This is a genomic window from Phaeobacter sp. JH20_02, assembly GCF_048056915.1.
Classification (GTDB): domain Bacteria; phylum Pseudomonadota; class Alphaproteobacteria; order Rhodobacterales; family Rhodobacteraceae; genus Phaeobacter; species Phaeobacter bryozoorum.
On record NZ_JAYMVP010000009.1, the window covers coordinates 56,849 to 114,519 of the forward strand.

Genomic DNA, 57,671 nt, shown 5'->3' on the forward strand with positions numbered 1-57,671 from the left:
TCGCCCTCGCAATCGAACGCCTCTGATCCCCGCATCCGCTGAAACGCAAAAAGGCCCCGGTTCTCACCGGGGCCTTTTTGTTGGATGACGCGGATATTAGCTCGGGCTCATACCGCGCAGACGCTCCGACCGGCGACGCAGCATCTCGACCACCGTCAGCAGGCAGATCGACACCACGACCAGAATGGTCGCAACCGCCAGAATGGTCGGCGAAATCTGTTCGCGCAGGCCGGTGAACATCTGCCAGGGCAGGGTTTTCTGCCCGGCAGACCCGACAAAGAGCACAACGACAACTTCATCAAAGGAGGTGATGAAGGCAAACAGACCACCAGAAATCACGCCGGGCAGGATCAGCGGCATCTGCACGCGGAAGAAGGTGGTGACCGGACCGGCCCCCATATTTGCAGCCGCACGCGTCAGAGACCGGTCGAAACCAACCAGAGTGGCGGTCACGGTAATGATCACAAACGGAATACCAAGGGCTGCATGCGCCAGGACCACACCGAAGTATGTCCCCTGCAGACCAATCCGGCTGTAGAAAAAATACATCCCGGCAGCCGAGATGATCAGCGGCACGATCATCGGCGAAATCAGGATCGCCATAATGGCTCGACGGAAGGGCACATGCGGCTGGCTGAGGCCAATGGCGGCCAGCGTACCGAAACCCACCGACAGAATGGTCGCCATCGGCGCGATCTTGATGGAGTTCCACATCGCCTGCTGCCAGTCGGCATTGGTGAAGAAGTCACGATAGTGCTTCAGCGAATAGCCTTCGGGATCGAATTGCAGCATCTCCGGCGTGAAGGTGAAGAAATCCTGAGCGTTGAACGACAGTGGCATCACCACAAGGATCGGCGTGATCAGAAAAACGAAGACCGCCCCGCAGATCACCCGAAACGTATAGTGCCAAAGCACCTGGCCAGGTGTGAGATATGGCGCCAGATGCACACGGTAGCGTGACGTCGAGAGCCAGAAGATGAACCAGCCGACAAAGGCACCGAACAGTATACCGATGACGGCCGAGGGCAGCCCGCCCATTACAAAGCCTGCGATGGCAAAGGCTGCGATCAGGATCCATCGGATCAGCCGCTCCTGATCGCGAAGCCCCGCCAAGACAAAGCCCAGCCCGCCAACAAGAGCAGCGCCGATCAGTACCCCCAGAAGGCCAGAGCCCTGCGCAGTGCCGACAAACAGGCCGAAGAAGGCGCCGGCCGCCGCAGCGACCATCGCCACGAAACCAGGAGTTTGGTTTTCAACAGGTGTCAAAGCCATGTGTCTTATCCCAGTTTCACGTTGTCGATACCGACAATCTTGTCATAGGCCCAGTAGAGCGCGAGCACGACGACCAGCAGAATAGTGCCAAGCGCGGCCGCAAGGCCCCAGTTGAGCGACTGCGAGATGTGGAAGGCGATCCGGTTCGAGATGAAGACACCTTTGGTGCCGCCGACCAGCTCCGGCGTGATGTAGTAGCCAATCGCCAGAATGAAGACGAGGATCGAACCCGCACCGATACCTGGCACAGACTGCGGGAAGTAGACCCGCCAGAACGCCGTCCAGTTGGTGGCGCCAAGAGACTTGGCAGCGCGCAGATAGGACGGATTGATCGTCTGCATCACCGAATACATCGGCAGGATCATGAACGGCAGCAGAATGTGGGTCATCGCCACGATCGTGCCGAACTGGTTATTGATCATCACAAGGCGCGCATCATCTGCGACCAGTCCCAGCCAGACCAGCGTGTCATTGATGACGCCCTGCTGCTGCAGCATGACCTTCCAGGCCGATGTTCGTACCAGAAGCGACGTCCAGAACGGCAGCAACACCAGGATCATCAGCAGGTTTGCGGATCTGGACGGCAAATTCGCCAGGATCCAGGCCACCGGATATCCAAGTATGATGCAGCTCACCGTAATCGCCAACGACATGATCAGTGTCCGCAGGAACAATGTTCCATAGATCCGCTCGTTCTCGGGTCGCAGCTCTGCCCCTTCTGCGCCTTTCTGGAAATCGGCCGCATTCAGAAAATAACCGTTGGTGTAGGCCCCAGAGTAGGTCTGGATAGTGCGCCAGACCTCCGGGTCGGTCCAGTCCTTGTCAATCTTGAAGAACTGCTCCTTGAACGGACCATCCTGAGCCAGATCCCAACGCTTGACCTTGCGCCCGGCCTTGCGGAACAGCGAGGAAATGCCGGGGTTTTCGTAGTTCAGGCGCGAGCCGACGCGCGTATGGGTCTTCTCTTCGGCGGCGACCTGAAGGTCGGCAGCCAATGCGGCAAACACGGCCTCATCCGGGGCCTGCCCGGAGTTTGCATCCCAATCCTGAAGCGCGACAACGGTCTTGGGCAGGGTGTCAGAGACGATCCTATTCTCAACCGAGCGGAACAGCATGTCGGCAATCGGGAGAATGAAGGTCAGAAGAACAAACAGCAGAAGCGGCGCGATCAGCATCAGGGCGCGAATTTTCTGCATCCGGAGAGCTCGGGCCAGGCTACGCTTCAGCGGCGTGCCATCGGCGGCCAAGACCGGTCCGGTGTGGGTGGTATCGCTCATGGGTAGGAGCCCCCGTCGGAATTTTTTGTTGGTGGAGAAAGGGCTGCGCGCCAGGCACACAGCCCCTTCCCGATAATGTCAGTATCTGTTCGCGGACAGATTACTTGGCGAGCCACGCCTGGAATTTAGCGTCCAGATCGTCGCGGTTGTCTGCCCACCATTCGTAGTCATAGACATGAACGTTGCCGGAGTTCGCCGGATCGGTCGGCATATGCGGTGCCATGTCGATACCCAGAATGGCGTGTTTGCCAACCAGCGGCGCAGAGGAGGCGCGCGCCGGACCATAGGAGATGAACTTGGCCTGATCTGCCAGACGCTGGGTGTCGGTTGCGAACTTCAGGAAGTCCATCACGCGAGCCTTGCGGTCTTCGGGCAGGTCAGCCGGAACGATCCAGCCATCCAGGTCGAAAGACTGCATATCCCAGAGCATTTCGATCGGCTGGTTCTGCTCAGCAATTGCCGAGAACAGACGACCGTTAAAGGTCGAGCCCAACACCACTTCGCCATCTGCCAGAAGCTGCGGCGTTTCCGCACCAGCAGTCCACCAGACGACCTGATCCTTGATTGTGTCGAGCTTGGCCAGGGCACGCTCCACACCTTCGTCGGTGCTCAGCACGTCGTAGATCTCATCCTTGGCAACGCCGTCGCAGTAGAGGGCCCACTCGACGTTGTCGATCGGACGCTTCTGAAGGGCGCGCTTGCCCGGATATTTCGCAGTGTCGAAGACATCGCAGATGGAGCTCGGCGGCGTGTCACCAACCTTGTCCATGCGGTACCCGAAGGTGGTCGAATACACGATCTGCGGCACGAAGCAGTCGCTGACGATCAGATCGCCGAAGTCTTCGGTTGCGGGTGTGCCATCGGGCGCCGCAGCCAAATCTTCGTCGTGGTTCAGCTCGGCGGCGAGACCTTCGTCACACATACGCATCGCATCAGAAGCAACAACGTCGACCAGATCCCAGGTGACATTGCCCGCTTCGGTCATGGCGCGCATTTTTGCGGTCGCCTCGGCCGAGCTTTCATCCCAGATCACTTTCAGATCGGGGTGCATTTCCTGATAAGGAACCACATAGGCCTTCAGCTGGCTTTCCTGATAGGCGCCGCCCCAGGACACGATGGTCATCTCGTTGGCCATATCAGCAGCCATCGCCATCGGCGCACACAGTGCCGTGGTGGCTGCCAGGGCAGTCAGTTTGGTGAGTTTCATAGACACTCTACTCCTTGTTGAAATCGTTATTTATCTGGATTGTCCGCCGGTCGTTCGCTGCCGGAGGTTCGGGCGCGCGCGGACGTCAGGCGTCCAGCGCGCGGCAATCTTCAGGCAACCAGCCGATTTCGATCTGCTGGCCGGGCTTCAACCGTACCTGATCGGGTGCGTTGCGGGTCTTGATGATGAACTCATCATTTCCGGCGACGCGCAGACGGGTGCGGAAGATGTCGCCCATGTAGATAAACTCAAGCACTTCAGCCTTGAGCGTATGGGCGCCTTCCTGCATCCGGTCCTTGTTGTATTCAACACGTTCGGGCCGGATCGACACGCGGGTCCGCTCACCGGGTTTGGAAACGTTGATCGGCTTGCAGTCAATCAATTCGCCATCGTCCAGTTGTACCAGCGCGATGCCATTGTTGACCTCTTTGACCGTGCCTTCCAGCGTGTTGTTCTCACCAATGAACTGGGCAACGAAACTGTTGGACGGCTCTTCGTACAGCTCATCCGGCGGCGCCAGCTGCTGAATACGACCATCGTTGAACACTGCCACGCGATCCGACATGGTCAGCGCTTCGGTCTGGTCGTGGGTCACATAAACAGTGGTGATGCCCAGCTGATGTGCAAGATGGGTGATCTCGAACTGCATCTTCTCGCGCAGCTGCTTGTCCAGCGCGCCCAGAGGTTCGTCCATCAGCACCAGTTCGGGTTCAAACACCAGCGCACGCGCCAAGGCAACACGCTGCTGCTGACCACCAGACAATTGGGCCGGACGGCGACCGCCAAAGGCGCCCATCTCGACCATGTCAAGCGCGCGCTTCACCTTCTGCTCACGCTCGGACTTGCCCATGTTGCGGACTTCCAGCGGGAAGCTCAGATTTTCGGCAATGGTCATGTGAGGGAAAAGCGCGTAGTTCTGGAATACCATTCCGATGCCGCGTTTATGAGGCGGAATATTGTTGATCGAGACGCCGCCAAGCCGAATATCACCATGGGTCGCTGTCTCAAAACCCGCCAACATCATCAGGCAGGTCGTTTTGCCCGAACCGGACGGGCCCAACATGGTCAGAAATTCGCCTTTCGGCATGGTGAGGTTCAGATCTTTGACAACGAGGTTCTCGCCGTCATAACTCTTCTGCACGCGTTCGAATTCAACGAACGCGCTCGTGTTTGACGCATCAGCCAAGTGAGGCTCCCTGGTTTGGTTCGGCAGATTAGCTCTGCACTTCTGTCGTGATGTAAGCACACACGAGTGTTGGTGTGCAACCGGATCGTCCGGATCATCTCTGTAGTTTACCTTAGGGCCGATAACGCCGACAACGGTACGTATTGCGACGAACAAGGTTCGAAAAGCGACAGGATTTCGATTGCCAATCAGATAAAAACTCTATGTGTACACGCCTTGATTGATCGCAAACGCCCGTTACCGGAAACACTCAAATAACCGAATTTGACCGAGCAGCTTTAACCGAGCCACAAAGATTCGCGGAAATAGCAAAGGCGCCGACTCCCGACAGGAACCGACGCCTTGGTCAAACAGCTTCATCCCGCGTCACGCGCTGTGCAGCAAGTCTCGCTCTTTCAGCGCTGCATAACATTCATCGAGCGACTGGCGCGCCCGCGCGATGAGCGTATCAATCTCTTCGGGTGTGATGATCAGCGGCGGCGAGATGATCATCCGATCACCAACGTGGCGCATCACCAGATTATTGGCAAAGCACCGCTCCCGGCAGATGTAGCCGACAGTTCCGGTTTCAGCGGCAAAGGCCGCGCGCGTCGCCTTGTTCGGGGTCAGTGCAATCGATCCCATCATGCCGACAATCTTGGCCTCGCCCACCAGCGGGTGATCGACGAGCGCCTCCCATTGCTCCTTGAGATAAGGCGCCACAACATCACGCACATTGTCGATGATGTTCTCCTCCTCGAGAATGCGCAGGTTCTCCAGCGCCACCGCGGCGGCAACCGGATGGCCCGAATAGGTGTAGCCGTGATTGAATTCACCGGATCCAATCACCGCTGCAATCTCGTCGCTGACAATAGATCCGCCAATCGGCGCATAGCCGGACGATAGCCCCTTGGCGATGGTCATGATATCGGGGCGAATGCCCATGGTCTGGCTTCCGAACCAATTGCCGGTACGCCCGAAGCCGCAGATCACCTCATCAGCGATCAGCAGGATTTCATATTTGTCGCAGATCCGCTGGATCTCGGGCCAGTAGGTTGCAGGCGGAACAATGACACCGCCGGCGCCCTGAACCGGTTCGGCGATAAAGGCCGCGACCCGGTCTTCGCCCAACTCAAGAATCGCCTGCTCCAGCTCCTGAGCGCGCGAGAGACCAAACTCCCCTACCGCCATATCGCCGCCTTCGGCCCACCAGTTGGGCTGATTGATATGATGGATATCCGGGATCGGCAGGCCGCCCTGTTCGTGCATCGCAGTCATACCGCCCAGGCTGCCGCTGCCAACGGACGAGCCATGATACCCGTTCTTGCGGCTGATGATCACCGATTTTGTCGGCTTGCCCTTCATCGCCCAATAATGGCGGACCATGCGAATATTGGTGTCATTGGCTTCTGAACCAGACCCGGCGAAGAACACATGGTTCAGCCCCTCGGGCGCCAGTTCGGCGATTTTCGCCGCCAGCGCGATCGCGGGCGTGTGTGTGGTCTGAAAGAATGTGTTGTAGTACGGCAGCTCGCGCATCTGGCGGGCGGCAACATCTGCCAACTCGTCCCGCCCATAGCCAATGTTGACACACCACAGGCCGGCCATGGCATCCAGTATCTGGTTGCCCTCGCTGTCTGTCAGCGTGACGCCGCTGGCGCGCGTGATGATCCGCGCGCCTTTTTCCGCCAGCTCACCGTTTGCGGTGAAGGGGTGCATGTGATGGGCCGCATCCAGCGCCTGAAGCTCGGCCGTGGGCAGGTGATTTGTAATCGCAGTCATGGGGCAGACTCCTGAAGGAAGAGATTGCGCCCAGAATATGATCAAATTCTAGCGTGTCAATCGAATCAGCTCGACTGATTCAGCCCCTGACTTACCTGATCCATCCCCTGAGCGACGTCCCGCTCCATGGCCAGCGCCGCCAGATCTGCGTCCTGGCGATGCAGGGCCTCGAGGATGTCCTTGTGCCGGTCGGGAAAGCTCTGCGTGCCGAGCCGTCCACAGACCACGCGCAACGATGGACCGAAGCGCAGCCAAAGCCGATCCGCCAGATCTGTCAGGATAGGCGCATCGGCATACGCATAAAGCCGCGTGTGGAACCGGTAGTTCTGCACCAGATAGCCAGTGACGTCTCCTGCCGAAATAGCCTGATCCAGAGCTGTGTCGATGGTCTCCAGCGCGGTGATATCATCCGCCGATACACGCATGGTTGCCAACCGAGCAAGTTGACACTCTATTGTTTTTCTTGCATAAATCAGCTCGTTCAGGTCACTTTCACGTAACATCGGCACGGATACACGGCGATTTCCCTGAAACACCAGCGCGCCATCAGAGATCAGTCGGCGGATTGCTTCGCGTACCGGGGTCATCCCGGCCCCCAACGACTCGACCAGACCCTGGATGGTGACCGCCTGCCCCGGCGCCAGATCGCCAAACAGAATTTGCCCGCGCAAGGTCTGGTAGACGGTTTCATGGGCGGGCAGTTTGGCAGTGGGCTGACTGCCGGATGATGCGGCTGGTTGGCTCAGGTTCACCTTCTGAATTCCTCCTAAATTTTGGGCAGCTTGCACCAAGTTTCCCCAAGTGAAAACATAAACAGTATTGCCGAATGAGGCAAAACTTGATCAAATCCTTATCAGCCGGGCACGGAAACCGGCACGCACAGGGAGATACTCATGACACTCAAGACGATGACATTGACAGCCATCGTGGCGCTGAGCAGTGCGGCCGCCGTCGCCGAAGAAGTTCGCGTTTACAACTGGTCCGACTATATTGACGAAGCCTTGCTTGAGAAATTCGAAGCCGAGACCGGCATCGAACTGATCTACGACGTCTTCGACAGCAACGAGTTGCTGGAAACCAAGATGCTGGCCGGCGGCTCCGGTTACGATGTAGTCGTTCCGACCGGCTCGTTCCTGGCGCGTCAGATTCAGGCTGGCGCGTTCCAGAAACTGGATACCGACAAGTTGTCGAACGCAGGTAACATGTGGGACGTGATCAAGGAGCGTACGGCACGCTATGATCCGGACAACCTCTATTCCATCAACTACATGTGGGGCACGACTGGGATCGGCGCAAACACCGCAAAGGTCGAAGAGGCTCTGGGCGCGGATGCACCGATCGACTCGCTCGATCTGGTGTTCAACCCTGCCAACATGGAAAAGCTGGCCGAATGTGGCGTCTACATTCTGGATGCCCCGGACGAGATGATCCCGGCCGCCCTGCAATATATCGGTGAAGATCCCAATAGCATGGACCCCGATGTGGTTGCCAAGGCCGAACCCGTGCTGATGGCGATCCGCCCCTATGTGAAGAAATTCCACAGCTCAGAGTACATCAACGCACTGGCAAATGGTGACATCTGCGTGGCCTTTGGCTGGTCCGGCGATATCCTGCAGGCGCGCGATCGTGCCGACGAAGCCGAAAACGGTGTCGAAATCGTCTTCAACGCGCCCAAGGAAGGCGCACTGATGTGGTTCGACCAGATGGCGATCCCGGTGGACGCCCCGAACCCCGACGGGGCCCACAAGTTCCTGAACTTCATTATGGAAGCCGAGAACATGGCTGCGGCATCCAACTACGTCTATTATGCCAATGGCAACAAGGCGAGCCAGGAGTTCCTCGAAGAGGATGTGATCAACGACCCCGCGATCTATCCGAACGATGACACCCTGAAAAACCTCTACATCAAAGAAGCCTATCCGCCCAAATTGCAGCGTACGGCGACGCGTATGTGGACCAAGATCAAATCTGGGACCTGACCCGAGATTGATTGACGCGCGGGGCATCGGATATGCCCCGCGCTTTTTCCTGCGGGAACGTCGGCAGCTGTTCCATGCCCGTTCCGCCACTTGCGTCATACATTGGGGGCCAGCGTGACTATTCCTGTTTTTGAACCCTGGAACGATCCAGAGGCTAAGCCCCTGATCCAATTCCAGAATGTTACCAAGCGCTTTGGTGAGTTCACCGCGATCGACGATCTGACGCTTGGGATCTACGAGAAAGAGTTCTTTGCCTTGCTTGGCCCCTCGGGCTGCGGCAAGACCACGATGATGCGGATGCTGGCAGGGTTTGAAACGCCAACCGAAGGCAAAATTTTCCTGTCGGGTCAGGATATTGCACCGGTACCGCCGAACAAGCGTCTGGTCAACATGATGTTCCAGTCCTATGCGCTATTCCCGCATCTGAGCGTCTGGGACAATATCGCCTTTGGACTAAAGCGCGAGAACAAGCCCAAACATGATATCGCCGAGCGGGTACAGGAAATGCTGCGCCTGACCCGGCTGGAGAAATTCGCGCGCCGCAAGCCGCACCAGATCTCCGGCGGTCAACGGCAGCGGGTGGCCTTGGCAAGATCGCTGGCCAAAGCACCCAAACTTCTCTTGCTGGATGAACCTCTCGGCGCGCTCGACAAGAAGCTGCGCCAGGACACCCAGTTCGAACTGATGGACATTCAGGAAAAGACTGGCACCACCTTTGTTATTGTCACCCACGATCAGGAAGAGGCGATGACGGTCGCCTCCCGCGTGGCGGTGATGGACAATGGCCAGATCGTCCAGGTTGCCACTCCTGATCGTATCTACGAAACGCCAAATTCGCTTTACGTGGCTGATTTCATTGGCGATGTGAACATCATCGACGGCACCGCTTCGCCCACGGGCCCCGATGAATATGCGGTCAGCTGGAAAGATGGCGCCGCCCCGCTGACGGTGAAAAGCCAGGCGACATTCTCTGATGGCCAAGCCTGCCATCTGGCGATCCGCCCGGAGAAGGTCACGATCAGTGCGGATCGTCCCGCCGAGGCCGACAATAGCGTGCAGGGCCGTATTCTCGATATAGCATATCTCGGCAATATCTCGACATACCATGTCGAACTGCCATCTGGTGCGGTGATCAAAGCTCAGACCGCAAATACCCGCCGTATCGCCCGGCGCGCCTTTACCTGGGAAGACCCGGTCTGGCTGTCCTGGACAGCCACTGCCGGTGTCCTACTGGCAAACTGATGCGCCGCTTTATCCTGATTGCCATCCCTTACGCCTGGCTTCTGGCGCTGTTCCTTGTGCCCTTTGCCATCGTGTTCAAGATCGCCCTGTCGGACGCCGCCGTCGCGCGCCCGCCTTATATGCCGCAGTTCGACTGGGTCACTGGTATCGGCGCCTTTATTGCGGATCTGGATTTTGAGAATTTCGTCTGGCTGACAGAAGACGACCTCTATTGGAAAGCCTATCTCAGCTCGCTTCGGATCGCTGTGATCTCAACTGTGCTGACCCTGCTGGTCGGCTACCCCATGGCCTATGGCATGGCCCGCGCCCCGTCTGAATGGCGTCCGACGCTGATGATGTTGGTGATCCTGCCCTTCTGGACCAGCTTCCTGATCCGCGTTTATGCCTGGATGGGCATCCTGTCGAATGAGGGGCTGTTGAACCAGTTTCTGATCTGGCTTGGGATCATCGACACGCCGCTCACCATTCTGAACACCAATACCGCGGTCTATATCGGCATCGTCTACACCTACCTGCCGTTCATGATTTTGCCGATATACTCGGCACTGGAGCGGCTGGACGGATCGCTCATCGAGGCTGCCGAGGATCTGGGCTGCTCACGTACGCAGGCCTTCTGGTTGGTCACCATCCCGCTGTCGCGCGCCGGCATCATTGCGGGCTGCTTCCTGGTCTTTATTCCGACGCTGGGCGAATTCGTGATCCCGTCACTGCTGGGGGGGTCGGACACACTGATGATCGGCAAGGTTCTGTGGGAAGAGTTCTTCTCCAACCGTGACTGGCCAGTGGCCTCTGCGGTGGCAGTTGTGCTGCTATTGATCCTGATCGTGCCGATCGTGCTGTTCCAGCGCAACCAGCAGAAACAACAGGAGGCGGAACAATGACCCGACTGAGCTGGTTCAACACCGTTTCGCTGACGCTGGGATTTGCGTTTCTGTATATCCCGATGGTCATCCTGATCGCCTACAGCTTCAACGAAAGCAAGCTGGTTACCGTCTGGGCCGGGTTCTCTGTCAAATGGTATGGTGAACTGCTGCACAACGAGGCATTCCTCAGTGCGGCATTGGTCACGCTGAAGGTAGCCGTTATCTCCTCCAGCATCGCGACGGTCCTTGGCACCATGGCCGCCTACGTGCTGGTGCGCGGCGGGCGGTTCCTGGGGCGTACGCTGTTTTCCGGCATGATCTACGCGCCATTGGTGATGCCAGAGGTAATCACAGGCCTTTCGCTGCTTCTCCTGTTCATCGGGATCGGGCTGGACCGCGGGATTATGACCATCGTGCTCGCGCATACGACCTTTGCCATGTGCTATGTCTCGGTCGTGGTCTCTTCGCGGTTGGTAACCTTTGATCGATCGCTGGAGGAAGCCGCGCTGGATCTGGGCTGTTCGCAGGCAGAGGCGTTCCGCCTAGTGACGCTACCGATCATCGCGCCCGCAGTGATTTCAGGCTGGCTTCTGGCCTTTACCCTGTCGCTGGACGACCTGGTGATTGCCTCCTTCACCGCAGGCCCTGCGGCGACAACCTTGCCCATCAAGATCTTCTCTGCGGTGCGGCTCGGTGTCAGCCCGGAGATCAACGCGCTCTCGACGATCATGATCGGCATTGTCACCGTCGGCGTTGTCACAGCCTCGCTGGTCACCAAACATCAGTTGGTCCGCCAGCGTCGTGACGAGCAGAACGCCGAACGCAGCTAAGCAGCGGCTCAGTCCGCGTCCCAATCAGGGGCGCGGGCCAGCCCCAATGCCTCCAACTGATCCGGCCCCTGATATCGGATCGCATCGCTGTGCCAGAGATCCGGTGCCGCAGCCAATTGGTTGTAATAGCCGTCGAACAATTCCGGCGCGCTGAAATGCTGGCCACGCCGCTTTTCGATCTCTGCCTTCTTGGTGATTTCGGGCAAGAATTTGCTGTGCAGCAGAACCCCGGACGGACCTGCCCCACCTGGCCCATCGTATAGTGCATTCAACCGCCTGGGCAGCATTGCATGGGTAGAATTCGTATAGGCGAAGCTGCGGTCCCATTTGACCAGCGGTACCTTGTTCAGCGTAGGTCCCCGCTGCGGCTCATCAGGAAAGAACACCCGCTCCCTGATGCCGCCCTGTACCCACAGGTTGCCGCGCGGCGCCTGTCGAACCCGGCGATATGGCCCGGTATCAAACCACGGCAATACTCGGCGGGGATCATCACCTGGGACGTAACTCACCTCTCCCACTGACCCCTTGGGAAAAAGATCCAGCATCAAGGCACCGAAGCCAGCCCTGCCATGACGGTTCAGCCAATCTGTCAATCCGCGCAAACCGTGCCGGGCATCACCGCCAAACACCAGCAATTCATCTGCATCAACACTAAGACACCAGCGCCGGTGACCATAACGGATCTGAAGCCATGTCGCCCAGTCGAGACCAAACCGAGCATCGCGATAGCTGGCGCCTGTATGCCAGAGCGAGACATCAGGCTGACCGGCAAGATACGCGGCGCTGCCATCATCGCTGCCATTGTCGACGATCAGAAAATGGTCGACACCCAGATCGCGATAAAAGGCCAGGAAAAACGGAAGCCGGGTCGCTTCATTGCGCAGCACTGTGATGGCAAGAATTGCATCCCGTTGCAGACTGCGAGTGCGGTCCGTCAGCGTCGTCAGCTGATGCCGGGACCGGAAAGAGCGCCAAAGCAGCCGACGTCGCTGCCACCTCAACCGATAGGCCGCCGCCAGGGAGATTTCCGGCAGCGGTACAGTACCTGGAGCCCGCTCTGGCCCCGTCACCCTAGCGCTCGTAAGCGCCGGCTTTGTGCCAGCCCCAGGCATCCGCGATCATAGTTTCAAGATCCGATCGCTTCGGCTCCCACCCAAGCAGGGTAGCCGCCCGCACCGAACCCGACACCAGCTTGGTGCAATCGCCGGCACGACGAGGACCAATTGAGTGAGGCACCGATTGACCGGTTGTCGCCTCCGCCTTGTCCATGACTTCCCGTACGGAGAACCCGGTGCCGGTCCCCAGGTTGAAGACCTGGCTCCCTTTGCCGTCTTTCAGCCATTGCAGGCCCAGCACATGGGCGTCGACCAGATCGCAGACGTGAACATAGTCACGCACGCAGGTGCCATCCGGGGTGTCATAGTCGGTTCCAAAAATGGTCAGCGCGTCACGTTTGCCCTCAATCGCATCCAGCACCAGCGGCACCAGATGAGTCTCGGGGCGGTGGAACTCGCCCACCTCGGCCTCGGGGTCGGCACCCGCCACGTTGAAGTAACGGAAGATCACCGACCGCAGCCCATGCGAGGCGCCAAAATCGCGCAGGATGTCTTCTACCGCGCGTTTGGACGCGCCATAGGCATTAAGGGGAAGCTGCGGCGTGCTTTCGTCCAGCACCACATTGTCATGCTCCCCATAGGTGGCGCAGGTTGATGAGAAAACGAAATCAAGGCAGCCGGCTGCCACCGCGGCTTCAATCAGCGTGAGAGACCCGCCGACATTGTTGGCCCAGTAGCGCCCGGGTTCGCTCATGGCTTCACCAACCTGGCTCAACGCGGCGAAGTGCATCACGGCGGCCGGTTGATATTTGGCAAAAACCTCGTCCAGTCGCAGACGATCAGCCAGATCCCCCTTTTCAAAGGGTCCGAACTTCACGGCGTCCTGCCAGCCAGTCACCAGATTATCGTAGGTTACGGGGGTAAAACCGGCAGCCTTTAGTGCCTTGCAGGCATGAGAGCCAATATAACCCGCTCCACCAGTCACCAGAATATATGTCAAAGCAGCGTCTTCCTGATCAAAAGGCCGGACAGTGCTGTCCGGCCACCCAATTTCCAGATGTTCACAATCTCCGCCACTCTCGGCGAAGTGATCGGCTTACTGCGCCGCCTTGTCGACCTGCGCAATCTCATTGATGTAGCACATCAGATCATCGCGCAGCTCTTCACGTGCCAGCGCAAAGGCGACGGTTGCCTGCAGGAAACCAGCCTTGGATCCGCAATCAAAGCGCTGACCACGGAAACGATAGCCGTAGACCGGTACATCGTCGGCGATATCTTCGGCAATGGCATCGGTCAGCTGGATCTCACCACCGGCGCCCTGTTTCTTCTTATTGAGATTGCGCAAGACCGATGGCGCCAGGATATAGCGACCAATAACCGCCAGATTAGACGGGGCATCTTCGGCTTTGGGCTTTTCAACCATGCCATTTACCGACACCACCGAGCCCATGTCGTCGCGCACATCCAGCACACCGTAGGACGATGTCTGTTCTGGCGGAACCTCCATGGCCGCGACCATATTGCCGCCGGTTTCCTCGTAGGCTTCCACCATCTGCTTCAGGCAGGGGGTTTCCGCCGCGATGACATCATCAGGCAGGATCACCGCGAAGGGTTCATTGGCGATCAGGCGACGCGCGCACCAGACCGCGTGACCAAGGCCCAGCGCCTGATGCTGGCGAATATAGGCAATCGCGCCCGATTCCATATTGGTCGCTTTCAGGATTTCCAGCAGATCATCCTTACCCTTCTTACGCAGCTCCTGCTCAAGCATGGGTGAATGGTCGAAATAATCCTCTAGCGCTCCTTTGCCGCGCGAGGTGACAAAGATGAACTCCTTGATGCCGGCCTCTCGGGCCTCATCAATGGCATATTGGACCAGCGGGCGGTCAACCAGCGTCATGATTTCTTTGGGAACCGATTTGGTTGCCGGCAGGAATCTGGTTCCAAGCCCGGCCACCGGAAAAATTGCCTTCGTTACTTTTCTACGCATCTCGCACTCTCGTTTCTATTTCTCAAACCGTTCTGATGCGGTTCGTCAGTGGGGCCGTTTGGGTGGCAAAACCTACCTCGAAAGGCCGGTCAGAGTATTCCGTAGGCAATTCAGAAAATATACCCCCAGTCACATTTCGCTCACGGCATCCCGTATCATGTTTCATATTATCGACAATTCAGGCCTATTTGTGACCCATTTTTTTCATCATCGCCTCAATCCGGGGAACATCCTCGGGATTGTTCAGCTCCCAGAACTCGCGTCCACGTGCTTCAACCTCCACGCAGAGAATCTTGCGCCCGTTCTCAAGAAAGCGCAGCTGCTCCAGCCCTTCGAGGGTTTCCAATGGCCCGACAGGCCAGCCAGGATAGGCGCTCAGCGCGTCCGGGCGATAGGCATAGACACCGACGTGGTGAAACACCGGCGTCTCCTGATCGGAACCATAGGTTTCGGACGTAAAGGGCACCACCTCCTTGGAGAAGTAGAGCGCATTATGGTCGCTACCGAACACTGCCGTGGTGCCGCCAACACGACCGGCCTTACGGTCTGCCAGCAGACTGTTCAGCGTCGCGCCGTCGCAGCGCAGCACCGGCGTTGCCAACCCTTTGTCAGGCGCGCCGCGCAGGCCGACAATCAGATCCTCGATAAACCAATGCGGCGTCAGCGGCGCGTCCCCTTGCAGGTTCACCACGATATCATAACCGCCGCCAAGTTTATCCAGCGCTTCGGCGCAACGCTCCGTCCCGTTGGCGCAGCTTTCGGAGGTCATAACAACCTCGGCACCAAACCCGGTGGCAGCATCGCGAATTCGGTCGTCGTCGGTTGCGACAACCACACGATCTACGCCATTGACGGCCATGGCCGCACGCCAGGAGCGTTCGATCAGCGTTTGGCTCTCGCCGCTGGACCCGGTCAAAGCAACAAGCGGCTTACCAGGATAGCGGGTCGAAGCATAGCGGGCGGGAATGACGATAAGGACGGACATCAGGCTTTCTTAAGCTCCACACCCGGCGCATAGGCTATAAAGAAAGGATTCGAATAGCCTTCCTTGCCGTAGGTCAGTGGCGAATGATCATCAAAGCGTACCACTTGACCACCGGCACCGCAGAGGACCGCATGACCGGCGGCGGTATCCCATTCCATGGTCCGCCCCACCCGCGGATATAGATCGGCTTCGCCTGTTGCGACCAGACAGAACTTCAGCGAAGACCCCGCGCTCTTGCTGTCCTTCACGGCGTATTTGTTGATGTAATCATCGGTGGCCTGATCACGGTGCGATTTCGACGCAACCACCATCAGCGCATCATTATCACTGTCTGCAACACGAATGGGTTTGATCTCTCCCATGGCTGACGGATCAAAAGCGCCGGTTTCCTCAACCGCTGATCCGTCCGCCAAGGTGAAGAACATCCGAGACCGCGCCGGCGCATAGACAACGCCGCGCGTCGGCACACCGTTTTCGACCAATGCGATATTGACGGTAAAATCACCGCGGCGGTGGATGAACTCCTTGGTTCCGTCCAGCGGATCCACAATCAGAAAGGTGTGCCCGCTCTTGCTGTGCGATTCCGCCTGTTCCTCGGTCACCAGCATCACGTCGGGAAAGGCTGCGCGCAACCCGGCAGAAATCAACGCATCGGCGGCCTCGTCAGCGGCGGTTACCGGGCTTTCATCCGATTTTACCTTCACCTCGAATTCATCCGAATTATAGATCTCCATGATCTTCTCTCCGGCTTCGATCGCCAATCGGCGGATTACCGGAATAAGCTCATCATATGTCACAAACACTCTCCCTGACCGGGTTTGGTTGATTACAGCAGTTGTCCCCCTTATGGTCGGGGTGAAACGGAACAGCAAGATTTCCGTGGTAACGATAAGCAGAGTTTCACCTAAAGCAGGTCCGGCTAAGCGACATCATGTTCGAGCAACGCCACAAACGGTCACGTCTCAGCAGCCTCATCGCCATGGGTGAGGTTGTCTTTCATTCCGTGGCCCGCAGCGTTCGCTCCAAACATAATAATGCGTTCATGGCTCTGGCGACCAATCTTACGCAGGCGGTGATGTTTGTCATCGTGTTCTACGTGATGTTTTCCCTGCTCGGCCTGCGCGGTTCGGCCATTCGCGGCGATTTCCTGCTCTATGTGATGTCGGGTGTGTTTTTGTTCCTGACCCACACCAAGGCCGTTTCCGCTGTCGCCGGAGCAGAGGGACCAAGCAGCCCTATGATGCAGCACGCCCCGATGAACACGATCGTCGCCATTCTGTCGGCGGCACTGGGATCACTGTATATTCAGGTGCTGTCGATGCTGATCATCCTGTTCGTCTATCACGTGGCGTTCACCCCGATTGAAATAGAGGAACCGATTGCGGCCTTTGGCATGGTGCTGCTCTCCTGGATAACCGGTGCTGCGGTAGGTTTGATCCTGCTGGTCATGAAACCTTGGTCGCCGGGGACTGTTGGCATCATCTCCACGATCTACCAAAGGGCCAATATGATCGCCTCGGGCAAGATGTTTCTGGCGAACACTCTGCCCAGCTTCATGCTGTCGATGTTCGACTGGAACCCGCTGTTTCATTGCATCGATCAGGCGCGTGGGTTTGTGTTCATCAACTACAACCCCCATTTCAGCAACTGGCAATACGCAGGTTGGGTGGCGCTCGTCCTGATCATGATCGGACTGATGGGGGAGTTTTACACCCGTCGCCGTGCCTCGATCAGTTGGGGTGCCAAACGCTGATCGACGGATTGACGCAATGGCTCAGGTCACCACGCGAAGTGTCAGGTTTATGCGACCACCCTTTGGCAGCAAACGCGAGGATTTGAAGCGGATGCGGTCAACCCCATGATAGGTCAGCCGCGCCTCGCCCCCCATCACGACGACATCGCCTGAGTTCAGCCAGACGGTCTCCGTCTTACCGCCACGGAATTGATTGCCGATCCGCAGAAGGCCGTCATCGCCCAGAGAGACGGACACCACCGGGTAAGAGAAATCCGCCTCATCCTTGTCCTGATGCAGACCCATGCGGGCGCCCTCGCCATAGTAGTTGATCAAACAACAGTCCGGTTGTCGCTCCAGCCCTGTGCTGGCCCGCCAGATATCCAGGATTTCTGCCGGGATTTTCGGCCAGCCCTGGCCGGAGGGATGCCGATCCTGATAACGATACCCGCCCCTGTCACTCACCCAGCCGCATACCCCGGCCGAGGTCATTCGCACCGACATCTTGCCGCCACCGGGCACCTCGGGCGAGAACAGAGGAGCGGCGCGCAGAACGGGACGCAGACAGTCAATCAGCTGTCGCTGCCGTTCCGTATCCAACAGGGGTTTTGTCAGCTCAAATCCCCGCAACCGCAACTTCATCATCACCGTTAGCCTGTTCTTAACCGCTCCCCTGTCAAAAACCGCAGTAATTCGCGAAACAGGACACGATCTGGCGGTTGCAGGGGGCATTTGCGCTCCCTATATACGCCGGGAAGCGGGGAGGTGCAGACCAAACCGCAACTGAATCGGGGCCGGAATGCCAAAATGGGTTCAGACCTCGGGTAATCGCCTTAGAAAGTGAAAAGGGATCGAAAATGAGCAAAGTTATCGGAATCGACCTCGGGACCACCAACTCCTGTGTGGCCATCATGGACGGATCGCAGCCTCGCGTTATCGAAAACGCTGAGGGCGCCCGTACCACGCCGTCGATCGTAGCCTTCACCGACGATGAGCGTCTGGTAGGCCAGCCTGCCAAACGTCAGGCCGTCACCAACCCGGACAACACCGTATTCGGCGTAAAGCGCCTGATTGGTCGCCGGTTCGATGACAGCGATCTGGCCAAAGACAAGAAAAACCTGCCTTTCGCCGTAATCAACGGCGGCAATGGTGACGCATGGGTCGAAGCCAAGGGTGAGAAATACTCCCCGTCGCAGATCTCTGCTTTCATCCTGGGCAAGATGAAAGAAACCGCCGAGTCCTACCTCGGTGAAGAAGTGACCCAGGCCGTCATCACCGTGCCTGCGTATTTCAACGACGCCCAGCGTCAGGCCACCAAAGACGCCGGCAAGATTGCCGGTCTCGAAGTGCTGCGCATCATCAACGAACCGACAGCAGCAGCCCTGGCCTATGGTCTGGACAAGGAAGAAACCCAAACCATCGCGGTCTATGATCTTGGTGGCGGTACCTTCGACGTGACCATTCTTGAAATCGACGACGGCCTGTTTGAGGTGAAATCCACCAATGGTGACACCTTCCTCGGTGGTGAAGACTTTGACATGCGCATCGTCAACTACCTGGCAGACCAATTCAAGAAAGAGCACGGCGTCGACCTGACCAAGGACAAAATGGCTCTGCAGCGTCTGAAAGAAGCCGCTGAAAAAGCCAAGATTGAGCTGTCCTCCTCCAGCCAGACCGAAATCAACCAGCCGTTCATCTCGATGGATCCGTCCTCGGGCCAGCCGCTGCACCTGGTCATGAAACTGACCCGTGCCAAGCTGGAGAGCCTGGTTGGCGATCTGATCAAGGCGTCGATGAAGCCCTGCGCGGCTGCGCTGAAAGATGCCGGTCTCTCGGCATCTGACGTCGACGAAGTTGTTCTGGTCGGCGGTATGACCCGCATGCCCAAGGTGATCGAGGAAGTCAGCAAATTCTTCGGCAAAGACCCCCACAAGGGTGTGAACCCGGATGAGGTTGTTGCGATGGGCGCCGCCATTCAGGCCGGTGTTCTGCAAGGCGACGTGAAAGACGTTGTTCTGCTAGACGTGACACCGCTGTCCCTGGGTATCGAAACCCTCGGTGGCGTCTTCACCCGACTGATCGACCGCAACACCACCATCCCGACCAAGAAGAGCCAGGTGTTCTCTACCGCCGAAGACAACCAGAACGCCGTGACCATTCGTGTGTTCCAGGGTGAGCGCGAGATGGCGGCCGACAACAAGATGCTCGGCCAGTTCAACCTTGAGGACATCCCGCCCGCACCGCGCGGCATGCCGCAGATCGAAGTGACCTTCGACATCGACGCAAACGGCATCGTGTCCGTTGGCGCCAAGGATAAGGCGACTGGTAAAGAGCAGAATATCACCATCCAGGCCTCCGGTGGTCTGTCCGATGAGGATATCGAAAAAATGGTCAAGGATGCCGAGGACAATGCCGAGGCAGACAAGGAACGTCGCGAGCTGATCGAAGCGAAGAACCAGGCCGAAAGCCTGATTCACTCCACCGAGAAATCGATGGAAGAGCATGCGGACAAGGTGGACCCGACCACCATCGAAGCGATCGAACTGGCCATTGCCGCGCTGAAGGATGACCTCGAAAACGAGAAATCCACCGCCGACAAGATCAAGTCTGGCGTTCAGAACGTCACCGAAGCCGCCATGAAGCTAGGCGAAGCGATCTACAAGTCGAGCCAGGAAGAGGCAGCGGATGAACCCGCCGCCGCGGATGAGGCTTCAGGCCCCGGTGATGATGACATTGTCGATGCCGAATTCGAAGATCTGGACGACAACAAGCGTTAAGGTCTGATTTTGGCCAAAGCGGGCCGGTCCGAACCCCGGGCCGGCCCGCTTTCGTTGCGGCAAGAAGGGTATTCCGATGTCCAAACGAGATTACTATGACGTTCTCGGGGTGTCCAAAGGGGCCACCGCCGATGAAATCAAGAAAGGCTTTCGCAAGAAGGCCAAAGAGCTGCACCCCGACCGGAACAAGGACAATCCCGAAGCCGAGGGGAAGTTCAAGGAGGCCAATGAGGCCTACGATGTCCTGAAGGACCCTGAGAAGAAGGCCGCTTATGATCGTTACGGTCACGCCGCCTTTGAAAACGGCATGGGCGGCGGCCAACGCGGCGGTCAAGGCGGCCAGGGCTTTGGCGGCGGCGACTTTTCGTCTGCCTTCTCAGATGTCTTCGACGATCTGTTCGGCGACTTCATGGGTGGACGCGGCGGCCAGGGTGGCGGGCGGCAACGAGCCGCGCGCGGCTCGGATCTGCGCTACAACCTGCGCATCTCGCTTGAGGATGCTTTTGCGGGGATGCACAAAACGATCAACGTACCGACCGCTGTCGCCTGTGGATCCTGCGAAGGCACTGGCGCTGAGGGCGGAGTGGAACCAACGACATGCCCGACCTGTTCCGGCATGGGCAAGGTTCGCGCGCAGCAGGGTTTCTTCACGGTGGAGCGCACCTGCCCCACCTGCTCCGGCCTTGGCCAGATCATCAAGAACCCCTGCAAATCCTGCCAGGGCCATGGTCGTGTAGAGAAAGATCGCTCCCTGTCGGTGAACATCCCGGCAGGCGTGGAAACCGGCACCCGCATTCGCCTTGCCGGCGAGGGTGAGGCCGGTATGCGCGGTGGTCCTCCCGGTGATCTCTATATTTTTGTTGAAGTCTCCGCACATGACCTGTTTGAGCGGGATGGAAACAACCTATACTGCCGGGTACCGGTATCCATGGCAAAGGCCGCATTGGGCGGCGCCATAGAAGTCCCCACCATTGATGGTGGCCGTGGCCGTGTGCAGATCCCGGAAGGCAGCCAGTCCGGACGCCAGATGCGCCTGCGTGGCAAGGGCATGCCTGCCCTGCGAGGCGGTGCAACCGGTGACATGTTCATAGAACTGGCGGTGGAAACCCCGGTGAACCTCACCGCCCGGCAGAAGGAACTGCTGCGTGAATTCGAGGATCTCTCCGAGGACAACACCAACCCGGAAAGCCGGAGTTTCTTCTCCTCCGTGAAAAGCTTCTGGGACGGGATGAAGGGCTGATCCCCTCCCCATTCTAAACCAATATTAAGCGCTCCAATGGGGCGCTTTTTTCGTTGGTTTTGCGGCTGGCCGCATGGTGATCCATTTGCATTAACCCTTCCTCAACCACGATGGCCACAGCATAGCCTATGGCCAAGGATCCCGCGTTTCAGGATGTCTCTCTCCCGCTGTTCCCCAACAGCGCAGAGATGGGGCCTGCCTCCCCGCCAGAGCGGCGCCTGCCCTCCTATATCAGGGATCACCGCGCGCGGTTGCGCGAGCGTTTTATGGACGGGGGCGCGGCTGCGATGCCGGACTATGAATTGCTGGAGCTTCTGCTCTTTCGATCCATTCCGCGCCGCGATGTCAAACCGCTGGCCCGGCTCCTGCTTGAGACCTTCGGAGATTTCAACCGGGTTATCACCGCGCCCCCTGAACGTCTCTCGAAGGTGAATGGCATCGGCGAGGCTGTCGTCGCGGATCTTAAGATCCTGGAGGCTGCCGCCCATCGAATGGCCCGCGCCAGAATCATGCAGCGACCGGTCTTGTCCTCTTGGGACGCGCTTCTGGACTATTGCCATACCGTCATGGCCCATCGTGAGACCGAACAGTTCCGTGTCCTCTACCTAGATCGCAAGAACACTCTGGTCGCGGATGAGGAACAGGCCAGGGGCACCGTCGATCATGTGCCGGTCTACCCGCGAGAGATCGCCAAGCGGGCCCTTGAAATAAGCGCCAGCGCCCTGATCCTGGTACATAATCACCCGTCGGGCGACCCGACCCCATCGCAGAGCGACATCGAGATGACCGACCGGGTTGCGCGGGCACTCGCCACTCTGGATATCGTTCTGCATGATCATCTGATCATCGGAAAATCTCGCGAACTGAGCTTTCGCTCCGAAGGATATCTCTAGCGGTCTGAAGCTCTTTTAGCGAACCCAGACTTCGACCCGTCGATTGACCTGTCGGCCCCATCGCTGGTCTTCACAGGCCATCGGCAGCGCCTCACCAAAGGCCGCCACCGCTATTTCGGTCCGCTCGAGATTCGCGGTTTCAGCTGCCGCGATGACCGCATCTCGCACCGCCTCCGCTCGTTTCAACGCAATGGATTTATTACCGCTCGCCGGGCCATCGCCATCTGAGAAGCCGACAAAAACCAGCTCCCGCGCATCGTAGGCCCCAGCCTCCAGGGACCGGGCGAGCTGACTGATATTGCTTCGCGATTGCGCATCGGGGCGGGTCGATCCCGGTTCAAAGCGAAACGACGTGGTCAACCGCTGCAGACCGTCCAGGCGACTGACCAATCTCTGCAACTCCGCAAGGGAGACCTCCGGCCCGGCTGCGCTGATGGCATTGGCCAGACGGTCGCCCTGAACATTCATCGAAATTCTCTCTGGTGCCTGATCAACGAACCCGGCTCTGCGGATCACAATCTGCGCTGCGGGACCGCGAACATAACTCAGAAAATCCCGCGCAAGCTTGGGCAACCGTCGTGACGGGAGATATAGAAACATCGGCGCGGTCAGCGGATAGTCTTCTGTCTTGATTGACCGGCGATTGGCCCGCAGCGAGAAGCCACACGCGCCGCGCAGGGTCAGGACGCGTGCGGTCGATGTTTCGGCAAAGCTCGCCAGCCCAAGGGCAAAGGGATCAGTCGCAACGACTCGCACCAAGGTGCTGCCACGGTCGTGGCGCCGCAGACGACTGCCAAGCGCCGCAATATTTGGCGGCTCAAGCCGGTCAGAAATCGCCTGAGCCAAGCCAGAGCCCGCGACGGGCAAATGAAGAGAGATCGGCGCGTCAGCCCCACCCAGCTCAGACCAGTTTTTCAGATCCCCGGACAGAACGCGCGCAAGATTCGACACCGAAATCGAGCGCACAGGGTTCCCCGGTGCCACCACCGGCACCATGGCATCCAGCGCCAGAACACGACTGCGTTGTGACCCTGTCATATCCCCCATTCCGGCCTCACGCGCGCGCTCACGCTCCGCGCTGCGGATTTCGCGCAGGGCCATCACGATATCGGCTTCATTGGCCAGAAGATCGGCAAACCCTTCGTCGGTATTGCTGACAAAAAAGCTGAACCTGGCGGCGACTCGGCCTGTGTCCCGCAGTAACACATAGTCAAAGTTATTGTCGGGCATCGGATCTCGCCGGGTCTGGAAACCGTTTCTGAGTGCGAACCCTTCGATCAGCGCCGGTAACAGAACCTCTGCCATGGTGGAAGAACCCGACAGGGTAATCTCCGCAACATAATCAGACAGGCTCGGGCAGCCGGGCCCCTCACAGCTGACGCCGGACCCATCAACCGTCAGCTCACCGAACTTCGTATCAACGCGATAGAATTCACCATCAAAACCCAGAATATTCCCGGTGATCTCAACGGCGCCGTCAGGTGAGGAAAGGGTCACATCCTGCGCATTGAGCGGCAGGATTCCAGCGACAAGAAAGAGTGCGGCGCCTACCGCCGCACGAAGCAAAGCCATGAGAAATCCTGAATAAACCGCTAGTTAATTTGCGGCGATTTTCAGTGTTTCTAGCAAATTATTCAACACAAGAAAATCACCCGTAGCGGCACAATCAGGCATCGCCAGTGTCAGATCACGGGTGCGCAGCTTTCCATCGCGCAGTTCAAGCGTCTGCGCCGAAACGTCACGACCGCAATTGATCGCGGTCACCTCGGCCTCGACTGTCAGGTCGATCACACCACTACGGTCGCCGCCAAGCCGTGGAACGCTGTAGATCTCTGCCAAACGCGGCGCCAGCTGCGAGGCATCGCCAAGCTGCACGACCGACCCCCGGCCAGCTGTAAGATCAGCACCGCGCCAGACATGACCAGCGCTGCCGTACCCCGCGCCAAACTCGCGCGCGTGCAGTTCAAAGCCACTATTGCCAGCCCATTGCAGGACCACCCGGCTGACCAGATTTAGATCAGGCACCGAAGTTGTTGCCACTGCACCACGGCCTGTTTTCGGCTCGACGATAAAAACTGCGGTAGAAGAAAGTGCCGGCACCTGAACGGTCAGCGCGCCGGTATCGTCCAGGCGGCTGGAGAACATCATTCCATTGTGATGAATGGTCAACCGCTCTCCGGGACGGCAAAGGGACAAGATCGTCAAACGCACCTCTGCCATCGGGCTGGCGACGGCTTCTGCTGTCATATCGCAGGTGGTCTCTGGGTCATGACGCCCGGCCTGACGGGCTTCGCCCTCGCCGCCGGAAGCAGGTGTGGCCGCAGTGAGGCTGATCGCCTCAATCTGAAGGGCACCATCGGTCGAGAGGTCTGGCAGGTTGTCTACGGCCGCAACCGCAAGCCCCTTCGCAGGAACCGCGGCTTCTGCAGTCGCCTGCGGACCGCCATCGGCATGTTGCATAACAAGACCGATCGCGAGTGCGCTACAGAGGGTGGCCGCGCTCATCAAGGCTGTACGTTTGCTGATCATTACCGACTCCTTACCCAAAAAGGTTAAGGAACCGTGACGCAGAAAGGCGACCAATTGATGGCCGCCCCTTGCTGAGAATCTGGCGAAAGTATGCAATTTTCACTGTTTTCGCCAGACTATGTCACCTGTCCGGCGCCTCAGCTGAGGCTGCCATGGCAGTGTTTGAACTTCTTGCTAGACCCACAAGGGCATTTGTCATTGCGAGATGGATTGCCCCATGTCGAGGGATCGTCTTCAACAAACCCATCGGCTGGTGCCTCCGGCAACGCAGCGCCAGCAGCGGCCCTTTGCAGTTCCGCCTGCTGGGCGGCCAGCTGCATCATCATCTGGCGCTGCTCTTCTTCGCTGATGGGGCGCACATGTGCGAGCTGCTGAGTGACGGTTTCACGCAGCGTATCGAGCATGGTTTCAAACAGCTGGAAACTCTCATTCTTATATTCATTGAGCGGATCACGCTGCGCATAGCCACGGAAGCCCACCACAGAACGCAGATGTTCCAGCGTCAGAAGATGTTCGCGCCATTTTGCGTCGATGGTCTGAAGCAGAACCTGCTTTTCGATATTGCGCATGGTTTCAGCACCAAACGCTTCGGTCTTTTCTGCCATCTTGGCATCGCTGGCGGCGACCAGACGTTCGCGGATCTGCTCGTCATCGACGCCTTCTTCGGCAGCCCAGTCGACCACGGGGACATCAAGCCCGAGTTTCTCGCGGACCTGCGCCTGCAGGCCCTCGCTGTCCCATTGGTCGGCATAGGTCTTGGCCGGCATATGCACATCGAGAAGATCGTCGATCACCTCATGACGCATATCACCGACGATTTCGGACAGATCTTCAGCAGCCATGATTTCGCGACGCTGGTTAAAGATCACCTTGCGCTGATCATTCATCACGTCGTCGAATTTCAGAACGTTCTTACGCATGTCAAAGTTGCGGCCTTCGACCTTTGCCTGGGCGCGTTCCAGCGACTTGTTCACCCAAGGGTGAATGATCGCCTCGCCCTCTTTCATGCCAAGGGTCGACAACAGCTTGTCCAGCCGCTCTGACCCGAAGATGCGCATCAGATCATCTTCAAGGCTGAGGTAGAACACGGTGCGACCCGGATCGCCCTGGCGACCGGAGCGACCGCGCAGCTGGTTGTCGATCCGGCGGCTCTCGTGGCGTTCGGAAGCCATCACGAACAGGCCACCTGCGTCCAGAACACTCTGCTTTTCCGCGGCATGTTTGGCCTCTTCCTCGGCGCGCAGGGCAACCGGGTCGGCATCGGGCTGGGCGTCCAGCGCATCCAGCACCTTCAGCTCCACATTACCGCCCAACTGAATGTCAGTCCCGCGGCCGGCCATGTTGGTAGCGATGGTCACAGCGCCCAGACGACCGGCCTCCGCCACGATCTTGGCTTCCTGTTCGTGGTGACGGGCGTTCAGCACGTTGTGCTTGATGCCCTCTTTCTCCAGCATCTGGCTGAGCAGCTCGGATTTTTCGATCGAGGTCGTGCCCAAAAGAACAGGCTGGCCCTTTTCATGGGCCTTCTTGGTCTCTTCAATCATCGCACGGTATTTCTCGACAGCCGTGCGGTAGACCTGATCGTCCTCATCCTTACGAGCGATTGGTCGGTTGGTTGGAACCTCGACCACACCCAGACCGTAGATCTCGGCAAATTCCTCGGCCTCGGTCATCGCTGTGCCGGTCATCCCGGACAGCTTGCTGTAGAGGCGGAAGTAGTTCTGAAAGGTCACGGAGGCCAGCGTTGTGTTCTCGGGCTGAATCTTAACCTCTTCCTTGGCTTCGATGGCCTGATGCAGACCCTCGGAAAGGCGGCGACCGGCCATCATCCGACCGGTGAATTCATCGATCAGCACCACCTCGCCATCGCGCACGATGTAGTCCTTGTCGCGCTGGAACAGCTTATGCGCCCGCAGCGCCTGGTTGACGTGATGTACTACCGTAGTGCTCTCAGGATCATACAGTGACGCTCCCTCTTCCAGCAGGCCATGGGCGATCAACTGCTGCTCGAGGTATTCGTTGCCATCCTCGGTGAAGGTCACGCCGCGGGTTTTTTCGTCCAGCTCATAGTGATCATCACTCAGGAGCGGGATCATCTTGTCGATGGTCGAGTAGAGTTCCGAGCGATCTTCCGCCGGACCTGAGATGATCAGCGGCGTACGCGCCTCGTCGATCAGGATCGAGTCGACCTCATCCACAATCGCGAAATTATGGTGTTTCTGGAAAACCTGATCGAGGCTCGGCTTCATGTTGTCGCGCAGGTAGTCAAAGCCCAGCTCGTTGTTGGTCGCATAAGTGACATCGCTCTGATAGGCAGCCATCTTCTCTGCATCAGGCTGGCCGGACCAGATCACGCCGGTGGTCATGCCGAGTTGCGCAAAGACCTTGCCCATCCACTCGCTGTCGCGCTTGGCGAGGTATTCGTTCACCGTCACCACATGCACGCCCTTGCCGGTCAGCGCATTGAGATAGGCCGGGAAGGTCGCAACGAGGGTTTTACCCTCACCAGTCTTCATCTCGGAAATATTGCCCTGGTGCAGAAAGATGCCACCCATGAGCTGCGTATCAAAGGCCCGCAGCCCCAGCGCACGCCGCGCCGCCTCGCGTACGTTGGCAAAAGCCTCGGGCAGAAGGTCATCCAGGCTCTCGCCGTCACCGGCGCGCTTGCGCAGCTCGGCGGTTTTGTCCTGCAACTCCTGATCGCTGAGTTTCTCGAACTCGGGCTCCAGCGCGTTGATCTTGGCAATCAGCGGCCGTGTCGCCTTGATTTTGCGGTCATTCGGCGTGCCGAAAACCTTTTTGGCGAGTGTTCCGATACCCAGCATGTGTTCTCCAACCGTCCTGTCATTGGCCCCTGGCGTTGGCAGGCTTGCCCGCCCCGCTTGCAACTCATAAACAATGATGGAACAGCGGTCCTGTCAAAGGCCTCATGGCGATGTAAGGTCCCGCAAATACGGTGTCAACGCTACGCCCAGCCGTGGCCAGAGAATAGGAAGAATTCAATGCGCAAAGGTCTCACTTATTTGTCGGGGCTGGCCCTGACGGCCGCCTTGACACTGCCCATACCCGCTGTGGCCGAACCACATGCCAATACAGTGGTTGCAAAGGTGAATGGCGAAGAGATCACGATTGGTCACATGATCATCGCCCGCGCGACGCTGCCGCAGCAGTATCAGCAGCTGCCGGATGATGTTCTCTATGACGCAATTCTGGACCAGCTGATTCAGCAAACCAGCCTGAAACAGGAACTGAATGGCGAGGTTCCGAAATACGTCGAACTCTCCCTAGAGAACGAAGCCCGTTCGCTGCTGGCCGCTGATGTCATCGAAAAGGTGATGGAGGGTGCCGCCTCCGAACAGGACCTTCGCGCCGCCTACGACGAGAAATACACCGACGGAACCGGCGGTGATGAATTCAACGCCTCGCATATTCTGGTCGAGACCAAGGAGGATGCAGCCGAAATTCGCGCCGAGCTGGAGGCTGGTGCTGATTTTGCCACTCTAGCGCGCGAACGGTCGACCGGTCCCTCCGGCCCGAACGGTGGGGAGCTCGGCTGGTTTGGCAAGGGGCGCATGGTCCCGGAATTTGAAGAAGCCGTCCTCGCGATGCGTACCGGTGACGTCTCCGAACCGGTTCAAACCCAGTTCGGCTGGCATGTGATCAAGCTCAACGAACGGCGCACCTCTGCTGCGCCTACCTTTGACGAGGTCCGCGAAGAGCTTGCAGCGCAGATGCGCCAGGACGCGGTAGAAGAGCGCGTACTCTCCCTGACCACCTCGGCAACGATTGAACGCCCTGAGATCGTAGATCTAGACCCCGCAATCCTGAAAAACCTTGACCTGGTTAGGAACTGAAAATGGCACTGCCCCGCTCTCCGCTTGCACCAGACCATTTCCCCGAGCTGCCGGAAATCACCGGTGTTAGATTCGCATCGGCAGCCGCCGGCGTGAGATACAAGGATCGTACGGACGTTATGCTCGCGGTGATGGCACCCGGAACGGCCGTCGCCGGCGTCTTTACCCGCTCCGCGACCCGCTCCGCCCCCGTTCTGGACTGTCAGGCAAAACTCGCTTCGGCAGAAAACGACACCGCGCACGGCGCGGCGATCCTCGTGAACTCCGGCAATTCTAACGCCTTTACCGGGCACTATGGTCAAACCTCGGTTGCCGAGATCACCCGCAGTGTAGCAGAATGCACGGGAGTTCCGGCCGCACGGGTGTTCACCGCATCAACCGGAGTCATCGGCGAACCACTACCGCACGACCGCATCGTCGCCCAGATCGCGGCGCTGAACGATGGGTTGGACTCCACCGCCATCGAAGCTGCTGCCGGCGCGATCATGACAACGGACACCTTTGCCAAAGGGGCCAGCGCGAAAATCGAGATCGACGGAAAAACCGTCTCTATCGCGGGGATTGCCAAGGGGTCAGGTATGATCGCCCCCGACATGGCGACCATGCTTGTCTATATCTTCACAGATGCGAAGATGCCTCAGTCGGCGTTGCAGGAGCTTCTGTCGCAAACCTGTGACCGGACCTTCAACTGCATCACCGTGGACAGCGACACATCGACCTCGGACAGTCTGATGCTCTGTGCCACTGGCGCCTCTGGCGTTGATGTAACCGGACATGCTGAATTCGCCGAGGCGCTGGAAGCAGTCATGCTGGACCTGTCGCATCAAGTGGTGCGCGATGGTGAGGGCGCGACCAAATTCGTCGAGATCCAGGTGACCGGCGCGATGAATGACCACGACGCCAAGGTTCATGGCCTGTCGATTGCCAATTCGCCGCTGGTCAAAACGGCCATTGCCGGGGAGGATCCGAACTGGGGCCGCGTCGTGATGGCAATCGGCAAATCCGGGGCAGCCGCCGATCGGGACAAGCTGTCCATCTCCTTTGGCGATGTACTGGTCGCCGAAAAAGGCTGGGTGTCGCCAAACTATCGAGAAGCAGCCGGCGCCGCCGAAATGAAGAAGTCGGAGATCGTCATCAAGGTTGATCTGGGATTGGCAGAGGGGCAGAGCACTGTTTGGACCTGTGACCTTACGCACCAATATATCACCATTAACGCGGACTACCGGTCATGAAGACCGTACTGGTATCTGCGGTTGCACTGATTGATATCGAGGGGCGCGTGCTGCTTGCTCAGCGCCCCGAGGGCAAGTCGATGGCGGGTCTGTGGGAATTTCCCGGCGGCAAGGTCGAGCCCGGTGAAACGCCCGAGGCGGCGCTGATCCGAGAACTGGAAGAGGAGCTCGGCATCAACACCTGGGCGTCCTGTCTGGCACCGCTGACCTTTGCAAGCCACAGCTATGAAGATTTTCACCTGCTGATGCCGCTATTTGCCTGTCGTAAATGGGAGGGTATCCCGCAGGCGAAAGAAGGGCAGACACTGAAATGGGTCCGCGCGCAGAACCTGCGTGATTACCCCATGCCGGCGGCCGATGTGCCGCTGATCCCGATCCTGCGGGACTGGCTCTAGTTCCGGTCTGCCCGGTTTCCCGCACAGAACGGCTTAGCCGCCGCCGCGTCCTGCGGCGGTATCCTTCACGTGCATCAATCAATCATTAACTTTTTTCGTTAACCCTGAGAGCCAACAGGCAGCGTAATGTCGGTATTTCTGACGGCAAGAGGCGGTAGCGATCATGATCAGAACGATTAAGCAGGGTGCATTTATCTTCATCCAAGGCACATTCGTGCGCAGCTTGCCCGATGGCAAGATTTCGGTGCGCGTCGGTAGCAAAACCTATGAAGGTGAACCGGTCGGCCGCGCCGCCTGATCCCCCACACTCTCCTTAGCAGACTGGTTCTCCTCCCTGAACCAGCCACAAAAAAACCCCGACCTGGTTTGGCCGGGGTTTTTTTATTCATGCTATGATCGTGGATCAGTCGAGTGTGCGGGTCACTTCTTCACGTTCGAAGATCTCGATCACATCTCCCTTGCGGACATCATCGTAATTCTCAAACGCCATGCCGCATTCCTGACCGGACTGAACCTCTGCCACTTCATCCTTGAAGCGTTTGAGAGTTTTCAGCGTACCTTCGTGAATCACAACGTTGTCACGCAGCAGGCGGACGCCAGCGGAGCGGCGTGCCACACCTTCGGTCACGAGACAGCCCGCAACCTTGCCAACGTTGGATACCTTGAAGACATCCTTGATCTCTGCATAGCCGATGAAGTTCTCGCGGATCTCAGCTGACAGCAGGCCGGACGCCGCCGCCTTCACATCGTCGACGAGGTCATAGATGACCGAGTAGTAGCGGATCTCGACGCCCTTCTGGTTGGCCGAGTTCCGTGCCGATGTGTTGGCACGCACGTTGAAGCCCATGACAGGAGCACCAGAGGCCTCTGCCAGACCGATGTCGCTCTCGGTGATGGCGCCAACGCCGGAGTGCAGCACGCGAACACGCACTTCGTCGTTGCCGATCTTCTCCATCGCCTGAACGATGGCTTCGGCAGAGCCTTGCACGTCAGCTTTAACCAGGATCGGCAGCTCGGAGACATTTTCGTCCTCCTTGGCCTTCTGCATCAGCTGTTCCAGCGTGGTCGCGGCACCGGCCGCTGCACGCTTGTCCTTGGCGGCCTGGGCGCGGTACTCGGCGATCTCGCGGGCCTGCGCTTCGGTTTCGGTGACGTTCAGAACGTCGCCTGCTTCGGGTGTACCATTGAGACCCAGCACTTCGACCGGAACCGAGGGGCCAGCTTCCTGAACCCGCTCACCCTTGTCATTGATCAGCGCACGGACCTTACCGTACTGCTCACCGACAACAAAGATATCACCCTGACGCAGGGTGCCATTCTGAACCAGCACCGTGGCCACAGGTCCGCGACCCACGTCCAGCTGTGCCTCGATCACGGCACCTTGAGCCGCGCGATCCGGATTGGCCTTCAGTTCGAGGATTTCCGCCTGCAGCGCAATGGCTTCCAGCAGCTCGTCCAGACCCTGACCAGTTACGGCAGAGACTTCCACATCCTGTACTTCACCAGACATCGCTTCCACGACAACTTCATGCTGCAGCAGATCGGTGCGGACCTTCATCGGGTCTGCGGCCGGCTTGTCGATCTTGTTGATGGCCACGATCATGGGAACACCCGCCGCCTTAGCGTGGTTGATCGCTTCGACGGTCTGCGGCATCACAGCATCATCTGCAGCCACAACAAGGACCACGATATCCGTGACCTGCGCACCGCGCGAACGCATAGAGGTAAAGGCCGCGTGGCCCGGCGTGTCGAGGAAGCTCAACACAGCCCCGCCTTCGGTTTTCACCTGATAGGCACCGATGTGCTGGGTAATGCCACCCGCCTCGCCTGCAACAACCCGCGCGTCGCGGATCGCATCCAGCAGAGACGTCTTACCGTGGTCAACGTGACCCATGATGGTGATAACAGGAGGACGCGGCTGAAGGTCATCTTCCTTGTCCTCGACCTCTTTGATGACGTCTTCAACATCCGAATCAGAAACACGCACCACGTTGTGGCCGAACTCTTCGATGATCAGCTCGGCGGTATCCGCGTCGATGGTCTGGTTCTGCGTGACCATCATGCCCATGTTCATCAGCGATTTGACAACCTCGCCGACGCGCTCTGCCATCCGGTTTGCCAGCTCGGAGACGACAATCGCCTCGGGCAGCTGGACGTCACGAATAACCTTTTCACGCTCGACCGAGCCCATGGCCTTCTGGCGTGCGCGCTCTTGCTTACGCTTCATCGAAGCCATGGAGCGCTGACGACCACCTTCACCACCGGTCGCCTGACCAAGTGTCAGCTTACCGGAGCGACGGCCACCGCCTTCGTTGCGGCCTTTGGCATTGCGGTTCTGCCGGTCATCACGTTCGCGATCCCCCTTACGAGGCTGCGAAGACGGGCCCGGCTCGGGACGGGCCGCAGCCGGTTCCGACTTTTTCTTTTCGGCATCAGTAGCCGCACGCTGCGCAGCAGCCTCAGCTTCGACACGCTTGCGCTCTTCTTCTTCGGCCTTCTGGCGGGCACGCTCTTCAGCTTCGCGCTGTTCACGTTCCTTGGCTTCCTGTTCAGCCCGGCGGCGCTCACGCTCTTCGGCACGGGCCTTTTCCTCGGCTTCGCGCTGCTGCGCTTCTTCTACTTCGCGGGCCTTGGCGGCCTGCAACGCCTTCAGGCGGCGCGCCATCTCTGCATCGCTGATGCCAGCCGGACGCCGCGATGCGTCACCGGACGGCGTCGCACCTGAGCCCCCCTTGGCCGCGGTCGGCTTGGGGACCACAACGCGTTTGCGCTTGGTTTCCACCACGACATTCTTGGTCCGACCGTGGCTGAAGCTCTGTTTCACATTCCCGGGCCGGGACCCACCACGAAGACCCAACGTCTTTTTGCCGTCACTATCGCTCATAAAGCTCTTTATCCTTCCGTGCGGCCCTTGCCGCCCACCGTTTCGCGCAAACCTTGTAGTCGTTGCGCTTCCTCTACAACACGTTTGCCGAGTCCACCAGAGGCCAGCGCCGCATGTATCACAGTTTGGCGCCCAAAGGCCATGCCCAGCTCATCCGCAGTGAGGCATCCGATGAATTTCCCACGGTGCGGCGTGCTCAATTTTGATTTGCCCCGTCCTGATCCATCCGAAGCCTGGATCAATACGCGGGCGTGTTCCTTGGCCAGCCAGTCTTTGACCTTCTCATAGCCAGAGACCGCATCACCCGACTTGCGCGCCAGGCTGATCAGCTCGATCAGGCGCCGCAGCACCTGACCTTTGATTTCATCCACCAGCCCGTCAGGCACCGTCACCGGCGCCTTGAAACCGCGGGCAAAGAGTTTCTTCTTTACCGCAGTTTGGAGCGCTGCCTCGGTCGAGGTCACATAGACCCCGCGCCCCGGCAGCTTTCCCATCACATCAGGAACAACCTGACCTTCGGGGCCAACAACAAAGCGGATCAGCCCTTCTTTGGGCTGGATCTCGCCTGTTGCCAGACATTTTCGCTCCGGTCCGTCGGACCGGTCTTTGTCACTGCCACCGCGTGTCATTGCTATCCTCGCTGCGAGGCCTGAGTTCAGGCCTCGCCCTCTTCTGCTTCGCCGTCTTCGATGTCGGCATCGTCTTCAGCATCCGCTTCCAGTTCGGTGGGATCCACCCAACCCAGCAGAACGCGGGCGGTCATGACAAGAGTCTGAGCATCTTCCAGCGACACATCATATGGTTCCAGAATGCCGTCATCCTTGACGCGCTCACCCTTGTTGGTGGTCCAACCGCCGGCCAGCTCCCAGTCAGCGCAGGTAGCAAAATCTTCAAGCGTCTTGATGCCATCCTTGGCCAGTGCCTCAATCATTTGGGGCGTCAGACCATCAAAGTCAATCAGGCTGTCCTCGGCACCCAATGCGCGGGCTGCATCAATCGCCGCTTTCGCCTGCGCTTCCAGGTAGTCAGCCGCACGCGCCTGAAGCTCCTGAGCGGTGCCCTCGTCGACACCGTCAATAACCAGCAGCTCATCCAGCTCGACATAGGCAACTTCTTCGAGGTTGGTAAAGCCTTCGGAGACCAGCAGCTGGGCAAAGAATTCGTCCAGATCCAGGGTTTCCATGAACAGCTTGGTGCGCGCCTCGAATTCCTTCTGGCGGCGGGCCGATTCCTCTTCCTCGGTCATGATGTCGATATCAAGCGCGGTCAGCTGCGATGCCAGACGCACGTTCTGACCACGACGGCCGATTGCCAGCGACAGCTGCTCTTCGGGGACCACAACCTCGATCTTGCCCGCTTCTTCGTCCAGAACAACCTTGGACACTTCCGCAGGCTGCAGCGCGTTCACAAGGAAGGTCGGCTGATCTTCGTTCCACGGGATGATGTCGATCTTTTCACCCTGCAGTTCGTTGACCACGGCCTGAACGCGCGAACCGCGCATACCGACACAGGCGCCAACCGGATCGATGGAGCCATCATAGCTGATCACAGCAATCTTTGCGCGCGAACCCGGATCACGGGCAACCGCCTTGATCTCAATGACGCCATCATAGATTTCAGGCACTTCCATCTTGAACAGCTCAGCCATGAACTCCGGCGCGGTCCGCGACAGGAAGATTTGAGGGCCACGCGGCTCGCGGCGCACATCCTTGATATAGCAGCGAATCCGGTCATTCGGGCGGTAGCTCTCGCGGCCGATTTTCTCGTTCCGGCGCAGGATCGCCTCACCCGCACCCACGTCAACGATGACGTTGCCGTATTCTTCACGTTTGACCAGGCCGTTGATGATGGTGCCGGCACGATCCTTGAACTCTTCGTACTGACGATCACGCTCAGCTTCGCGCACCTTCTGCAGGATCACCTGCTTGGCGGACTGGGCAGCGATCCGGCCCATCTCGACAGGAGGCACTTCCTCGACGAAGACATCGCCAACCGAAGGATCGGCCATATACTGCTTGGCCTGCTCAACAGTCATTTCCGCCTGGTAGTTTTCCAGCGCGTCATCTTCGACCACGGTCCGCACGCGGGTAAAGGTCGCACGGCCAGTCTTGCGGTCAATGGACACACGAATGTCCATCTCGCTGCCGTAGCGGCTTTTGGCGGCCCGCGCCAGGCTCTCTTCCATCGCATCGACAACCAAACCGGGGTCGATCATCTTTTCGCGCGCCACGGCTTCTGCGGTCTGCAGAAGCTCCAACTGGTTTGCTGATGTGATAGCCATTACTTTTTCTCCTCTTCGGACCCATCGGCCTCGATTTCGTCGAATGCGTCTTCGTTCAGGGTGCCGGCAGCCTTGCGCTGGCGCAGCATTTCTTTGATCAGATCATCGGTAAGAACCAGTTTGGCATCGCTCAACCAGTCGAATTTCAAGCCGATGGTAACAGTCTCGCCATGTTCTTCGATATTGATCAGAACCTCGTCATCCTCAACACCGGCCAGCTCGCCCTTGAAACGGCGGCGGCCGTCGATCAGCTCGCTGGTCTCGATCTTGGCCTCATAGCCCTCGAACATATCGAAGTCTTTGAGACGGGTCAGCGGCCGGTCGATACCGGGGCTGGAGACCTCAAGCGCGTAGCTGTCAAGGATCGGATCCTCCACGTCCAGCGTCGCACTGACCGCGTTGGAGATCTCAGCGCAGCCATCCACCTCGATGCCGCCTTCAGGCTTGTCGGCCATGATCTGCAGGGTGGTCGTCTTGCCAGACATCAGCCGAATACGCACCAGCTCAAAACCGAGATCTTCAATCACCGGGGTGATGATCTCGGCAAGCCGACGGTCGATGGCTGCCTTGGCTATCAGGTCATTGGTCATACGAATTCCAGATCTGTGATTCGGGCACAAAAAAACGGGCGCGCGGCCCGTTGAACTTTCCGGTGGAGCTGAGGGTCAAACCCGACGCGCCGCTGTTACGAAAGGCATATACGCCGGATCAGGCCAAACTGCAAGAGGCAGTTCCCCTGACCCATGTTCTGTGCGGACCCAGGCTTGCAAATCTTCCAGATCAGAGGCGCCACCAGCGTTCCGCAATACGACCATCGTCCAAAGCCGACCGAGTGCCTATCGTCCGAGGCATACCAACATCCCGCCGGGCTGCCAGCGCCATGTCATCAACGGATGGATGGTAGTGAAAACTGCCGCGCGAGATGAGACCTTCGGGTGCTGGCAGGGCGGCGACATCGACATATCCATCCCGCAGCGCCTCAGCCCGCACGGCGGCATCGGGAATCACGATCAACTCAACCGTATCGACCCAACCAGCCTGACCGGATTTGTAGTGCCCCCGCACCCTCGCCGCGCGGAAGTCGCGCCCAGAGCGCGCGCGCTCCACCCTGTAGCACCCGGTCCCGTTTGCCGCTGAGAGGTCGCCTGAGGTTTCCCCGCCGGCGGCAATCGCAAACCGGCCATCGGCCAATAAATAAGGGAGATGCGGATTGGACGCGCCCAGCACAATCTGGATGCTACCGGGCGAGAGTATGTCGATTTGAGCAGCGCCATCGCCGATATCGCTGCCCAGCAGGCTCGCCGCCACATCCGCCGCCCGCACCGGTGTTCCATCGTGAAACGTCACATCTGCCCGAATATCGAACTGCCAGACCCGCGCATCGGGGCTGCTGCTCCAGCGACTGGCCAGCTCAGGCCGCAAGGAGCCGTCAGGGCCAATTTCCATCAAGGTGTCAAACACGGCCCCACGAGCGACCTGATCCATCAGCCCACCGTCTCGCGGTACCGCGAGACGAAGGATCCCGCCCTGCCGCGGCGTATCAGCCAGCGCGGCCCCGGTTGCAGCCAGCAGGGCAGCCGCGGCGCCAGATGTGAACAGCGCACGCCTGTCGATCCGTGTCATGGCTCCTGCTCCTCTGCAATCTGGTCCATTGCGCGCACCAGCTCGGCGCTGATTCCCGGTTCGGACAGAGCATGGCCCGCATTGCGCACCATCTTCAACTCGACATTTGGCCACAGCTCTTTCAATCTCCAGGCGGAGGTCGGCGGACAAATCATATCATACCGCCCCTGCACGATGATGCCGGGAATATGCGATATGCGCCCCATATTGGCAAAGATCTGACCATCGTAGTCGAGAAACCCGCCATTGATGAAATAGTGATTCTCCAGTCGTGCAAAGGCGCGCGCGTAGTCGCCCGGGCTTTCGCCCGATGTGCCGTTGGAATGGATCGAGGCCAACGCGTTCTCCCATGCCGACCAAGCCCGGCCGAACAGGATCTCCTCAGCCATATCGCCGGAAAACAGCCGTCTGTTATAGGCGGCGATCAGATCGCCCCGCTCACCATCGGGGATCATCGAGACAAAACGCGACCAGGTCTCCGGCCAGAAACGGCCAGCACCACCACCGTAGAACCAGTCCAGCTCTGACTTGGTCATCAGGAAGACGCCGCGCAGGATCAGATGGCGCACCCGCTCGGGATGGGTCTGGGCATAGATCAGCGACAAAGTTGCCCCCCAGCTCCCGCCGAACACCATCCACCGCGACAGCCCCAGAAGTCGGCGGATGATTTCCATATCCGCGACCAGATGCCAGGTTGTATTGTCAGCGCAGGAGGCATGCGGCCGCGACCGTCCGCAACCGCGCTGATCGAATAACACAATCCGGTAGTGGTCAGGGTCGAAATACCGCCGCATGGCCGGGCTGCTCCCGCCACCCGGGCCTCCGTGACAGACCACCACAGGGATACCGTCCGGATTACCGCTCTGCTCCATATAGATATGGTGGCCCTGCCCCACATCGACCATCCGCTGATCAAAGGGTTCAATGGGCGGGTACAAATACTGCACTGCGCGCTTTTGATACGGGTATTTGTCCATTACTGACCTAACTTAGTCCTGAATGATAAAAGAACACACGGAGACAGGAATGCAAGCGCCTCAATCCACGGTAGACCCGTCCGAGATCGCAAAATTTGAGGCCATGGCCGCCGAATGGTGGGATCCCACTGGAAAATTCAAACCATTGCACATGCTGAACCCCTGTCGGCTGGACTACATCACCCGGCAAATTGCTGGTGAATTTGATCGCAACCTATCCGATCAGGCGCCCTTTTCCGGACTGCGCATTCTGGACATCGGCTGCGGTGGCGGGCTTCTCAGCGAACCAATGGCCCGTCTGGGTGCCGATGTCGTCGGCGCCGACGCCGCAGCGGGCAATATTCCAGTCGCTCAGGTTCACGCCCAGCAATCCGGTCTGGACATCGACTATCGCCACACCACGGCAGAGGCGCTGGCAGAGGCGGGCGAGCAGTTCGACGTGGTTCTCAACATGGAGGTGGTCGAACATGTTGCCGATCCGCTCAGCTATCTAACTGCCACGCAGCAGCTGCTCAGGCCCGGTGGTCTGCAAATCTGTTCAACCATCAACCGCAATCCCAAAAGCTACGCGATGGCCATTTTAGGCGCCGAGGTTGTCATGCGATGGCTGCCGCGCGGGACACATGAATGGTCGAAGTTCATTACACCAGACGAGCTGTTCGAGCTGCTCTCAAAGGCGGGGCTGACGCCTGTCGATAGGAAGGGTTTTGTGTTCAATCCGATCTTCTGGAGCTGGTCGCTCTCGGACCGTGATTTGAGCGTAAACTACGTGACAGCCAGCACAAAGCCTCGCTAAGCGCGGAGGCAAAAGCCCTGCCCCTATACTTTAGGATAGGCAATCATCCTTCTGCGTCGTTGGGCCGCTACCTTCTACGTGGTAAACCATGGATAGGGTCAGATGTTGCTGACCTGTCACCGAGTGAATGCACAGAGGCCCTTGTTCCGGGCCGCCCTGTCGTTAAGCCTACCACTCACGGACCAGCCTGACGGGGGGCACCAAGGACGTCTGTTCGCAGACGTCCTTTTCCGTTTTGCAGGATTGGGGCCCTGCGCCCCTAGTCGCCAGTCAATCGCGACTTCCCAGCTTAATGCGGAACTCTCGCAGGATCGGCAGCGCGGATTTGACCCGGTCACCCCCCAGTTCCTCAACCACTTCGCGGATCATCGGAACAATGCTGGCCAATGCGGCGTCGCGCGCCTGTCGTCCCGCCGGGCTGATCGCGACCATTTTGCGTCGCGCATCATCCCAGTCTGGGCGGATATGAACGTAGCCCGCCGCTTCCAGCTTGCTCAATGTATTGGTCATCGCCCCACGGGTCACGTGAAACGCCTTGGCCAGCTGAGCGGGCGACCGCTCAACTCCGGTACGTGCGAGATGGTTCAATACCGAGAAATGCGACAGTTCCATTCCCTTAGGCAGCACTTGTCCCAGCCGGGTCCGCGCCAGCTGATCTGCCATCAGAATTTCGCTGAACAGCGAAACCGCAAGGGAATTGGTATCGTCCATCAGGGGCCGTCGAATTCTCGGTCATGAAACAGGGAAGGAACCTGTCGACGCGCTTGTGCCACTTTTTCAAGGTCAAGATCAATGTAGGTGACCCCTGGCTCAACGCCGCCATCGGCCAGAATTTCCCCCCAGGGTGACACCACCAGAGAATGGCCATAGGTGCGTCGCGACTTTCCCTTGGTTGCCGGATGGGTGCCCGTCTGAGCAGCCGCAAGCACATAGCAGCCCGTCTCGATTGCACGCGCCTGAAGCAATGCGTGCCAATGGGCCGAACCGGTAACAGGCGAAAAGGCTGCGGGCGCCAGCAGCACCTGAGCCCCTGCTTTGGCCAGACGCCGATGCAGATAGGGGAAGCGTAAGTCGTAACAGATGGTCATTCCCAGGGCTGCAAATGGAGTCTGTGCAACCACAGCCTGACGGCCCGGGCGGTATCCATCCGACTCGCGGTAAGTTTCTTCAGGCGTGACATCCACATCGAACATGTGGATCTTGTCATAGCGCGCAACAATCTCACCGGCTGGATCGATCAGAAACTGGCGATTGGCAAACCGTCCATCGGCATCCGTCGTCTTCAACGCGAGGGATCCGAGAGACAGCCAGAGACCGCGCTCCTCGGCAGTTCTGCGCAGGGCCGCCAACGTCGGATCATCCGCTTCATGATGGAGGACCGACGTCTGGTGGCTGCGACTTCCAGAAAGGCAGTTTGTCACTTCTGGTGTCAGTACAAAACCGGCGCCAGCGGCAGCGGCCTCGGCAATCATCTCCTGCACCATCACCAGATTCTCAGCTGGCTGGTCGCTTGATGTCAGTTGAAGCAAGGCCGCACGCATCTGTTATATCCTCCGATGGTCACCGATCTTAATCACCGCGCCTCAGGTTGCCAGCAGCGGATCCAGCTTGCCGGACCGATCCAGTGCATAAAGATCATCGCATCCACCGACATGGGTCTCGCCGACAAAAATCTGCGGAACGGTACGCCCACCATTGGCACGCTCGATCATTTCGGCCTTGCGATCAGGATTAGCCAAGACGTCGATTTCGTCGAAGCTTACGCCTTTCTGGGTCAGCAGGCGTTTTGCTGCATGGCAAAACCCGCAGAGCGGGGAAGTGTAGATTTCGACCGGTTTCATTCGGGTCTCCGTTTGAAAATATTCAGTGGCTTGGCCCTGAACTTGGGCAGTCCATGATAGAATTGCCAGCCCCAGCGCGTTCAGATCACGACTGCGTGACCCTTGCAAGCACGGCGATACGGACCGCGCTTGCGCCTGCATCAAGGCAAGCCTCGCTACAGGCCGCAAGCGTGGCACCACTGGTCATCACATCATCGACCAGCAGGACGATACGCCCGTCAATCTGTGCGGCATGTTTCGGATGCGCCGAAATCGACCGCGCCAACGTTGCGTAGCGCTCGCAGCGGCCCTGCCCTTCAAGCGAAGGTGTACGGCGAACGCGCCGCAACAGGTCCGGGCAGTAGTCCAAGCCAGCGTCTCGGGACATTTGTCGGGCCAGCAGATCAGATTGATTATAGCGGCGGCGCAGAAACCGCGACCAGTGTAGCGGCACTGGCGCCACCAAGGGATCATCCACAAGCAAACTGGCAGCCGCCCGCCCCAACCAGCGCCCTGCAGGCCGGGCGATTTCAGTTCGATCCCCGTGTTTCAGAGCCAGTACCAGCCGCCGGGCCGTACCCTCATAGGTCAGCGCGGCGCGTCCTTCCTGCCAGGGCCGTGGGTGATCCATACACTCATCACATTCGAGGCGAAACCCGTCCTCCTCCCCAATCAAAGGGACTCCACATCCATGGCAACAGGTTCCATGTATGAACGGCGTCTCGCGCCAGCAGGGGCCACAAAGTCCGAAATCGCTGTCGACCCACTCACCGCAGGCCAGACAGCGCGGCGGGTAGATCAGCGAAACAGCCGTTTGTATCCGCGCCTTCAACATCCTAAATAGCCCTCATGACCAAAGCCACGACGCCCCGCCCGCAGCTCTTTGACCGCAGCGCACTCGCCGCCCATCGCAGCCGCCTGACCACCGAAGCCCTGTTCCTGCACGACATCGCACGCGATGAGATCGAGGATCGGCTCTCCATGGTTAACAGGAGCTTTACGCGCCCAGCGCTGGTGGCGCCTTTTGCGCAAGGCTGGGACAGTTGTCTGCCCGATGCCAAACATGTCGCGGATGACGAAACATTGGATCTGGCGGTTGGTGCCCATGATCTTGTGGTCCATGCCATGTCACTGCACTGGGCCAATGATCCGGTCGGACAATTGATCCAATGTCACCGGGCCCTGACCGAAGACGGCTTGCTGCTGGTCGTGATGCTGGGCGGCCAGACCCTGCATGAATTGCGCAGCGCCCTGGCCACCGCCGAAACCCGCCTTTCCGGCGGGCTGTCGCCCCGCGTGGCCCCGATGGGCGAAGTGCGCGATCTGGGTGCGCTGTTGCAACGGGCCGGATTTGCGCTTCCGGTGGCGGATGTTGTGCCTCTGACTGCAAAGTACCGCGACCTGTGGCACCTGATGCACGAACTGCGCGGCATGGGCGAAACCAATGCCATGACACAGAGGCAAAAGACCGCAACCACGCGCAAATTGTTCGCTGACACTGCGGATATCTACCGGTCCACCTACGCAACGGAGGACGGTTTTTTGCCTGCAACCTTTGAACTGATTTGCCTGACCGGCTGGTCCCCGTCCGACACCCAGCAAAAACCGCTGCGCCCCGGATCGGCAAAGGCGCGACTGGCGGATGCGCTGAAGGTGCCGGAAACACCGCTGCCAAAGTAGACAGAACCAGCCATAGGTCTATCCTATGGCTCTGGTGGAATGATCCAATTGGTCATTTACGCCGTATCTTCATATAGCTAGGGCGGACCAACGATCCGCTGACCGTTTACCGCACAGGACCCTGATAGATGCTGGACGCCACTGCCCCCGCCACCTGCCCCGCTCATGCGCCGGCAGACCACCCCAAGATCGCCCCGGCGAAGGTCGGCGTACTGTTGGCCAATCTGGGCACCCCCGATGACTATAGCTACTGGCCGATGCGCCGGTATCTGAGCGAGTTTCTCTCGGACAAGCGTGTCATCGACTATCCTGCCTGGAAATGGCAGCCGCTGTTGCAACTGATCATTTTGGCCAAACGGCCGTTTTCATCGGGAGCGGCGTATAAGTCCATCTGGAACCATGACAAGGGCGAAAGCCCCCTGATGACCATCACCAAGGAGCAGACCGCCGCGATGTCGCAAGCGCTGCAGGAGCGGTATGGCAAAGAGGTCATGGTGGATTTCTGTATGCGCTACGGCAATCCCTCAACCAAATCCAAAGTGCGGGCAATGGTTGAGGCCGGCTGTCAGAAAATCCTCTTCGTCCCGCTTTATCCGCAATATGCCGGGGCCACCTCGGCCACCGCCAACGACCAATTTTTCCGCGCCCTGATGGAAGAAACCTGGCAGCCCGCCGCACGCACCGTCGCACCCTATTTTGACGATCCGGCATATATCGACGCCCTTGCGCGTTCGGTGGAGAAAGCTTATGCCACCGCCGAGAAAAAACCCGAAATTCTGGTTGTATCCTATCACGGGATGCCCAAGCGCTATCTGATGCAGGGCGATCCCTACCATTGTCAGTGCCAGAAAACGACGCGCCTCCTGAAAGAACGTCTGGGGTGGACCGATACCGAAATCACCACCACGTTTCAGTCGGTGTTTGGCCCCGAAGAATGGCTGAAGCCCTATACCGTGGATCACGTCGCCACCCTCGCCAAAGAAGGCAAGAAAAACATCGCGGTGATCGCCCCAGCCTTCTCGGCAGACTGCATTGAGACGCTTGAGGAAATCAACGAGGAAATTCGCGAAAGCTTTGAGCACGCGGGCGGAGAGGAATTTCTCTATATCCCTTGCCTGAACGATGACGCCGAGCACATTGACGCGCTGTCCGGCGTTATCCAACGCAATCTGAAAGGGTGGCTGGACTAATCGCCACTCCCCGGTCCAAATAGCCAAAACGCCCCGGCCAACGGGGCTGAGGATATTTGAACAGGGACCTCTCATGACCGCATTGAACCTGGCCGAATTGCATTGGGCCGATGCCCTGAATAATCACTGGGGCATCACCGCTGACCTGTCACGGTTGGACGGGGAATATGACCTGAACTTTCGTGCAATCGCCGAGGATGGGCAGGGCTATATTTTAAAGGTCATGCGCCCCGGTTGCGCCCCTGATCTCGTCGAGATGCAAATCGCTGCGCTGGCGCATCTCCATCAAACTGACCCGGATCTGCCATGTCCACGCGCCGTGGCAGCCGCCGATGGTGCGCTCTGCCTCGATCTTGCAGACGAAACCGGGGTTGAGCGCCTGGTCTGGCTGCAAACTCAGCTGCCGGGCCGCTGCTATGCCAAAAGCGCGCCGAAATCATCCGTTCTCATCAGGGAAATCGGTGCCGCGCTTGGAAGCATCACCCGCGCGCTCAAAACCTTTGACCATCCCGCGCTGCTACGTGATTTCAAATGGGATCTGATGTCTGCCGACTGGGTGGCAAGCGATCTCGACTGCATCGCAGACAGCAAACGCCGTAGCCTGATTGCTGCGATCTGCGCCGATTTCATAGAGCTGAAGCCGGTGCTTGGCTCCCTGCCGAAACAGGCGATTCATAATGACGCCAATGACTACAACATTCTCGTTACTGGCACGCTCTGCCAACCACGCCATGTCGGCGGTCTGATCGACCTTGGCGACATGTGTGCTGCGCCGCGAATCTGTGATCTGGCCATTGCAGCTGCGTATATCGTGCTGGATAATCCCCGACCGCAGGCTGCCCTGTCCGCGCTGATAGAAGGCTACCACGCCGTCAATCCGTTGACCGAAACCGAACTAGATCTTCTCTGGCCTCTGCTGCGGATGCGTCTGGCCGTCAGCGTCGTCAATTCCACGCTGGTGGCCAAAGACAATCCCGATGACCCCTATGTGACCATATCGCAGGGTCCTGCATGGCGTTTTCTGGAGCAACCAAGTGAGCATCCGGCCCTGATTTCGGCCCGGCTGAGAGCGACCTGCGGCCTTTCGGTGGTCGATGGTGCCGACAGGGTAATTGCCTATCTAGAGAAATATTCCGGTGAGTTCGCTCCGCTGATGGGACGCGATTTGACGGGTCTGCCGATGGGGGCTCTCTCGGTCGAGACATCGACCTGGCCGCAGAACCCTTTTGATATGCCGCTGGCCGAGGCTGCCGAAGTCGGGCGAGAGTTTTCCGGCGAAAACGGTGCCGACTGGTGGCTTGGATATTACAACGAACCACGGCTGATCTATACTGCCCCAGCCTTCCGCAAAGGCGCGTATAAAGCCAGCGACCGGCGTACCGTCCATCTCGCAGTGGATGTTTTTGCCCCGGCCGGTCAGACGCTCTACGCCCCCCTGGAGGGTGAGGTCGTGGCGGTGGAGAACCGCGATGCTCATCTGGACTACGGCGGTGTTGTCATCCTGAAACACCATACCGACACCGGAGAAGAATTTTATACGCTCTACGGTCATCTTGACCCTGACTGCTGTACTCAGCTTTCGGTTGGCGACCGGGTCGCCAAGGGCGCGCCGTTCTGCCAGCTCGGAGATGCAACTGAAAACGGCGGCTGGGCTCCACATGTGCATTTCCAGCTGGCGCTATCGACCAAGGGAATTGAGGCAGACTGGCCCGGAGTGGCGGATCCTGACGACCTCTTGCTGTGGAACGCACTTTGCCCAAACCCTGCACCGTTACTGAATCTGCCTGCGGAAAAAACCGGATATGAACCGACTGACAAGCGCCGGGTTCTGGCGGATCGAAAGGCACATTTCGGCAGCAATCTCAGCCTGACCTACAGCGATCCGGTCATGTTGCTGCGTGGGTGGAAACATCATCTGTTTGACGAAATGGGCCGCCCCTATCTCGATGCCTATAACAACGTGCCGCATGTAGGCCACGCACATCCCCGCGTTCAGGCGGTTGCTGCCGATCAGTTGAAACGCATGAACTCCAACACCCGGTATCTGCACCCGGCACAAACCGCCTTTGCAGAAAAGGTGCTGTCAAAGATGCCCGACCATCTGGAGGTCTGCTTCTTCGTCAATTCCGGCACCGAAGCGAATGAGCTGGCCCTGCGCCTCGCACGGGCGCACACAGGTGCCAAGGGGATGGTAACGCCCGATCATGGCTATCACGGCAACACCACTGGCGTGATTGACGTTTCCGCCTATAAGTTCAACGCAAAGGGTGGTGTGGGCCCGTCTGACTGGGTGCAGTTGGTCGAAGTTGCCGATGACTATCGCGGATCTTACCGGCGTGATGACGCAGACCGCGCGCAGAAATACGCGGACCTAGTGGATCCGGCCATCGAAAAACTGCGTGCAAGCGGTCATGGGGTGGCCGGCTTCATTGCCGAGACCTTCCCTTCTGTCGGCGGTCAGATCATTCCGCCAAAGGGCTATCTGCCCGCCGTCTATGACAAGATCCGCGCCGCAGGTGGTATCTGTATCGCCGATGAGGTTCAAACCGGTCTAGGACGCCTTGGTGACTACTACTTTGGCTTTGAACACCAAGAGGCCAGCCCCGATATCGTGGTACTCGGTAAACCAATCGGCAACGGCCACCCCCTGGGTGTGCTGGTAACAACCCGCGCCATCGCGGACAGCTTTGCACAGGGGCCTGAGTTCTTCTCGACCTTTGGCGGTTCCACCCTGTCGTGCCGCATCGGTACCGAAGTGCTGAATATCGTCGATGAGGAAGGGTTACAGGAGAATGCGCGGGTGCGTGGGGCCGAACTGATCGAAGGCCTGCGCGAACTGCAATCCCGTTATCAGTCGATCGGGGATGTGCGCGGCATGGGATTATTTATCGGTGTCGAACTGATCCGCAACGACGGATCAGAAGCGACGGATATCTGCGCCTATGTGAAGAACCGCATGCGCGATCATCGCATCCTGATCGGTAGCGAAGGGCCAAAGGACAACATTCTGAAAATTCGCCCCCCGCTGACGATTGATGCAGAGGGAATCGAGATGATTCTCGCATCGATGAACAGCATTCTGTCCGAAGTTCACGACGGTTGAGCCACCCTGAACCAAAATTGCAGTCCCCGGCCCATGTCAGGTCGGGAGACATGAAAAAAGGCGGTGGAAAATCCACCGCCTTTCTTACCGTTCTGAGACAAGCAATTAGTTGCTTGCAACAGCTGCGCCAACCAGAACCAGCAGCAGCAGCGGCAGAAGGATGCCGCTGGAGGAGCTTTCGGTCTGCTCAACAATAACCGGCGCCTCAACAATCGGCTCAGCCAGGTTGCCCGCGGAAGCGGTCGAAGCAGCAGCAGTCAGAGCAGCAGCGATAACGAGTTTTTTCATGTTAACCTCCAAAAATATGCGCAGTTCAGTCCACCCGAACCACGCGCCCAAGACTTACCTCGTAATATTTTTCTAATCAGCAAAATCGCGACATTGCAATTGCTTGTTGCATGATTCGGCCTCTGGAATGGGCCGATGTCGTCAAATTAGCAACACTTGAGTGCCCACTTTCGTGAGCGCAAACAGCTGCGAAATATGCTCGTTATAAAGGCCGATACAGCCGTTTGATGACCTGCGCCCGATCTTGCGCGTGTCATGCGTGCCGTGGATTCGGTAATACTTCCAGCTGAGATACAAAGCATGGGTTCCAAGCGGATTGTCCGGCCCCGGCGGGATATAGGCAGGCCACTCCGGGTTGCGCTTGCGCATGTTCGGAGTCGGCGCCCAGCCAGGCCCATCGACCTTGCGGATAATCTGGGTCCGGCCGCGGCGCGTCAGATCATCGGAGAGCGGCACGGACGAGGGATATAGCTTGTAGGTGCTCTGGTCTTCCGACCAGAAATGCAGGGCGCGGCTGTCGATATCCACCAGCACGGCTCCATTGCGCAGATTGTCGAAATAGGGCCGCCAGTCCTTGGACCGGAACGCCGAGATGTTACGCTGAACCGGCGCCTCGGGCTCAGGCGGCGGGCGCAGCGGGTCAAAACCCTCCGCGGTCGTGTCCGTGGCATCCTGTGCCCAGACGTCGCTGGCAAGACCGCCGCCAACCAGCGATGCGCCGACAGAAACGGAACCGGCGAGAAATTGCCGTCTAGAGAAGGATTCGAAGGGGCTGCGGGTCATGACTTTTCCAAACTGCGGAGATATGCATTCGTTATGCCGTATCTTATGGCGCGAATGCCTCAGTCGCAAATCAAACAATCCCGCGACGGTCAATTCACCGCTGACATGTTTGCGCCTATGTCACAGCCGGGCTATTGCAGCCCCAGTCAACGAAGCAAGGTGTAGTATGACACGTGTATTTCTGATCCTTATCGCCGGGCTGATGACCCTTGTCGCAGCCTGTGCCCCTGCACCTGATGGCAGCACAGGCGGCAGCGTGTACCGGATCCGTAACGCCGACAAAGTACAGCTGCGGATGCTCGACTCGGTCAACGCCCTTCGCGAAGCGGCAGGCAAGCCGATTGTCCAGCTGAACCCCCAGCTGACCGCTGCAGCCGCAACCCATTCGCGCGACATGTCGGTCCAGAACCGTCCGTGGCATTTTGGCTCCGACGGCTCTTCCCCGCTCGACCGCGTTGCCCGCACTGGTTTCACCGGCACAATGATCGGCGAGACGATTTCGGAAACATATGAGACCGAGTTGCAGACGCTTACAGCCTGGATGGAACAACCGGCCACCCGTTCGGTCATCATGGACGCCAAAGCGCGCACCATGGGCTTCTCCTGGTTCCAGGAATCCAATGGCAAGATTTGGTGGACCCTGGTCATGGGTAGCTAAGCGCGCCGATCTAATCTTTACCTGAACGAAGAAGGCCCGATCGCTGCATGGCAATCGGGCCTTTTCTATCACGAGACGATCAGCGCTGGCACGGTTACAGTGCAGACGATCAGGGACGCAGGGTAATCAACGTACCGTCGCGCACCATCGCATAGATCTCTTCGATCTCATCGTTGCTGACCGCAATGCAGCCCGCAGTCCAGTCATCCACCCGCGCAGCGCGTTTGCGTTCCTTGGGGTTGTTTGGCTCACCGTGAATGAAAATCTCGCCACCCGGTTTCTTGCCCATCGCCGCTGCCTTTGCCCGGTCCTGTGCGTTGGGGTAAGAGATCCCGATGGAGAGGTGATAACGACTGTTGGGATTGCGCCGGTCGATCAGATAGGTGCCTTCGGGAGTTTTGCCATCGCCCTCGATCTGCTTGTGGCCCTGCGGTGCGAAACCCAGCTCCATTTCATATTCGCGCAGAATATCCTCATTGTGCAGAAGATAGACCTTGCGGGCGCCTTTATTGACAACAACCGAGGTTACCTCGGGGCCATTATAACTGCGGAATTTGCTAGGGCCGGAGCTACAGCCCGCCAGCCCAAGGGTCGCCGCGGCGCCCAATCCGAATGTACGTCTATCCATTATTCTAGGTCTCTGCCTGATTTGCCTCATTTTCCAACTACTATCTTCGGTGGAAAATTCAAAATCACTTCTTCTCGTGCGGCGGTTGCAGCGTCGCGATTTGCTGCTCGATTGCCTCCAGCCGAGCCAGAACCAGATCCCGATAAGCGTCCGTGCGTTCGCCCTCTTCCTCGTGATGGGCATCCTGCATCGAATTCACGATCAGGCCGACCAAGAGGTTCACGACCGCAAAGGTGGTGACCATGATAAACGGCACAAAGAACGCCCAGGCATAGGGGTAGATCTCCATGACAGGGCGTACGATGCCCATGGACCAGCTTTCCAAAGTCATGATCTGGAACAGGGAATATGCGCTCAGCGCGAGATTACCGAACCATTCCGGGAAACTGTCCGCGAAGAGTTTCGTCGCGATGACGGAGCCGATGTAAAAGATGATAGCCATCAGCAGGAAGACTGAGCCCATGCCCGGTAGCGCAGTAATGAAACCCTCAACCACCCGGCGCAGCCGCGGCGCAACCGAGATGACGCGCAACACCCGCAATATGCGCAGCGCCCGCAGGACGGACATCCCCTGCGCCCCAGGAAGAAAGGCGATGCTGACGATCACAAAGTCAAAGATGTTCCAGCCGCGCAGGAAAAACCGCAGCCGCTGTACCCAGAGTTTTGCCAGCAGTTCAACGACAAAAATCCCCAGGCACAGCTGATCGACAAACAGAACGATCGTCCCGAACCGGGACATGATCGTATCAGATGTCTCCATTCCCAGCGTCACGGCATTGATCAGAATCACCACAGTGATGAAGTTGCCAAAACGATCACTGGCGATAAGATCGCCAAGCCGCTTGTTCAGGGTTTGTTTTGCACTGATGCTCACCGGTTCTACCCCACGTAGGAAAAGCTGGCCGCGAGTTCCGTATGCGAGGACCAGCGGAATTGATCGACCACCTGTACCCAATCCAGCCGATAGCCGCCATCGGTCAAAATCTTCGCATCACGGGCAAAGGTGACAGGATTGCAGGAAACATAGGCAACCCGTTTCGTACGTGCTGCAACCAGCTGAGTGGCCTGGGCCTCAGCACCAGCGCGCGGCGGGTCAATCACTGCAGCGTCAAACTCCGTTCCAAACGGATTCAGATCCTCCGGCAGCAACGGGTTGCGAAACAGATCGCGGGTCTCGGTGGTGACTTTCTTCAAGCCTTTGGCCTGCCGCCAACCGGCATCCAATGCGCGCAACATGGCGCTTTCACCCTCGACAGCGTGGACCTCAGCGTTTTTCGCCAGTGGCAGCGAAAAAGTCCCGCAGCCGGCAAATAGGTCGACGAGACGTTTTGCCCCAGCGACAACCTCCTCGACCGCCGCGAGCAAGGCCGCCTCGCCATCACGGGTAGCCTGTAGAAAGGCACCCGGCGGCGGGCAGACATGTGCCGGACCAAAGGGTTGAGTTGGCGGCTGTTCCATACCGATCAGCTCATCCTCCCAGGTCAGCCTTGCAATACGATGCGCGTCGACCACCTGCGCCAACGCGATCCGAAGCGCGCCATCCAGCGGCTTGCCGTTGGTCACCAGTACATCAACGCCAACCTCCGAGAGGGTCACCGTCACCGAAAGCGGTGCCTTGCGGCTGGCGCCAGCCATGGCCAGTGCCTCCGCCATCGGCACAGCAGCCAGAAGCTGTGGTGCCAGCAACTGGCAATCGGGTATCTCGGTAATCACCCCGGACGCGCGGCCATGGAATCCAGCCATCGCCCCTTTCTTGGTGCGGCGCACTGACAGCGTGGCGCGACGGCGCGATTGTGGCGGTGAGGTGTGGATCGGGCGAAACGCCGTCTCAATCCCCTGGGCAGCCAGCGCATTGCGCACAATATCGACCTTCCAGCCCGCGACAAAATCATCTGTCGCATGTTGCAGCTGACAGCCACCACAGGATTTATAATGCCGACAAGGCGCCTGGACGCGTGCCTCTGACGGGTTCTCGATGCGGATATCCGTGAGCTGGTGCCCGTCGCGAATACCGCTGACGGTCTCTCCCGGCAGGGTGCGCGGCGCAAAAAGCGGGCCCTCGGCGACTCCGTCCCCCTGATGGCCAAGACGAATGATTGTGGCTGTGGTTCTAGCTGCATGTGTCATGGCCGCTGCATACCCTGCGACTGGCCCGCGCAAAAGAAAAATGCGCAGTCTGCGTGTGAACGACCTTTGTGCGGGCGCTCAGTACTTCCTATTCCGCCGCATCCCACGATCGTCGAGTGATCGGATCGACCTCATCATCATCGCCTTCGGTCCGAATGAAGCCGCCGGATTGCCGCGACCAGAACTTCGCGTAAAGACCGCCTTGCTTCAGCAGTGCATCATGGGTGCCCACCTCCGCAATCCGACCTTGATCCATGACGATGATCCGATCCATTTCACTCAGCGTCGACAGGCGGTGTGCGATGGCCAGAACCGTCTTGCCCTGCATGACCCGCTCCAGCGCCGACTGAATCGCCGCCTCCACCTCGGAGTCGAGCGCCGAGGTCGCCTCATCCAGTACCAGAATGGGTGCATCCTTCAGGATAGCTCGGGCCAGCGCGATCCGCTGACGTTGGCCGCCCGACAGTTTCACACCCCGTTCGCCGAGATGGGCATCATAGCCGCTGCGGCCCTGTGCATCCTCCAGGTCAAGAATGAATTCATCAGCCTCCGCCTTTTTAGCGGCGGCAATAAGCTCCAGTTCGCTGGCGTCCGGCCGACCGTAAAGGATATTGTCGCGCGCCGAGCGATTGAACATTGCGGTTTCCTGCGTGACCATGCCGATCTGGCTGCGCAGCGAGTTCTGCGTCACCTCTGAAACGTCTGTCCCATCGATCAGAATTTGGCCTTTTTCCCCGTCATAGAGCCGCAACAGAAGCGACACGAGCGTGGATTTCCCCGCGCCGGAAGCCCCGACAATCCCCAGTTTTTCACCCGGTTCAACTGTCAGGGAAACATCCTGAATACCGCCGACATCGCGCCCATAGGCAAAGCCGACATTTCGGAATTCAATGCGTCCACCTTTGGTCCGCAGCGTCTTGGCGGTGTCTTGATCCTCAACCCGATCAGGACGCGTTAGCGTCTTCATGCCGTTTTCGATTTCGCCAATGTTGGAGTAGATCGCCATCAGCGTAAAGCTGACCCAGCCCGTCATCTGCGCGATCCTCACCGACACCGCGCCCGCCGCAACGATATCACCTTCGGTCGCCATCCCGTCCCGCCACAACACAAGCGTAGCACCAATCAGCAAGACAGGCAGCACTCCTGCCAGAGTCATCAGACAGAACCGGAAGGTCGCCGACAGATAGCCGAAATGAAGCGCCTTGTTACGGAAATCGGCCATCGAATCCTGTGCCGTCCGTTCTTCAAAATCGGCATGGGCGAACAACTTCACAGTTTTGATGTTGGTGATCGTATCGACCACCTGCCCGGTAACCATAGCCCGCGCGCCAGCCCGCGCCGCAGACCGCTTTCTGATGCGCGGCAGAAACCAACGGATTGTGGCAAAATACCCGACCAGCCAAACCACGAACAATCCAGTGATCCGCCAGTCAATCGCCCCTAGCAATGCCAGCGCGCCAAGCAGTGATGCCAGCGCGAAGGCGACGACATTGATCACCTCAACCGCGACCGACGTCACCGCATTGGCAGTCTGCATCTGCTTCTGTGCGATGCGACCTGCAAAATCATCATCGAAGAAACGCACCGATTGCCCCATTGTCCAACGATTGAGACGGGACAGCACCAGCGGATTGACGTTCGGCTGCACAATAATTGCGTTGGACGCCGCAGAGAGGCCAAAAAGGATCGGCCGCAACAACAGGAAGAAACCCAACGCACCGGCAAGTATCACCAGATTACCTGCCGAGAAGAACCGGTCCGGCCCGCTGGCTATCGCCGTATCTATCACCAGACCCAGAATATAAGCCGTGACCGCCTCCATTCCCCCGGCGAGCGCCGAAAAGACCGCAGCCACCGTGAGCATTGGCCAGGCGCCGGACAGACACCATCGCAAAAAGCGCCCCAACTGATCTGGTGGGGCGCCTTCGGCCGGTTGAAATGCGTCGATCAGATTGCCCAGTTTCATTCTGCTGCCTCAATGTTCAGGAAGCCGCCGGATTGCCGCGCCCAGAACTGGGCATATAGGCCCTCTGACCGCAAAAGCACGCCATGGGTGCCCTCCTCGACAATACGACCGTCATCCATAACCAGAATACGGTCCATCTGGGCGATGGTGGACAGACGGTGGGCAATCGCTATCACCGTCTTGCCTTGCATCATCCCGTATAGCGTTTGCTGGATTTCGGCCTCAACCTCTGAGTCCAGCGCCGATGTCGCCTCATCCAGGATCAAGATAGGTGCATCCTTCAGGATTACCCGAGCCAGTGTCACTCGCTGACGTTGCCCGCCTGAGAGCTTCACGCCCCGTTCACCGACATGCGCATCGTAGCCCCTGCGGCCTTCGGGATCCTCTAGGTCAAGGATGAACTCATGCGCCCGCGCTTGCTTTGCGGCCTCGATCATCTCGGCCTCGCTGGCGTCAGGCCGACCATAGAGCAGGTTGTCTCGCACCGATCGGTGCAATAGGGCACTGTCCTGCTGCACCATCCCAATCTGGGCGCGCAGACTGTCCTGTGTGACGGTACGGATATCTTGCCCGTCGATCAGGATCTGCCCGCCCTCGGGATCGTAGAACCGCAACAGCAGTTTCACCAAGGTCGATTTCCCGGCACCAGACCGCCCGATCAGGCCGATTTTCTCTCCTGGACGAATGGTCAGACTGACCTGATCCAGACCGCCAGAGCCGCGCCCGTAATGATGGGACAGCTGCCGGAGCTCCATCTCCCCATCGCGTAAATCAAGCGGCTTGGCATCAGCTGCATCCACCAGATCAATCGGCTGGGCAATGGTTTCCATCCCCTCGGCCACGACACCAAGCTGCCGGAAAAACGTGGTCAGCGCCCACATGATCCACCCGGTCAAAGCATTGAGACGCAGGGTCAGCGCCGTAGCAGAGGCAACAACCCCGACCGAAGCCTGCCCCTGCATCCACAGCAGGATCGCCCAACCGACCACCCCAACGATCAGCAGGCCATTCAGCGTCACCAATGCGGCATCCATGATTGTATAGAGCCGCATCTCCGCCTGGAACGTCTTGCGCGTACGCTCAATCGCCTCTTTGGCATAGGTCAGTTCGGTATCGTGATGGGCGAACATCTTGACCGAATGAATGTTGGAATAGCTGTCAACAACCCGACCGGTCACCGTGGATCGGGCGTCGGAGGCGGCCTGGCTGGCTGGCCCGACGCGGCGCACTGTCCAGCGGATCAGCATCGCATAAAGCGCAAACCATACCAGCAGGGGCATCATCAGCCGCATGTCCGCCAACCACAGCAAGAGAGCCGCGCCAGCCAGATAGGCCAATGCGAATGTGATCGCATCAAAGACCTGAAACACCACCTCACCAGCGGCAGGCGGTGTCTGCATTATCCGGTTTGCGATCCGCCCGGCAAAATCGTTCTCAAACCAGCCAACCGATTGCCGCAATACATGCTTATGTGAACGCCAGCGGATCAAAGTCCCGAAGTTTGGAAGGATAGCGTTATTCAGCAACAGCACATCCAGTAGCTGCAGCAGCGGCCGAATGGTCAGGATAAATACAGCCAGCAGGATCAACTCTGTCCCGTGAGCCTGCCAGACATCGGCCGGTTCACCGGACAACAGGTCCACAACCCGTCCCATGTAATGGATCAGACCGATTTCAACGGCTGCGACGATGACCGACATAAACGCGGTGGCCGCAAAGACCTTTTTGAAGGGCTGCGAATAATCTTTCAGGAACGGCCACAGTCGCCGTGGCGGAGTGTCGGTTTCCGCGTAATCACAATAGGGGTCGATAAGGTTTTCGAAGAAACGAAACATGCGGGTGCTCCAATAATTGAGCATATGGAATAGTCATGCGAACAAAGGCCATCGCCGTGGCCCCTCCGACAGACGTCGGACAGGTCAGGCGTTAATTGCGCCAGATCCCGTGATACATGCGTATTCCTCCCGTCATAAGATGGTCCCATATGGGTAGGAAAAAAATTCCACTCTGTCACCCCTTTTGACGCGGTGGGCGACGCACGACAATCAGCACGTGCGCTTCAGGCCAGTCCCAGCAGCTCTTTCCGCGTCAGGGCAAACCCGGATCTGATCCATTTATCACGCAAGGAGTTGAGCTCCGCGCCAAGAGCAGGCCCCTGGAGTTCAGGCATCAGATCCTGCGCCGACACGGGGAATACGGCGGACGCGCCAAGATTGATTTCAGTCTCTAAATCAGGCGAAATCGGCATCTCAAGCAGGGCAGATCGCAACAGGATCACGCTGCGGGCGATGGCCGCCCCATGATAATAGGCAAGGGCAGCTGGACTTTGGGTTCCTTCAACCTCTTTGCGAAGCAAGCGTATCTCGGCGGCCTGAGATTTGCTCAACCTCAGAACCTCGCCCGGAGCGCTACCGCCGAGCGCTGCAAGACGGCGAATGGGATCGGGGGCGGACCCCTCTTCCAGATGGATCAACGGTGCCAGGGCGCGATCATCGCTGCCCGGCAGAATCAATGCGAGCAATCCGATTTGCCGCATAATCGCAATCGCCGGCGCCGGATCGGGGGCTGCAAGAAGCTTCAGGATCTCACTCCCGACACGCTCACGCGATAGGGTTGCGATGCCATCCAGGTTGCTCGCGATCGCCGACAGGGCGTCCGGATCAAACCCAGCATCCAAATCTCCGTACCAGGCGTGGAATCTGAAATACCGAAGCGAGCGCAGATAGTCCTCGCGAATGCGGTGTTCGGCAATGCCGATGAACCGCACAATCCCCGCGCGCAGATCCGGAAGACCGTTCAGGGGATCAACCAGTTCCCCATCCGGGCGAGCGTAAAGCGCATTCATGGTAAAGTCGCGTCGCGCCGCATCCTCCTCGATACGATCCGCAAATGCGACGACAGCGCGACGACCATCGGTAGCAACGTCACGACGAAAGGTGGTGATCTCATAGGGCGTACCGCGATGCACCAGTGTTACAGTGCCGTGATCGATGCCTGTTGGTATGGCTTTTATGCCGGCCTTGTCGGCCAGTTCGATAACCTGTTGCGGCAGCGCGTTGGTGGACAGGTCGAGATCTGAAACCGGCGCGCCCAATAGCGCATTTCGCACACATCCGCCGACGAAATAGACCTCCGCACCGCCCTCGGTCAGCACCTCGCAGACGCGCTGGACAGCCGGATCATCGAGCCAGGGCGCGGTCAGATATCTCATGACTGCATCCGGTCGGCGAGGCCGCGCAACATCCGCGCGGTTGCGCCCCAGATGTAATAGGGACCGTATGGAACAGCGAAGTAGTTCCGCCGCACCCCACGCCAGCGACGCGACTGGATCTGATAGCGAGACGGATCGCAGAGATGTGAGAGTGGGACACTGAAAACCTCGGCAACCTCGCCAGCTTCGGCCTTGATATCAAAGGTCTGATCAATCAGGGCCACCACCGGCGTCACCATGAACCCGGTCACAGTTTCATGCGCAGGTAGCTGACCGACAATTTGCGGAAGATCACGCGGCAGCCCGATCTCTTCCCATGCTTCACGCAGGGCGGCATCGGTCACGCTTGCATCACCTGCGTCCTGCTTCCCACCGGCAAAAGCGATCTGACCGGGATGATGTTTCAACGCCGATGAGCGTTTTGTCAGGATGACCTGCGGCACGCCCTCAGCGATGCTGATCGCCACCAGAACGCCTGCCGGTCGCAATTTACGATCAACAGGTAGAACGACGTCCGGATTCAGATCAAAATCGGATGACCCTCCCCCCTCAGCGCCCAGCGCAGCGGTAAGCTTTTCTCGCAGATCAGGCACTATCGCCCTCTGCCTCATCCGTTTTATCGGCCTCAAACCCCAGCGTCGCCGGATCAAGATCATAATGGGCGCCACAGAACTGGCAATCGGCTGTCACGCGGCCTTCGTCAGTGGTCATCGTTGCGATGTCCTTGGCGGAGTAGATCGACAGGCTTGCGCGTACCCGCTCGGTGGAACAGGTACATCCGAATTTGACTTGTTGGGCATCGAAAACCCGCGGTTGTTCCTCGTGAAACAATCGCAGGAGCAGATCTGTCGGCGTTACCGATGGGCCGATCAGCTCCATGTCTTCGACGGTCGCAAGCAGGTGCATCACACGGTTCCAGTTCTCGCCCTCTTCGCCGTTCACCAGATCTTCAGCCACCAGCGTATCGCCAGAGCCGGTACCGTCAGCAACAAAGGGAGACGCCTTTGGCATCTGCTGCAGCATAATCCCCCCGGCCCGCCAGTGCTCCGGCACACCAGGCTCGGCGGAACGGCCAAAGCTGAGCGAGAACCGCGTTGGCAGCTGCTCGGACTGGGCGAAATAGGCTTCGGCACAGGTGGCCAGCGATCCGCCCGCCAGAGGGGTGATCCCCTGATAGGGTTTCATCCCTTCACCCTGATCGACAAGAATCGCAAAATACCCTTCACCCACCTGATCAAAGGGGGCGCCATCCGTCAGCCGTGTTTCATCATAGCTGGCATAGGCGCGGATACGGGCCGGCTCGCCTTCTGCCTGGGGGGCATAGTAGTCGGTCGCGATCATCCTCACCGCACCTTTG

53 protein-coding genes (2 of these 53 running past the window's edge) are annotated in these 57,671 nt (G+C 58.7%); 18 read left to right on the forward strand and 35 right to left on the reverse strand.

What is annotated here, in order from left to right; genetic code table 11:
- On the forward strand, positions 1 to 26 hold the end of the coding sequence (locus tag VWY34_RS01910) for an acetyl-CoA C-acyltransferase family protein (RefSeq protein ID WP_416544101.1). 1,150 nt of this gene lie to the left of the window's left edge; only the last 26 of its 1,176 coding nucleotides appear in the window; its start codon lies beyond the left edge, outside the window; the stop codon is at positions 24 to 26.
- A 70-nt stretch (positions 27 to 96) separates the two neighbouring features.
- Here VWY34_RS01910 and VWY34_RS01915 read toward each other — a convergent pair whose 3' ends face one another.
- The 6 genes from VWY34_RS01915 to VWY34_RS01940 all read right to left on the reverse strand — a co-directional run bounded on the left by VWY34_RS01915 (position 97) and on the right by VWY34_RS01940 (position 7,455).
- A complete protein-coding gene (locus VWY34_RS01915) occupies positions 97 to 1,272 on the reverse strand; it encodes an ABC transporter permease (RefSeq protein ID WP_340547191.1) in 1,176 nt (391 codons plus the stop codon).
- Between the two features lie 5 nt (positions 1,273 to 1,277).
- Complete coding sequence (locus VWY34_RS01920) at positions 1,278 to 2,549, reverse strand: ABC transporter permease (RefSeq protein ID WP_340547190.1); 1,272 nt, start codon at positions 2,547 to 2,549, stop codon at positions 1,278 to 1,280.
- A 100-nt stretch (positions 2,550 to 2,649) separates the two neighbouring features.
- Positions 2,650 to 3,756: an extracellular solute-binding protein gene (locus VWY34_RS01925; RefSeq protein WP_416548748.1), complete on the reverse strand. Its 1,107-nt coding sequence runs from the start codon at positions 3,754 to 3,756 to the stop codon at positions 2,650 to 2,652.
- Positions 3,757 to 3,841: 85 nt separating this feature from the next.
- On the reverse strand, positions 3,842 to 4,942 hold the full coding sequence (locus tag VWY34_RS01930; protein ID WP_340547188.1) for an ABC transporter ATP-binding protein: 1,101 nt from the start codon (positions 4,940 to 4,942) through the stop codon (positions 3,842 to 3,844).
- 366 nt (positions 4,943 to 5,308) lie between these two features.
- Positions 5,309 to 6,703 (reverse strand): aspartate aminotransferase family protein, encoded by a 1,395-nt coding sequence (locus VWY34_RS01935; RefSeq protein WP_416544102.1) that lies wholly within the window; start codon positions 6,701 to 6,703, stop codon positions 5,309 to 5,311.
- A 65-nt stretch (positions 6,704 to 6,768) separates the two neighbouring features.
- Positions 6,769 to 7,455 carry a GntR family transcriptional regulator gene (locus VWY34_RS01940; protein WP_416544103.1) on the reverse strand — a complete coding sequence of 229 codons (687 nt, stop codon included), beginning with the start codon at positions 7,453 to 7,455 and terminating at the stop codon, positions 6,769 to 6,771.
- 141 nt (positions 7,456 to 7,596) lie between these two features.
- Between VWY34_RS01940 and VWY34_RS01945 the strand changes: the two genes are divergently transcribed.
- The 4 genes from VWY34_RS01945 to VWY34_RS01960 all read left to right on the forward strand — a co-directional run bounded on the left by VWY34_RS01945 (position 7,597) and on the right by VWY34_RS01960 (position 11,617).
- Entirely contained in the window at positions 7,597 to 8,682 is a 1,086-nt protein-coding gene (locus VWY34_RS01945; protein WP_340547185.1) for a polyamine ABC transporter substrate-binding protein, read from the forward strand.
- A 114-nt stretch (positions 8,683 to 8,796) separates the two neighbouring features.
- A complete protein-coding gene (locus tag VWY34_RS01950; RefSeq protein ID WP_340547184.1) occupies positions 8,797 to 9,924 on the forward strand; it encodes an ABC transporter ATP-binding protein in 1,128 nt (375 codons plus the stop codon).
- Positions 9,924 to 10,805 carry an ABC transporter permease subunit gene (locus VWY34_RS01955; protein WP_416539857.1) on the forward strand — a complete coding sequence of 294 codons (882 nt, stop codon included), beginning with the start codon at positions 9,924 to 9,926 and terminating at the stop codon, positions 10,803 to 10,805. Before VWY34_RS01950 ends, VWY34_RS01955 begins: the two co-directional genes overlap by 1 nt.
- Positions 10,802 to 11,617, forward strand: coding sequence for an ABC transporter permease (locus VWY34_RS01960; RefSeq protein WP_416537719.1), 816 nt, complete (start codon positions 10,802 to 10,804; stop codon positions 11,615 to 11,617). Before VWY34_RS01955 ends, VWY34_RS01960 begins: the two co-directional genes overlap by 4 nt.
- A gap of 8 nt (positions 11,618 to 11,625) precedes the next feature.
- Here VWY34_RS01960 and VWY34_RS01965 read toward each other — a convergent pair whose 3' ends face one another.
- The 5 genes from VWY34_RS01965 to cysQ form a co-directional block, all read right to left on the reverse strand.
- The gene (locus VWY34_RS01965) at positions 11,626 to 12,687 is read right to left on the reverse strand and encodes a glycosyltransferase family 2 protein (RefSeq protein ID WP_416544104.1); all 1,062 of its coding nucleotides are present in this window, start codon (positions 12,685 to 12,687) and stop codon (positions 11,626 to 11,628) included.
- A 1-nt stretch (position 12,688) separates the two neighbouring features.
- Positions 12,689 to 13,672, reverse strand: a complete 984-nt coding sequence (gene galE / locus VWY34_RS01970; protein ID WP_416539859.1) for a UDP-glucose 4-epimerase GalE — start codon at positions 13,670 to 13,672, stop codon at positions 12,689 to 12,691.
- Positions 13,673 to 13,768: 96 nt separating this feature from the next.
- The gene (galU, locus tag VWY34_RS01975; RefSeq protein ID WP_340547179.1) at positions 13,769 to 14,662 is read right to left on the reverse strand and encodes a UTP--glucose-1-phosphate uridylyltransferase GalU; all 894 of its coding nucleotides are present in this window, start codon (positions 14,660 to 14,662) and stop codon (positions 13,769 to 13,771) included.
- 184 nt (positions 14,663 to 14,846) lie between these two features.
- Positions 14,847 to 15,647 (reverse strand): 3-deoxy-manno-octulosonate cytidylyltransferase, encoded by an 801-nt coding sequence (locus VWY34_RS01980; protein WP_416539860.1) that lies wholly within the window; start codon positions 15,645 to 15,647, stop codon positions 14,847 to 14,849.
- Positions 15,647 to 16,444, reverse strand: coding sequence for a 3'(2'),5'-bisphosphate nucleotidase CysQ (gene cysQ, locus VWY34_RS01985; RefSeq protein ID WP_416539861.1), 798 nt, complete (start codon positions 16,442 to 16,444; stop codon positions 15,647 to 15,649). The genes VWY34_RS01980 and cysQ overlap by 1 nt, the downstream gene beginning before the upstream one ends.
- 134 nt (positions 16,445 to 16,578) lie before the next feature.
- On the opposite strand from cysQ, the gene VWY34_RS01990 reads away from it, so the two are divergent.
- Positions 16,579 to 17,400, forward strand: coding sequence for an ABC transporter permease (locus tag VWY34_RS01990; protein ID WP_340547176.1), 822 nt, complete (start codon positions 16,579 to 16,581; stop codon positions 17,398 to 17,400).
- 21 nt (positions 17,401 to 17,421) lie between these two features.
- On the opposite strand, the gene VWY34_RS01995 is transcribed toward VWY34_RS01990, so the two are convergent.
- Entirely contained in the window at positions 17,422 to 18,024 is a 603-nt protein-coding gene (locus VWY34_RS01995) for an alpha-ketoglutarate-dependent dioxygenase AlkB family protein (protein WP_416534313.1), read from the reverse strand.
- Between the two features lie 212 nt (positions 18,025 to 18,236).
- On the opposite strand from VWY34_RS01995, the gene dnaK reads away from it, so the two are divergent.
- The 3 genes from dnaK to radC all read left to right on the forward strand — a co-directional run bounded on the left by dnaK (position 18,237) and on the right by radC (position 22,289).
- Positions 18,237 to 20,156, forward strand: coding sequence for a molecular chaperone DnaK (gene dnaK / locus VWY34_RS02000; RefSeq protein WP_340547174.1), 1,920 nt, complete (start codon positions 18,237 to 18,239; stop codon positions 20,154 to 20,156).
- Positions 20,157 to 20,232: 76 nt separating this feature from the next.
- Complete coding sequence (dnaJ, locus tag VWY34_RS02005; protein ID WP_340547173.1) at positions 20,233 to 21,396, forward strand: molecular chaperone DnaJ; 1,164 nt, start codon at positions 20,233 to 20,235, stop codon at positions 21,394 to 21,396.
- A 128-nt stretch (positions 21,397 to 21,524) separates the two neighbouring features.
- Positions 21,525 to 22,289: a RadC family protein gene (gene radC / locus VWY34_RS02010; protein ID WP_340547172.1), complete on the forward strand. Its 765-nt coding sequence runs from the start codon at positions 21,525 to 21,527 to the stop codon at positions 22,287 to 22,289.
- 15 nt (positions 22,290 to 22,304) lie between these two features.
- Here the strand turns inward: radC and VWY34_RS02015 are convergent, their stop codons facing one another.
- The 3 genes from VWY34_RS02015 to secA form a co-directional block, all read right to left on the reverse strand.
- Positions 22,305 to 23,861: a substrate-binding domain-containing protein gene (locus VWY34_RS02015; protein ID WP_416542726.1), complete on the reverse strand. Its 1,557-nt coding sequence runs from the start codon at positions 23,859 to 23,861 to the stop codon at positions 22,305 to 22,307.
- A 24-nt stretch (positions 23,862 to 23,885) separates the two neighbouring features.
- Positions 23,886 to 24,818, reverse strand: coding sequence for a hypothetical protein (locus VWY34_RS02020; RefSeq protein WP_416544105.1), 933 nt, complete (start codon positions 24,816 to 24,818; stop codon positions 23,886 to 23,888).
- Between the two features lie 137 nt (positions 24,819 to 24,955).
- Positions 24,956 to 27,643 (reverse strand): preprotein translocase subunit SecA, encoded by a 2,688-nt coding sequence (gene secA / locus VWY34_RS02025; RefSeq protein WP_416544106.1) that lies wholly within the window; start codon positions 27,641 to 27,643, stop codon positions 24,956 to 24,958.
- Positions 27,644 to 27,820: 177 nt separating this feature from the next.
- Between secA and VWY34_RS02030 the strand changes: the two genes are divergently transcribed.
- From VWY34_RS02030 to VWY34_RS02045, 4 genes are all read left to right on the forward strand, one after another.
- Positions 27,821 to 28,672 (forward strand): peptidylprolyl isomerase, encoded by an 852-nt coding sequence (locus tag VWY34_RS02030; protein WP_416544107.1) that lies wholly within the window; start codon positions 27,821 to 27,823, stop codon positions 28,670 to 28,672.
- Positions 28,673 to 28,674: 2 nt separating this feature from the next.
- A complete protein-coding gene (gene argJ / locus VWY34_RS02035) occupies positions 28,675 to 29,904 on the forward strand; it encodes a bifunctional glutamate N-acetyltransferase/amino-acid acetyltransferase ArgJ (RefSeq protein WP_416544108.1) in 1,230 nt (409 codons plus the stop codon).
- A complete protein-coding gene (gene mutT, locus VWY34_RS02040; RefSeq protein WP_340547166.1) occupies positions 29,901 to 30,299 on the forward strand; it encodes an 8-oxo-dGTP diphosphatase MutT in 399 nt (132 codons plus the stop codon). Before argJ ends, mutT begins: the two co-directional genes overlap by 4 nt.
- A gap of 163 nt (positions 30,300 to 30,462) precedes the next feature.
- Positions 30,463 to 30,597, forward strand: coding sequence for a hypothetical protein (locus VWY34_RS02045; protein WP_340547165.1), 135 nt, complete (start codon positions 30,463 to 30,465; stop codon positions 30,595 to 30,597).
- Positions 30,598 to 30,702: 105 nt separating this feature from the next.
- Here VWY34_RS02045 and infB read toward each other — a convergent pair whose 3' ends face one another.
- From infB to pip, 6 genes are all read right to left on the reverse strand, one after another.
- Positions 30,703 to 33,183 (reverse strand): translation initiation factor IF-2, encoded by a 2,481-nt coding sequence (infB, locus tag VWY34_RS02050; RefSeq protein ID WP_340547164.1) that lies wholly within the window; start codon positions 33,181 to 33,183, stop codon positions 30,703 to 30,705.
- A gap of 8 nt (positions 33,184 to 33,191) precedes the next feature.
- On the reverse strand, positions 33,192 to 33,812 hold the full coding sequence (locus VWY34_RS02055; RefSeq protein WP_340547163.1) for an RNA-binding protein: 621 nt from the start codon (positions 33,810 to 33,812) through the stop codon (positions 33,192 to 33,194).
- A 26-nt stretch (positions 33,813 to 33,838) separates the two neighbouring features.
- A complete protein-coding gene (gene nusA / locus VWY34_RS02060; protein WP_416544109.1) occupies positions 33,839 to 35,464 on the reverse strand; it encodes a transcription termination factor NusA in 1,626 nt (541 codons plus the stop codon).
- The gene (gene rimP / locus VWY34_RS02065; protein WP_340547161.1) at positions 35,464 to 36,054 is read right to left on the reverse strand and encodes a ribosome maturation factor RimP; all 591 of its coding nucleotides are present in this window, start codon (positions 36,052 to 36,054) and stop codon (positions 35,464 to 35,466) included. Before rimP ends, nusA begins: the two co-directional genes overlap by 1 nt.
- 190 nt (positions 36,055 to 36,244) lie before the next feature.
- Positions 36,245 to 37,087, reverse strand: a complete 843-nt coding sequence (locus tag VWY34_RS02070) for an ABC transporter substrate-binding protein (RefSeq protein WP_416537731.1) — start codon at positions 37,085 to 37,087, stop codon at positions 36,245 to 36,247.
- Positions 37,084 to 38,064 (reverse strand): prolyl aminopeptidase, encoded by a 981-nt coding sequence (gene pip / locus VWY34_RS02075; protein WP_416544110.1) that lies wholly within the window; start codon positions 38,062 to 38,064, stop codon positions 37,084 to 37,086. The genes VWY34_RS02070 and pip overlap by 4 nt, the downstream gene beginning before the upstream one ends.
- Before the next feature lie 49 nt (positions 38,065 to 38,113).
- Here pip and ubiG point away from each other — a divergent pair, with 49 nt between their 5' ends.
- On the forward strand, positions 38,114 to 38,860 hold the full coding sequence (ubiG, locus tag VWY34_RS02080; RefSeq protein ID WP_416544111.1) for a bifunctional 2-polyprenyl-6-hydroxyphenol methylase/3-demethylubiquinol 3-O-methyltransferase UbiG: 747 nt from the start codon (positions 38,114 to 38,116) through the stop codon (positions 38,858 to 38,860).
- A 270-nt stretch (positions 38,861 to 39,130) separates the two neighbouring features.
- Here the strand turns inward: ubiG and VWY34_RS02085 are convergent, their stop codons facing one another.
- The 4 genes from VWY34_RS02085 to VWY34_RS02100 form a co-directional block, all read right to left on the reverse strand.
- Positions 39,131 to 39,571, reverse strand: coding sequence for a MarR family winged helix-turn-helix transcriptional regulator (locus tag VWY34_RS02085; protein WP_340547157.1), 441 nt, complete (start codon positions 39,569 to 39,571; stop codon positions 39,131 to 39,133).
- A complete protein-coding gene (locus VWY34_RS02090; protein WP_416544112.1) occupies positions 39,571 to 40,401 on the reverse strand; it encodes a carbon-nitrogen hydrolase family protein in 831 nt (276 codons plus the stop codon). Before VWY34_RS02090 ends, VWY34_RS02085 begins: the two co-directional genes overlap by 1 nt.
- Positions 40,402 to 40,443: 42 nt before the next feature.
- Positions 40,444 to 40,701: a glutaredoxin 3 gene (grxC, locus tag VWY34_RS02095; RefSeq protein ID WP_340547155.1), complete on the reverse strand. Its 258-nt coding sequence runs from the start codon at positions 40,699 to 40,701 to the stop codon at positions 40,444 to 40,446.
- A gap of 85 nt (positions 40,702 to 40,786) precedes the next feature.
- Entirely contained in the window at positions 40,787 to 41,515 is a 729-nt protein-coding gene (locus tag VWY34_RS02100; protein WP_416542717.1) for a double zinc ribbon domain-containing protein, read from the reverse strand.
- 14 nt (positions 41,516 to 41,529) lie between these two features.
- Between VWY34_RS02100 and VWY34_RS02105 the strand changes: the two genes are divergently transcribed.
- The 3 genes from VWY34_RS02105 (at position 41,530) to VWY34_RS02115 (ending at position 46,653) form a co-directional block, all read left to right on the forward strand.
- Positions 41,530 to 42,360: a methyltransferase domain-containing protein gene (locus VWY34_RS02105; protein WP_416544113.1), complete on the forward strand. Its 831-nt coding sequence runs from the start codon at positions 41,530 to 41,532 to the stop codon at positions 42,358 to 42,360.
- A 128-nt stretch (positions 42,361 to 42,488) separates the two neighbouring features.
- Complete coding sequence (hemH, locus tag VWY34_RS02110; protein ID WP_416544114.1) at positions 42,489 to 43,550, forward strand: ferrochelatase; 1,062 nt, start codon at positions 42,489 to 42,491, stop codon at positions 43,548 to 43,550.
- Positions 43,551 to 43,623: 73 nt separating this feature from the next.
- Positions 43,624 to 46,653, forward strand: coding sequence for an aminotransferase class III-fold pyridoxal phosphate-dependent enzyme (locus VWY34_RS02115; protein ID WP_416544115.1), 3,030 nt, complete (start codon positions 43,624 to 43,626; stop codon positions 46,651 to 46,653).
- 105 nt (positions 46,654 to 46,758) lie between these two features.
- Here the strand turns inward: VWY34_RS02115 and VWY34_RS02120 are convergent, their stop codons facing one another.
- Positions 46,759 to 46,941, reverse strand: coding sequence for a hypothetical protein (locus tag VWY34_RS02120; protein ID WP_340547150.1), 183 nt, complete (start codon positions 46,939 to 46,941; stop codon positions 46,759 to 46,761).
- A gap of 141 nt (positions 46,942 to 47,082) precedes the next feature.
- Positions 47,083 to 47,724, reverse strand: coding sequence for a L,D-transpeptidase (locus tag VWY34_RS02125; protein WP_340547149.1), 642 nt, complete (start codon positions 47,722 to 47,724; stop codon positions 47,083 to 47,085).
- Between the two features lie 166 nt (positions 47,725 to 47,890).
- Here VWY34_RS02125 and VWY34_RS02130 point away from each other — a divergent pair, with 166 nt between their 5' ends.
- On the forward strand, positions 47,891 to 48,382 hold the full coding sequence (locus tag VWY34_RS02130) for a CAP domain-containing protein (protein ID WP_340547148.1): 492 nt from the start codon (positions 47,891 to 47,893) through the stop codon (positions 48,380 to 48,382).
- Between the two features lie 109 nt (positions 48,383 to 48,491).
- Here VWY34_RS02130 and VWY34_RS02135 read toward each other — a convergent pair whose 3' ends face one another.
- The 8 genes from VWY34_RS02135 to VWY34_RS02170 form a co-directional block, all read right to left on the reverse strand.
- A complete protein-coding gene (locus tag VWY34_RS02135) occupies positions 48,492 to 49,010 on the reverse strand; it encodes a L,D-transpeptidase family protein (RefSeq protein WP_340547147.1) in 519 nt (172 codons plus the stop codon).
- Between the two features lie 64 nt (positions 49,011 to 49,074).
- The gene (locus tag VWY34_RS02140) at positions 49,075 to 49,884 is read right to left on the reverse strand and encodes an ion transporter (protein WP_416542713.1); all 810 of its coding nucleotides are present in this window, start codon (positions 49,882 to 49,884) and stop codon (positions 49,075 to 49,077) included.
- A 5-nt stretch (positions 49,885 to 49,889) separates the two neighbouring features.
- Entirely contained in the window at positions 49,890 to 51,137 is a 1,248-nt protein-coding gene (locus VWY34_RS02145) for a class I SAM-dependent RNA methyltransferase (protein ID WP_416534327.1), read from the reverse strand.
- An 88-nt stretch (positions 51,138 to 51,225) separates the two neighbouring features.
- On the reverse strand, positions 51,226 to 53,103 hold the full coding sequence (locus VWY34_RS02150) for an ABC transporter ATP-binding protein (protein ID WP_416544116.1): 1,878 nt from the start codon (positions 53,101 to 53,103) through the stop codon (positions 51,226 to 51,228).
- On the reverse strand, positions 53,100 to 54,938 hold the full coding sequence (locus tag VWY34_RS02155) for an ABC transporter ATP-binding protein (RefSeq protein ID WP_416544117.1): 1,839 nt from the start codon (positions 54,936 to 54,938) through the stop codon (positions 53,100 to 53,102). The genes VWY34_RS02150 and VWY34_RS02155 overlap by 4 nt, the downstream gene beginning before the upstream one ends.
- A 224-nt stretch (positions 54,939 to 55,162) precedes the next feature.
- Positions 55,163 to 56,314 carry a CCA tRNA nucleotidyltransferase gene (locus tag VWY34_RS02160; protein WP_416544118.1) on the reverse strand — a complete coding sequence of 384 codons (1,152 nt, stop codon included), beginning with the start codon at positions 56,312 to 56,314 and terminating at the stop codon, positions 55,163 to 55,165.
- Positions 56,311 to 56,907, reverse strand: a complete 597-nt coding sequence (locus VWY34_RS02165; RefSeq protein ID WP_340547141.1) for a CoA pyrophosphatase — start codon at positions 56,905 to 56,907, stop codon at positions 56,311 to 56,313. Before VWY34_RS02165 ends, VWY34_RS02160 begins: the two co-directional genes overlap by 4 nt.
- Positions 56,900 to 57,671, reverse strand: partial view of an Hsp33 family molecular chaperone HslO gene (locus tag VWY34_RS02170; RefSeq protein ID WP_416534332.1) — the 3' portion only. Its footprint extends 230 nt past the window's final position; only the last 772 of its 1,002 coding nucleotides appear in the window; its start codon lies beyond the right edge, outside the window; its stop codon occupies positions 56,900 to 56,902. The genes VWY34_RS02165 and VWY34_RS02170 overlap by 8 nt, the downstream gene beginning before the upstream one ends.

Bases quoted from the DNA above. Each gene is read 5' to 3' on its own strand.
- VWY34_RS02090 (WP_416544112.1), bottom strand. From the start codon at position 40,401: ATGCGTGCGGCCTTGCTTCAACTGACATCAAGCGACCAGCCAGCTGAG.
- VWY34_RS02135 (WP_340547147.1), bottom strand. From the start codon at position 49,010: ATGGATAGACGTACATTCGGATTGGGCGCCGCGGCGACCCTTGGGCTG.
- pip (WP_416544110.1), bottom strand. From the start codon at position 38,064: ATGGACAAATACCCGTATCAAAAGCGCGCAGTGCAGTATTTGTACCCG.
- VWY34_RS02045 (WP_340547165.1), top strand. From the start codon at position 30,463: ATGATCAGAACGATTAAGCAGGGTGCATTTATCTTCATCCAAGGCACA.
- VWY34_RS02130 (WP_340547148.1), top strand. From the start codon at position 47,891: ATGACACGTGTATTTCTGATCCTTATCGCCGGGCTGATGACCCTTGTC.
- VWY34_RS02125 (WP_340547149.1), bottom strand. From the start codon at position 47,724: ATGACCCGCAGCCCCTTCGAATCCTTCTCTAGACGGCAATTTCTCGCC.
- VWY34_RS01935 (WP_416544102.1), bottom strand. From the start codon at position 6,703: ATGACTGCGATTACAAATCACCTGCCCACGGCCGAGCTTCAGGCGCTG.
- hemH (WP_416544114.1), top strand. From the start codon at position 42,489: ATGCTGGACGCCACTGCCCCCGCCACCTGCCCCGCTCATGCGCCGGCA.
- VWY34_RS02120 (WP_340547150.1), bottom strand. From the start codon at position 46,941: ATGAAAAAACTCGTTATCGCTGCTGCTCTGACTGCTGCTGCTTCGACC.
- galU (WP_340547179.1), bottom strand. From the start codon at position 14,662: ATGCGTAGAAAAGTAACGAAGGCAATTTTTCCGGTGGCCGGGCTTGGA.
- VWY34_RS01990 (WP_340547176.1), top strand. From the start codon at position 16,579: ATGTTCGAGCAACGCCACAAACGGTCACGTCTCAGCAGCCTCATCGCC.
- VWY34_RS02145 (WP_416534327.1), bottom strand. From the start codon at position 51,137: ATGACACATGCAGCTAGAACCACAGCCACAATCATTCGTCTTGGCCAT.
- VWY34_RS01995 (WP_416534313.1), bottom strand. From the start codon at position 18,024: ATGATGAAGTTGCGGTTGCGGGGATTTGAGCTGACAAAACCCCTGTTG.
- rimP (WP_340547161.1), bottom strand. From the start codon at position 36,054: ATGACCAATGACCTGATAGCCAAGGCAGCCATCGACCGTCGGCTTGCC.
- dnaJ (WP_340547173.1), top strand. From the start codon at position 20,233: ATGTCCAAACGAGATTACTATGACGTTCTCGGGGTGTCCAAAGGGGCC.
- argJ (WP_416544108.1), top strand. From the start codon at position 28,675: ATGGCACTGCCCCGCTCTCCGCTTGCACCAGACCATTTCCCCGAGCTG.
- VWY34_RS02100 (WP_416542717.1), bottom strand. From the start codon at position 41,515: ATGTTGAAGGCGCGGATACAAACGGCTGTTTCGCTGATCTACCCGCCG.
- infB (WP_340547164.1), bottom strand. From the start codon at position 33,183: ATGAGCGATAGTGACGGCAAAAAGACGTTGGGTCTTCGTGGTGGGTCC.
- VWY34_RS01945 (WP_340547185.1), top strand. From the start codon at position 7,597: ATGACACTCAAGACGATGACATTGACAGCCATCGTGGCGCTGAGCAGT.
- secA (WP_416544106.1), bottom strand. From the start codon at position 27,643: ATGCTGGGTATCGGAACACTCGCCAAAAAGGTTTTCGGCACGCCGAAT.
- VWY34_RS01955 (WP_416539857.1), top strand. From the start codon at position 9,924: ATGCGCCGCTTTATCCTGATTGCCATCCCTTACGCCTGGCTTCTGGCG.
- VWY34_RS02150 (WP_416544116.1), bottom strand. From the start codon at position 53,103: ATGAAACTGGGCAATCTGATCGACGCATTTCAACCGGCCGAAGGCGCC.
- VWY34_RS01960 (WP_416537719.1), top strand. From the start codon at position 10,802: ATGACCCGACTGAGCTGGTTCAACACCGTTTCGCTGACGCTGGGATTT.
- nusA (WP_416544109.1), bottom strand. From the start codon at position 35,464: ATGGCTATCACATCAGCAAACCAGTTGGAGCTTCTGCAGACCGCAGAA.
- VWY34_RS02030 (WP_416544107.1), top strand. From the start codon at position 27,821: ATGCGCAAAGGTCTCACTTATTTGTCGGGGCTGGCCCTGACGGCCGCC.
- VWY34_RS02015 (WP_416542726.1), bottom strand. From the start codon at position 23,861: ATGGCTTTGCTTCGTGCGGCGGTAGGCGCCGCACTCTTTCTTGTCGCT.
- VWY34_RS02160 (WP_416544118.1), bottom strand. From the start codon at position 56,314: ATGAGATATCTGACCGCGCCCTGGCTCGATGATCCGGCTGTCCAGCGC.
- VWY34_RS01915 (WP_340547191.1), bottom strand. From the start codon at position 1,272: ATGGCTTTGACACCTGTTGAAAACCAAACTCCTGGTTTCGTGGCGATG.
- grxC (WP_340547155.1), bottom strand. From the start codon at position 40,701: ATGAAACCGGTCGAAATCTACACTTCCCCGCTCTGCGGGTTTTGCCAT.
- ubiG (WP_416544111.1), top strand. From the start codon at position 38,114: ATGCAAGCGCCTCAATCCACGGTAGACCCGTCCGAGATCGCAAAATTT.
- VWY34_RS02055 (WP_340547163.1), bottom strand. From the start codon at position 33,812: ATGACACGCGGTGGCAGTGACAAAGACCGGTCCGACGGACCGGAGCGA.
- VWY34_RS02070 (WP_416537731.1), bottom strand. From the start codon at position 37,087: ATGACACGGATCGACAGGCGTGCGCTGTTCACATCTGGCGCCGCGGCT.
- VWY34_RS02155 (WP_416544117.1), bottom strand. From the start codon at position 54,938: ATGTTTCGTTTCTTCGAAAACCTTATCGACCCCTATTGTGATTACGCG.
- mutT (WP_340547166.1), top strand. From the start codon at position 29,901: ATGAAGACCGTACTGGTATCTGCGGTTGCACTGATTGATATCGAGGGG.
- dnaK (WP_340547174.1), top strand. From the start codon at position 18,237: ATGAGCAAAGTTATCGGAATCGACCTCGGGACCACCAACTCCTGTGTG.
- VWY34_RS02115 (WP_416544115.1), top strand. From the start codon at position 43,624: ATGACCGCATTGAACCTGGCCGAATTGCATTGGGCCGATGCCCTGAAT.
- VWY34_RS02020 (WP_416544105.1), bottom strand. From the start codon at position 24,818: ATGATCAGCAAACGTACAGCCTTGATGAGCGCGGCCACCCTCTGTAGC.
- VWY34_RS02085 (WP_340547157.1), bottom strand. From the start codon at position 39,571: ATGGACGATACCAATTCCCTTGCGGTTTCGCTGTTCAGCGAAATTCTG.
- VWY34_RS01920 (WP_340547190.1), bottom strand. From the start codon at position 2,549: ATGAGCGATACCACCCACACCGGACCGGTCTTGGCCGCCGATGGCACG.
- VWY34_RS01925 (WP_416548748.1), bottom strand. From the start codon at position 3,756: ATGAAACTCACCAAACTGACTGCCCTGGCAGCCACCACGGCACTGTGT.
- VWY34_RS01980 (WP_416539860.1), bottom strand. From the start codon at position 15,647: ATGTCCGTCCTTATCGTCATTCCCGCCCGCTATGCTTCGACCCGCTAT.
- radC (WP_340547172.1), top strand. From the start codon at position 21,525: ATGGCCAAGGATCCCGCGTTTCAGGATGTCTCTCTCCCGCTGTTCCCC.
- VWY34_RS02105 (WP_416544113.1), top strand. From the start codon at position 41,530: ATGACCAAAGCCACGACGCCCCGCCCGCAGCTCTTTGACCGCAGCGCA.